The organism is Ralstonia sp. SET104 (genome assembly GCF_003851545.1).
Lineage (GTDB): Bacteria > Pseudomonadota > Gammaproteobacteria > Burkholderiales > Burkholderiaceae > Ralstonia.
Genome location: NZ_BHVX01000025.1, coordinates 1 through 46863, shown reverse-complemented (window position 1 = coordinate 46863; position 46863 = coordinate 1). Strand labels below are relative to the sequence as shown.

Sequence of the window (46863 nt, the reverse complement as noted above, 5' to 3'; positions counted from 1 at the left end):
TAGTCGGCGTCAGCATACGGAATGTGGCAATTCAGGCCCACGGAATTGTTCGAAGAACCTTTTATCAGCCCCCTGAAAAAAGGGCTTTGGGCGTCGACGCCAACGGAGAAGACGTTACCTTGCGGCTTGCGCGGAGAGGCCTCTCTGCATGGTCAGTCCTGCTACCGTTCCAGCACGAGAAGCGCGGGACACCCTTCCGAACAGCATGGGCCATTGGTGCGGCGGCCGCTCAGATGCCAGGGCATTCTCGATTTTGTGGGCGCTCTTCTTTATCTGGCCGCGGCATTACTTCTTAGCCGGTGCCGAACACAACCGCTGGTTGTAGAGAATGGCCTTGCTGGTGGCTGCGTAGTTGTCTGCGTCGCACGGCGGCAAAACCAGCGATGCGTCCTTTTGCGCTTTGGCAGCAGTCGTCTCGGACAGCGCCGCCAGGCACTGTGCACTGTCGCCACGGTGGTATTCAGTCACGGCGAGGTCACTTCGGGCCTTGTCGCGCTCGATCCAGTCCATGAAGGAGCCACAGTCGGAAAGCAGTGAACGCAGCGTCGTGCGGGCTGCATCGTAATTCTTGGCAGCGTATTGCTTGTGCGCCAGGCCGATGCGGACTTGGCGCTGGCGGTCGGTGCAGGCGGCGGGTGCACGGCGGTAGTCTCCGTCGAACATGGCGCGCATGCCGCAGAACTCTCGGCAGGCCTCGGCGGTGGCCGCGGAATCCAGCTTGAGCGCATCCTTGTTGCCCGACACTGCGATGTGGCACTTGCCGTCATCCTTGTCGATGCCGACGCGGCCATGGAACGTGCCGTCGATTGCACACGTGTGGCAGTTGCCGCCGATGGTGGTGATAGTGAAGCTGTTGCCCTTGACCGTCATTGTGCCGCTGGCGCTGCCGCCGAGAATATAGATGTACTCGCCCGGCTCGACGGCCGAGCCGGCCGCCATGGCGAACGCACTGGCCGACAAACCTATGATCGCCAACGCCCGCTGCATCCACATTCCAGGTGTCATGGTGTTCGCTCCAGATTCATGAAGGCGAGTGCCCTCTACGAAAACGCCATTCTGGCGGCAGCATGCAGTCAAGCGCAATCACAGGTGTTTTTATGCAAAGGAAATTTGCGCCGTTGAATCCGTGAACCTGATCCGTATAATCACGCAGCAATGCGAACAGGCCAATATTCGGTTGGCAATCGCAATATTAATAAAACAAAACAATACAGCGAGTCAGATTGATGGATGCGTCCCAAAAACCTTTGACACCACTGCCAGAAGAGGAACAGCACCCCGCCATCGTCCGCGTGGCCGACGCGACCATCCGCGATGCCAATGCACTGCTGCATGCCAACGGCGGCCTCAAGTTCGGCCGGGGCATGATCGGCACGATCCTGGCATTGGTGCTGGGCTTTTTATGTTTGTTGGGCGTGCTGGCGTTTCACTTTCCACAATATTTGACGACGCCTGAATTGCGGCGAGCGTATTCCGTGGATGTGATTCGGCAGATTCTGTTTGTCTCGCTGTTGATTTCGGGCGGGTTATCGCTGGCAAATATCGTGCTGGATAACCGTCGTCGCCTTAACGGCTTGGCGTTCCTCTTTGTGGTGGTTGCCGTCGCACTGGGTGGTTCTCGCGTGCCGGTGGGCGACTTTCCCGATCACACGCCGTACATCGGCATGGATTGGTTCATTCTCGACTTGCTCGGTTCGACGGCGATTTTCGTACTGCTCGAGAAGCTGTTCCCGCTCTACAAGAAGCAGCCGGTGTTTCGCGCTGAATGGCAGACCGACATGGTGCACTTTGCCGTCAACCACTTTATCGTCGGGCTGGTGCTGCTGGTGGTGAACTTCGTGATCCACCGCGTGTTCGGATGGATGGTGCATGCGGATTTCCAGCAGATGGTGCAACACATCTGGTTCATCCCCCAGTTGCTGTTGTGCATGCTGGTGGCTGACTTGATGGAATACGTCACGCACCGCGCGTATCACGAGGTGCCGTTCCTTTGGCGCTTTCATGCCGTACATCACAGCGTGAAGACAATGGACTGGCTGGCCGGCTCGCGCCAGCACATTCTTGAGTTGATCGTCACGCGTGTGGCGGTGCTGGGGCCGCTGTTCGTGCTGGGTTTCGACAAGGCCGTGGTCGACGTCTACATCATCATCGTGGGGTTCCAGGCGGTGTTCAATCACGCCAATGTGCACTTGCCGTGGGGGCCGTTGAAGTACATTTTTGTGACGCCGGATTTCCACCACTGGCATCACTCGTCGGAAGATGAAGCGATCGACAAGAATTACGCGGCGCACTTCGCTTTCATCGACTACCTGTTCGGCACCGCAGTGAAGTCGAAGAAGGCCTTCCCTGAAAAGTACGGCGTGGTGGGCGACTACATGCCAGACGGCTTCGTCAACCAGCAGCGCTTTCCGTTTCGTCGTCAGTAGAACTGAGCCGAAGGTTTTTCATCATGCCGATCGCCCCCGCTGCCCTGCGCCTCATCGCCCGCCTCGGGCTTGAACCGCACCCGGAAGGCGGCTTCTATCGCGAAACCTATCGCAGTGAGGAGCGCGTCCAGCGAGGCCGGATCCATGTTCGGGCCGTCGAATGTGCGGCTGCCACTGCCATCTATTACCTCTTGGCCGATGATGCATATTCCGCCTGGCATCGGATCCAGTCGGACGAGTTGTGGCACTTCCATGCGGGTGACTCACTCAATGTGCACGTGCTGGAGGCTGACGGCACGGTGCGCACGCATCAGCTTGGCCACGCGGCCCACGACGCGATGGCGGTGTACCAGGCGATGGTGCCGGCAGGCCGCTGGTTTGCGGCCGAACGCGTGCCGGGTGAGCATGGGTATGCGCTGGTCGGTTGTACCGTCGCACCGGGATTCGAGTTCAGCGAGTTCGAGCTGGCCGACAGTGGTGCGCTGCTGGCAAGATATTCGGCACATGGCGATCTCGTCCAAAGGTTGCTGCCCAAGCCCGTAGTGCGTTAGTCAGCACCACACCACGCTTTCATAGCTGACCGTGCGGCGGTAGACGCTCATGCCCCGCCAAGTGCTGTACTCCATGTACGCGCACGTCAGGATGACGATCCAGTTGGCTGCGGTGGTGGCTGCGGTGGACATATCCCCTCCCATTTCTGCCTGCCCGATAGCTGTGTTATCGGCACGCTTTCAGTCTATGAGAGGGGTCTCCGAAACCATTGCACGAGCAATGACGCTTCTTGGCGCTTATTTCAGGACCTTGTTTCCGGATGGGCATCCCACGCCGCAAACGCCCATGCGGCGCCAGTTCAAAGCATTCTTGCGCGCACAACCTTGCAGCCAGCCGGGTTTCGGCGGCAGTTCTGATCTACGCTTGTGGCAAGCGCTGCGGCGTGACGCACTGTCCCCATCCACATCACACAGACGCCTCAGGAAGAACATCATGGCAACCATCGGATTCATCGGCCTGGGCATCATGGGCGCCCACATGGCACGCAGCCTGATCAAGGGCGAGCACACCCTGATCGTCAGCGGCAAGCATTCCGTCCCGGACGATTTGCGTTCGCGCGCCACGGTTGTCGCCAACTCGGCGGCGCTCGCGCAAGCGGCAGACATCATTATCGCAATGGTGCCGGACACGCCGGACGTGGCCGATGTGCTGTTTGGAGAAGACGGTGTCGCGCAGGGCCTGGCGGCCGGCAAGCTGTTCATCGACATGAGTTCGATCTCCCCAATCGAAACACAAGCATTTGCCAAGCGTGTTGAAACGCTCGGCGCGGATTACCTTGATGCGCCTGTTTCGGGCGGCGAAATCGGCGCGCGCGATGCCACACTCACCATCATGGTCGGCGGCAAGGATGCCGCGTTCGAGCGCGCCAAACCGTTGTTTGCATTGATGGGCAAAAACATCACGCATGTGGGTGACTCCGGTGCCGGACAGACTTGCAAGGTGGCCAACCAGATCATCGTGGCGCTGACCATCGAGGCCGTGGGCGAAGCGCTGCTATTCGCCTCCAAGGCTGGCGCTGATCCGGCACGCGTGCGCGAAGCGCTGATGGGCGGTTTTGCCTCGTCTCGGATCCTTGAAGTGCATGGCGAGCGCATGATCAAGCGCACGTTCGATCCAGGCTTTCGCATCGAGCTACACCAAAAGGATCTGAACCTGGCGTTGGAAGGCGCTCGCAAGCTCGGTATTGCCCTGCCGAACACCGCCTCTGCGCAACAGCTTTTCAGCGTGTGCGCGGCCAACGGCGGCAAGGCGTGGGATCACTCAGCCATGGTGCGTGCGCTGGAGCTGATGGCAAATCACCCTGTCGCCTGAAGCACAACGGGGTGCGTACCCAAGAGCACCCACCCCGCTGCATGACCCTCAACCGCCTTCGACTTACAACTCAAGCTGCTCCAGCACCTTTCCCTTGGTCTCGATGCCGAGGAAGTAAATGGTGATCGCCGCCAGGATGGGTACCAGGGCCAGCAAGAAAAATGCGTTGCTGACGTTGCCCGAGCCGATGGTTGAGCCGATCAGCATCGGCGAGAAGATCGCAGCGATCTTCAGCCACGCGCCACCCATGCCACAACCGATCGCGCGGATGTTGGTCGGGTACAGCTCCGGCGTATAGACATACGCAGTGATGAACCCGCAGGCCATCAACCCCAACGCCAGCGAGCAGAGTCCTGCCACCACATAGAGCGATTGCCCGTGCAGCAGCCCAGCCAGGGCCAGCGAGATGCCGCACAGCACGAACGACACCACCATCACCGGCTTGCGGCCCACCCTGTCAACAATCATCGCGCAAACCAGCGAGCCCACCACGCCCAGCACCGACGCCAGCGCCGCCAGGTTCAGCGCCAGTTGCAGCGGCGCGTGGTAGATCGTTTTGTAGATCGTCGGCAGCCACGTCGACAGGCCGTACTGGATGAAGCCACACGTTGCCCACAGCATGGCCACGACCACCGTGCGCTTGATGTACACCGGGCCGAACAGGTCGCGCATGCCGCGCTTTGGATGGCGATGCGACATCTGCTCGAATGCCGAGGTATCACCCAGCGGTGGCAGCGGCTCTTTGGCCTTGGCTTCAAAGCGCGCCTGCGCGCTATCGGCCTCGGCCATGCGGCCATTGGTGGCCAGCCAGCGCGGCGACTCCGGCACGGCCTTGGGCAGCGTGAAAAACAGCACCAGCGGAATGCCACCGAGGAAGTACATCACCTCCCAACCGAAATGCGGCACCAACCACGCACCCAGTGCGTTGGACACCAGCAGGCCAATCGGGAACACCACCTCATAGAGCAACACAAAACGCCCGCGACCATGTGCGCGCGTGACTTCGTTGATGTACGTGGCCGCTACAGGCAGCTCGCCACCCAAGCCGATACCCTGCACGATACGCAGCGCCGCAAACACGGCAAAGCTGGGCGCCACACCGCACAGAATGCTCATCAACCCGATGATGCCCGCGCTATAGCCGATCATGCGCACGCGGCCGAATCGCTCTGCCAACATGGGAAACACCAGCGCGCCAATCAACTGGCCAATGCCGGGCGCACCGATCACGAAAGCAATCTGCGCCGGACTCAGATGCCATTGCGCGATCAGCAGCGGCAGCGTAGCGGCAATGACGATCACGTCAAAGCCATCGAAGAATGTCGCCAGCCCGATCAGCAGACGCGCACGCACGTGCATACCGTTGCTCTTGAGCCGCTCAATGCGGGCAACGATCTTGCCCAGGCTCATCGCGCCCAATGGCACATCGTTGTCAATCAAAACACCTGGCTTCATGTGAAGCTCCTTCCAGGGGATGGATGTTGCTGCGCCACTGGGTCGCTGCCCAGCGGCGCGCGTTGGGTCAGGACGTCAGAACGAGTGATGCACCCCGGTGCTGACAACGAGTTGGTTGCGCTGTGCCGACACGCCCACGCCGTTGATGGCAGCGGACTGCGCATCGCCAGCCGCACGCTGGTAGGTGCCTTGCACGTACACCTGCGTGCGCTTGGAGAAGGCATACACGTTGCCCAGGCTGAACTGATTCCAGCGGGCGCCCTCGTACTTGCTGAAGGTATAACCCACGTTGAGCGTGTTGGCGGCGCTGTAGTGCCAAGCGGTACCCAGGTCGACGTTCTGTGCGCGGGCATTGGCGCCACCCAGGGTAATGCGCGTTTGCGTGTAGACGGCGTTGAACTGCAGCGGCAGGCCGCTGAACTGATACAGCGCGCCGGTACCGAAGGACTTGACCGAACTCATCGGCGTCATCACACCTGGCACCAGCGTCGTGCCCAGCGTGTTGGTGATCCCCAAGCGGCCCGCGATGTCCAGCGCGCGGTCGTTCGATGCCGTGTAGGCGGCAGCAGCACGAAAACCGCCGTTGGTGTAGTACGCGCCCAGGCTGTAGCTGCGGCTCTTGGACGGCGAGCCAGGCACTTCACCAAAGCCGTACACACCGCCCAGTTGCAGCCCGCCGAAGATGGGGGAGACGTAACGCACAGCGTTGTCGATCTGGAACTGGTTGGCCAGGTTGTCGAAGTTGCCCGGGTGGAACAGGTAGAAGTTGGTGAGCTGAAAACCGTTACTCAGGCGACCAAGGTAATCGAACATGAAATCCGCCTGATGACCAAGCTGGATGTTGCCCAGGCGATCGCTGGTAAGGCCCACCCACGCGGTCCGGTTGAACAGCTTGCCGGCCACCACGCTGCTGCCCGTGTCGCCCAGAAAGCCCGACTCCAACTGGAAGATGGCCTGCGTGCCGCCGCCAAGATCCTCCGAGCCGCGCAGGCCGAAGCGATCCGGCTGCATGGTACCCGGGTCCATACGCAACGCCGAGCCACTGCTCGCGCCGCTCTTCAGGCTGTTGATGTAGGCCACGCCTTCATCAATGCTGCCGTACAGCGTCACGTTGCTCTGGGCCGCTGCCGTACCAGCAAGGCACATCGCCGCAATGGCGAACAAGGTTGTCTTCATTTGCTGTTTCCTCCACTGGACAAGGTGTCCGCCCTGCCCGTTGTTATCGCCGTCTTGGTGGACGAGCTGGTTGTGCTTCTTGTTTTGTTTCGTATGCGAAACGTCGTTTAAAAGAAAAACACGGCGCAAAAAAAAGAGGGCACGGCTCTCGAGCCGGCGCCTGAGCAATCCCCCCCCGTTACAGATCAATCACCAGCCGCTTGCCTTTGCAGCCGGATACGCAAACCATCATCGTTTGGTTGGATGCGCGCTCGCTCTTGGAGAGCACGCTGTCACGGTGGTCGGGCTCGCCTTCCAGCACGCGTGTTTCGCACGAGCCGCACACGCCTTCCTTGCAGCTGTGTTCCACCTCCACGCCAATCTCGAGCAGCGCATCGAGCAGCGACTTGCCGGCCGGCACACACAGCTCAGCACCGGTGCGCGCGAGTCTGACCTGATACTCCCCGTCCTGCACCGACTCCACGCCGGGGTCAGCTGCAAAGCGTTCGATATGGACGTTGGCATAGCCAAGTGCCTCACATGCCGACTCAAAGGCGCGCAGCATCGGGCCTGGGCCGCAGCAATAGAAGTGCGTATCGGCCGGATGCCCTGCAAGCAGTGCTTTCAGATCAGGCGGGCCGCCGGCTTCGGCATCCAGGTGGAAGCGCACCGCATCGCCATGCGCGGCCAGCTCATCAGCGAAAGCCGCTTCAGCGTGCGAGCGTGCGCAGTAGAGCATCGAGAACACCTTGCCCTGCTCGGCCAAGCGACGCGCCATGCAGACGATAGGCGTGACACCGATACCACCGGCGACAAGCACCGTGCGCGGCGCAGTTTCATCCAGCTCAAAGTGGTTGCGCGGGCCCCCAATCTTGAGCATCGAGCCCACACGCAACTGCTCATGCACATAACGCGAGCCGCCACGGCTGTTGCGATCAAGCAGCACGCCGACCACGTAGCGGTCACGCACCTCAGGCGCACCGCACAGCGAATAACTGCGCACCAGCCCGTTGCCCAGATGCAGCTCGATATGCGCACCGGGGGCGTACTCGGGCAAGGTCTTGCCGTCAACGTCGCGCAGCTCCACGCTCACGATGCCTTGGGCTTCGTAGCGCATGGCGTGCACGCGCAGGTTGAGGGGGAAATTCGTACTCATAGCACTTCTCTCTGCAACGTTTCAGCGCTTTTCCTTTTCCGTCAGGAACTTGCCTTCCGGGCCGGCGACGTTCTTCTGGCGGCGCGTGTTGCCATCAATGCCGCCGTCGATCGCCCATTCGGCAAACACGGTCGGGCCGGGCTCGAAATCGCGCGGCTGCCAATTGGCGTCAAGCTGGTCTTCATCGGCGTAGTACTCGATCAGGCCACCGGCGGGGTTCTTGAAGTACCAGAAATACGCCGACGAGATCGGGTGACGGCCCGGGCCTAATTGCGTATCCCAACCGCTGCGCGATACATGCATGCCACCACCAAACACTTCGTGAATGTCGCGCACCGTAAAGGCCACGTGGTTGAGCCCGCTCTTGGCCTGCGGCGTTTGCAGCAGAAACAGGTCGTGATGGCCACCCTCGGGTTCGCAGCGCAGAAACGCGCCCCGGCCCGGGTAGTGGTCAGACGGCACAAAGCCGAGCTTCTCGATATAGAAGCGTTCCGTCGCCGCCACGTCCTTCACGAAGAACACCACGTGGCCGACCTCAATGGGCGTGGCGCGTTCGTAGATCGGGCTGGGCTGGTTGCGGCGCGGCTTGTCCGTCCACGTATTCATCTCGGCGCATTGCACGTCGATGTCGCGCTTGGCGGTCAGCTGCACACGCACGGCCAGGCCGTTAGGGTCCGTGCAGCCGACGCGGCCATCCGCGTTGACGTAGCCGGGCTGGTCGGCCAGCTTATCGGCCAGACGATCGAGCACGGCCTGCGAATCGGCGCCCCAGATCACTTCACGCAACGTCGGGCCGGCTTCCATGGCGGGCGGCAGCGTTATATCGTCGCTGCGCTTGACGCGTACGCGGCAACCGTTGAGCGTTTCGAACAGCAGGCCGCCGGCGTCTTCCGATTGCAGGGCGAGCCCCCAATCCTGGAAGAACCGCTTGCAAGCGGCGAGGTCGTCGGCACCGTAGACGATTTCGTCGATGCCTCGAATCGTGTTCATCTTCATCTCCTGTGGTCCGGGCGTTTGCTTTGGCTTCAGTTGGCGTTGGCCCAGGCCAGCGGTTGTTCGTTCAGGCCCCAGTAGAGGCTCTTCTGTTCCATGTACTGCAGGATGCCCAGGCGCCCCTTCTCGCGGCCCAGCCCGCTGTCGCGCCAGCCGCCAAATGGCGTCGAGATCGAGAACTGTTTGTACGTGTTGATCCACACATTGCCGGCCTGCACGGCGCGGCCGATGCGCCAGGCGCGCTTGTAGTCGCGCGTCCAGATACCGGCAGCCAGTGCGTAGACGCTGTCGTTGGCCTGTTCGATGAGTTCGTCTTCGTTGTCGAAGGCCATGGCGACGAGCACCGGGCCAAAGATTTCTTCCTGGCAGATGCGCGCGCTGTTGGTAAGCCCCTCGATGATGGTCGGCGTGTAGAAGTAGCCCGACTCGCAGCCAGAGATTTCCGGGCGCAGGCCGCCCGTGCGCAGGTGGCCGCCCTCTTCCACACCCATGGCGACGTACGACTCGATGGTCTCGCGGTGGCGATCCGTGATCAGCGGGCCCATCTGCGTAGCCTCGTCGGCCGGGTTACCAACGCGCAAACGGGCAGCAGCGGCAGCCAGGCGATCCATGAATGGCTCGTACAGCGAGCGCGCCACAAACAGGCGCGAACCCGCGATGCACGATTCACCCGACGAGCTGAAGATGCCGTACAGCACACCGTTCACTGCGTGGTCGATATCAGCATCTTCAAATACCATCGTCGGCGACTTGCCACCGAGTTCGAGCGACACCGGCATCATCTTGTCGGCCGCGATATGTGCGATATGGCGCCCGGTATTCGTGCCGCCCGTGAACGACACACGGCGCACCAGCGGATGCTTGGTGATCGCATCGCCGATGACGGAGCCCTTTCCCGGCAGCACGCTGATCATGCCCTTGGGCACGCCCGCCTCTTCGCAGATGGCGGCCAGTTCCAGCGCCATCAGCGGCGTGACTTCGGCCGGCTTGACGACGACGGCGTTGCCGGCGGCCAGCGCGGGCGCCATTTTCTGCGCTTCGCTGGCGATGGGCGAGTTCCACGGTGTGATGGCAGCCACCACGCCCATGGGTTCATGCACGCTCATCGTCAGGCTATCGCCACGCGCGGGGGTCAGTGATTCCTCCAGCGTCTCGCACGCAGCGCCGAAAAACTGGAACGTGGCGGCAGCGCTTGCCACCAGGGCGCGCGTCTCGTTGATCGGCTTGCCGTTGTCCAGGCGCTGGCGTTGCGCCAGAGCTTCGCTGCGCGAGCGGATCAAATCGGCCACGCGATACAGCACAGCAGCACGTTCGTGCGGCTTGGCGCTTGCCCAACCGCTGGAGAGGAAGGCGCGGTACGCACCGGCCACAGCCTCTTGCACGTCAGCCACGCTGGCGGCATTGAGTTCTGCGACGACCTCACCGGTGGCCGGGTAGCGCGTGACATAGCGTTCGCCGGTGCCGAGGCGCCATTCGCCTGCAATGCAGATCGGCAGCACGGACGTTGCGGTTGCGTTCAGGGTAGAGACAGTCATGGCGCAATGGCCTCACTCAAATCGAAACGGCGTGCGCGCGATTGCCCAGCGCACGCACCACGCTGAACACCGTCAGCGCAGATGTCTTGGGATTGGCCGCCAGCGGCTTGCCGCGCATGGTCAGCTCGAACCCGCCAAAGGCGCCGCGCGCCTCGACGTGGTGGATGTTCTCGTCCACCGTCGGGTCGGCCAGCAGCTTGACGTGCGTGTGCTCCAGCCCGAGGCCCGCCAGCGACAGCGTGGCCGCTACGTTGGCGTTCTTCGGGAACAGGCGTGCGGCTTCGCGGGCGTTGCCTTCAAAAATCACGGTCGGCTCACGCAGCGCATCGAGATCGAACTGTTGATCGGCCGGCGTGTCTTTCCAGGCGCGCGGGGGCTTGCGGCCCGTGTAGACCACGGCATCGAGCCCACCGACGCGCGCTGCGGCAAGCGCGTCGATTGCACCGATGGCGCCGGACAACAATTGCACTTGGGCATTGCCGCGCCGGGCCGCCGCCTCCAGCCGCTCAGCCACGCCGGGCTCGGACAGCGCACCGACCGATACCACTAGGCAATCGATGCCCTGCTCCAGCGCCGGCAACACGTGCTCTTCCAGCGCGTCATGGCCAGCGCACTCCACCAACAGGTCAGGATGCGCATCCGCCGACAGGTGCGTCGTCACGCGTGCATTCGGGGCAAACGGGGCGATGGCCTCGCGTGCCTTGTTCATTGCGTGCTCGGGCACGATCACCGTGTCGAAGCAGACGTCCGGATCGGCTTTGAGCAACTCCAGCACGCCTAGCCCGATCGCTCCGCAACCGACCATCGATACATGCAGCATGTCTGGCTCCTTGGATGGATTCGCTTGCAGGCTCACGCCACCACCGTGGTGCGTTCGGCAGCGCGTTCGCCCAAGCCTTCCTTGGCCTGCTGGTTGACCGGCGGGCCTGCGAAGACGGTCTTGAAGCTGCCGATGGAGAGCATGTCGATCTCCATCAGGAACGGGCCTTCGCCCGCGGCGGCTTCCTTCAGCGCGCTTCCCACATCCGCCAGATCGGACACACGGCGATGGCGCAGTTGCAGCGACTGTGCGAGCGCCGCGTAATCCGGCGTATGCAGATCCACATAGTGGCGGCGGCCGCCATATTGCGCATCCTGGATGTTCTTGATGACGCCGTAGCCCTTGTCGTTCATCAGCACGATGACAAGGTTGGCCTGCTCCTGCACGGCAGTGGCCAGTTCGCCCAGATTCAGAATGAAGCCGCCGTCGCCGGCCAGGCAGAACGTGGTCTTGCCCGACGCCGTGGCCGCCGAGCCGATGGCCGCCCCAATGCCCATTGCCAGGCCCTGGCCGATGCCGCCACCCAGCGCATGCACGCCGGCGCGCGAATCGAAGATGCGCAGTTGGCGGTTGCCCCAGGTGCTGTTCGACACCGTCACGTCGCGCACCCAATTGAACTCGCGGCCCACGGCAGCTTGCAGCGCTTCCACCAGCTTCGCATACGGGCCCAGGCCATCGATCAGGCCACCCACCGCCGTATCGTGTGCTGCACGCAGATCACCGGCAAATGCAGCGTCGATCTGCATCCTGTTTTCCAGCCGGTCAGCCAGGCCATCCAGCGCGAGGGCCGAATCTCCGCAGACGAAGTAGTCGCTGGCGTAGCAACGGCCTTCTGCCGAGGCATCTGCATCGATGCGGTACAACGGACGCGGCAACTTCAGTTCGTACTTGAGCGTTTCATTGCCGCGCAGGCGCGAGCCGACCACGACCATGGCATCGCACGTCTGGTAGAACGCTTCCACCGGCTTGTGCAGGTTGAACGCGCCCAGCGAGCGCGGATCATCCTCCGGCGCGATACCGCGGCCCTGCGTGCTGGTGACCACGCCAAAACCCAGATCCATCAAACGCTTGACCTGCTTGACAGCGTGGCGTGCGCCACCGCCCAGCCAGAGCATCGGACGGCGCGCGTGTGACAGGCGCTCGGCCAGCGCATCCAGCGCGTGCGCCGAGGGCACATGCTGCGGCACCTGCAGCGGGCGCAAATCGTCCGGCATCGGGATCAGCGCGGCCTGAATGTCGATGGGAATCTCTACGCTCACCGGGCCCGTCGGCGCCGTCAGCGCTGTCTGCACCGCCAGCTTCATCGTGCTGATGGCGGTGTCTGCACTGCGAATGCGGAAGGCAGCCTTGGAGACGGACTTGAGCATCGTGAGCTGGTCCGGCGCTTCGTGGATGTATGCGAGGCTCTGGTCCAGATACGGCGTTTCGATCTGGCCAGTGATATGGAGCAGCGGCGTGCCGGCGGTCAGCGCCTCGACCATCGCACCGGCTGCATTGCCCGCCGCGGTGCCGGTGCTGGTCAGGCATACGCCCAGGCCACCCGTGGTGCGGGCATAGGCGTCGGCCATGTTGGCGCCGCCTGCTTCGCCGCGCGCCATGATGAAGCGAATCTTGCCGCGCTCGCCCATCGCATCAAGGATGGGCATGTTGTGGATGGAGATCACGCCAAAGGCGGCCTTGACCTCGCAGGCCTCCAGGAAGGCTGCAATCGCGTGGCCCACCGTGACCAGTTGTTGTTCGTGTTGTCGTTCCTGTTGTTGTCTATTAAGCATGACGGGAGTGTCCTCCGGAGATATCGATGTGGCTGCCCGTGGTGTACGAAGACAACGGCGAGGCAAGGAACAGAATGGCGCGGGCTGCCTCTTCGGGCAGGCCCAGGCGGCCAAGGGGAATATGCTTTTGCGCGGCCAGGCGGCGCGTCCACGCGGCCCAGTCGAGATGCTGGTCTTCTTCGGGGCGCGCATCGAAGCGGCGGCGCCACTGGCCGGACTCGACCAGCCCGATCAGGATGCCGTTCACACGCACGCCCTTCGGCGCGAACTCGGTGGCCATCGAGCGCACCAAATTAAGCACGCCGGCACGCGCGGCCGAGGTGGCCACCATATGCGGCTCGGGCTGCTGCGCCAGCAGCGAATTCACGCAGACGATCGCACCGTGCGCCGAGCGTTCCAGTTGCGACAGGAAGGCACGCGTGGGGTGGATAACGGAGAAGAACTTGAGGTGCAGCTCCTGCGTCCACGCGGCATCGTCGGTATCGGCAAAGGTCGAGACGCGGCCCTGGCCAGCGTTGTTGATCAGGATGTCGATGGGGCCGAGCGCTTGTTCCACGGCATCGGCAAACGCGGCCATCTGCATGGCATCGAGCACGTCGCACTTGGCGGCGAACAACGTGGCCTTCGGGAACCGGTTACGCAAGCCTTCCTCGGCGTTTGCGAGGCGCTCTGCATTGCGTCCGCACAGCGCCACGGCGGCGCCGGCTTCCAGCAGCAGTTCAACGGTGGCGAGACCAATGCCGGACGAACCTCCGGTCACAACAGCGGTCTTGCCAGTCAGGTCGATCATCGGCATGGTCATTCCCGGAACAGATTGACGACCTTGCCACTGGCGGGGCGGTAGTCCAGCAAGTACGACAGTTCGCCCGCAGCGGCGCGCACCTTGTCGATCATCAAATCGAGTTGCGCGGCTTCGATGCGCGGCGACGGAATGGTGGTGCCGAGCGCAGCCACCACCTTGCCGGCACGGTCCAGCACGGGCGCAGCAATCGTAGAAATGTTGGCCTCGAAAAAACCTTCCTGCAGCACGTAGCCGTGTTCGCGGTCGCGCTGGACCATCTCGAACAGCTCTTCTACCGTGCGCGGCGTGTTTGCGGAGAACACCTCCAGCTGCGGCTCCGGATAGAGCTGGCGCAATTCGGCCAACGACAGATCCGCCAGCAACACGCGGCCCAGCACCGTCGCATGCGCGGGCAGGCGCGTACCGACATTGACCGAACTTGTGAACGGCGTGGGCGCCACTGACTTCGCCACGTAAACGATCGAACGGCCGTCACGCACGACGAGGTTGCACGGGTAATGGATGTCGTCACGCAGACGATCAAGCAGCGGACGGCCCAGCTCGGTCAACTCCAGCGAGGCCAGATATTCAAAGCCCAGGCGCAGCACTGCCATACCGAGACGGAAATCACGGCCGCCATCGACACGCTCGATAAAGCCCATCACTTCAAGCGTGGTCAACAGACGGAACACCGTCGAGCGCGGCACCTTCAGGCGGCGCGCCAATTCCGGTGCAGACAGCACGCGGTCTTTGTGGCTGAACTCGCACAGCAGGCGCAGGCCGCGTTCGAGCCCAGGCACGATGTACTTTTCCTGCACGTCTTCTGGGATGAGGTCATTGCTCATACGTCTTCGCGCTTAGGCGTTTCGAAAATTGGAGAGGACGGCTTGTTCGATCCAGCCTGCAACGGCATCAGGCGTATCGATATAGGAGGCGTGCCCGGCAGCCCGCACAAGCGCAAACGGCAGGCCGAACGTCTCGGCCAGCGCTCTGCAGCCTTGCGGGGGTGTGATGCAATCCACATCGCCGCAGGCGATTTGTGCTGACGTTGATGCGGGCCGCTTGCCCAGATAGGTGTTGATGTCATCGCCGCTGAGCATCGCCACGGCCTGGCGATACCCTTCGTCGTTCAGGCGCTTCATGTTCCAGCGCACCCAGGCACGTTCTTCATCAGTGGCATCGGGCCGCAGCAGATGCGCATGGCGCGACTCCGCCATGCCATCGATGCCGAGCTGATCGAGCGTTGCCAGGCGCTGGGCCTGCACGCTGCGCGACTCTTCTTCCTGCCCCGGTCGGCCGTAGCCCTGTGCAGGGTTCAGAAGCAGCAAGCATTTGGGCTGCATCACTGTCGGCGCTTCGGCCACATAGGCAGACGCCATCAGCGCGCCCAACGAATGGCCGACGATCGCGTCGGGCTTCACATGCAGCTCGGCAAGCCACGCACGCAACCGCACGGCATAGTCGGCTGCGCGCGGCTCGGCTTGTGCAAGCGGCGTGGAGTTGCCGTAGCCTGGCGCATCCCATGCGAGCACACGCATGGTTTGCGACAGCATCCGCGCACACGGCAGCCACGACGCAGCGCTGGAGCTGATGCCGTGCAACAGCACCACCACCGGCCCGCGCTCGCCCCATTGCCGATAGCCGATGCGATCGCCGCGCTCGTTGATCGTAACGGTGTGTTCGGCAAATGCGGCGCCGAGCGCGGCAAGCGCATCAGCAACGCGAAATGGTGCAGAAGACATGACAGCCTGCGCGCTCATGGCATCAACGCTTGATCTTGGCGAGCGGGTGCTCGGGCGGGTACGTCGGCGTGATCGGCTTCTTGGCCCCGAGCATCACGCACATCAGCGCGTCTTCATCGCCGATGTTGATTTCTTCGCGGTACACACCCGGCGGCACCGAGACGAGATCGCGGTCGGTCAGGATGGTCTCGTAACGCTCGCCGTCTTTCTCCAACACCAGCTTGAGCTTGCCGCGAATGACGAAGAACACCTCTTCCACATCGGTGTGGAGGTGCGACGGCCCTTCGTGGCCTGCCGGAATGACCATGGTCGAAAACGTGAAGTGTTCCGCCGGCACCGTGTTGGTGTCAGCCGACACGCCCGTGCCGCCCGTGCCGAGGTAGCGCATTTGCGCGCGGCGGTATTTCGGGTCGTAGTCGGCCTGGAATTTGAGGGCATCCCAGTCGTATCGGCGGGTGGAAAAACGCGCCACGCGGCTGTTCATCCAGTCTTCAAACGACGCGCCTTCCGGGCGGTCCCACGTGCGCTGCACTTGCTGTTGTTCGGAGAGATCGCTCATCGAATACCTCTTCTGAATGGTGTGTGGATGCGTTACTGCATTACTGCATGACAAAACCGCCGTTGACGGCCAGCGTCTGGCCCGTCACGAACCGGGAAAGATCGGACAACGCGAACAGCACGGCGCCGCAGACGTCGCCGGGCATCTGATCGCGCGAGATGGCGCGCTGGTCGCGGTACAGCGCATGCCGGTGCGCCGGCACATATTCGGTGGCTTCCACCAGCGTCAAACCCGGCGCGATAGCGTTGACGGTGATGCCGTCTGCGCCGCATTCACGCGCCAAAGACTTGGTCATGCCGATGACGGCGCTCTTGCTGGCCACATAAGCCAGCAAGTTGGGCGCGCCCCACAGCGGCGTGTCTGACGACAGGTTGACGATGGCGCCGCGCCCCGACGCCTTGAGTGCCGGCAGGCAGGCCGTCGTCATCAGCCAGGTGCCGCGCACGTTGACGGTCATCACGCGGTCCCAGGTGTCCACGTCGATGGACGAGGCATCGCGCCCGCCCGAATTGGTGATGGCCGCGTTGTTGACAAGGCCATCGAGCCCGCCCAGTGCCTGCGCAGCCGCCACAGCACAGGCCCGAATGGAAGCCGGATCCCCCAGATCGAGCGTGAAGCCGTGGGCCTCGAAACCGGCCGCGCGCAGTGCTGCGGCCTCTTCCTGCACGCGTTCGCCAAGAATGTCTGCCAGCGCAACCGCGCCGCCGGCTTGCGCAATGGACTTGGCAAATGCCAGCCCCAGCCCGCGTGCGGCACCTGTCACGAGCACCTTGCGGCCGGCCAGCAATCCGGTGGCTGGATTGCGCTCAGGCATGTTGGGCTTCCGTGGCAACCGGCTTGAGCATCGCGACCGGGGCATCGGCCAACTCGGCAGCAGCGCGGCGGGCCAGCACACGGCGGATGCGCGTGATGCCGATGTCGTGCTGGTACAGCGTCTCGTGATCGCGCGCTTCAGGCGCCATCGATTCGAGCACCACGCGGTCCTGTTCGAGCACATCCCAGTGCAGGCCTTCCAGACGGTTGCGATACAGGAAGCGCCACACGTCGCGCTCCCAGCCCTGCACGTGGCGCGTGCGCCAGAAGTAGACGATGCAATGCTCTTCATCCACCGGCGTGACGATGCCGATGATGGTGAACGGGCCGCCCGGCCCCACCTTCGGCTGATACGGAATCGACAGGCGCAGCCACATCGTGCCGGTCTCGCCAAACTCGGTCCAATCGAAGTTCACGCCGCGCTGCCCGGTCTTCTGGAACATGATCCCGTGCTCGGTTTCAACCACTTCCATCACGGCCTTCTTCTCGCCGCTGGCCATCGAATGCGACACAGCGTGCAGGTATGCGCCGTGCATCGGGTCCATGACGTTGTCGATGGCGTAGCGGTAGTTGACGTTCCAGTGTGCAAAGCAGAGGAAGTGGCTGTGCTCGTCGCTGGTCAGCTCTTCGGGCAAGCGCAGCGTGCCGACGGCATCGTCAAACTCGGAGGGGGCCTTATCGCCAAACCACAGGAAGATGGCGCCGGCACGTTCCTGCACGGGGTAGCTGCGTACGCAGGTCTTGCCTTCCATCGGGCAGGCATCGACTGCCGGCACACTCGTGACCGTACCTTGGCCGTTCACTTCAACACCGTGGTACCAGCAGGCCACGTGGTCGCCCAGGTTCCAGCCCATCGACAGGCGTGCGCCGCGATGCGGGCAGCGGTCTTCGAGTGCATGCACCTGGCCAGCGGTATCACGCCACAGCACGATGTTCTGGCTCAGGCGGGTCATGCCCACCGGGGCGTTCTTCACATTCCACGACGCCGCCACCGGATACCAGTAGTTGCGCAGACCGGTGTTGATGCGCGCTTCCTTCTGCGCTTCCTTGTTGCCTTCCATTGCTTACCTCGCTTGATGGGGTTGCGCCGGCCGTCTCTGTGGACGATGCGGCGTCGAATCGTGTGGTACTCAGGCGCCCAGGCGGCGCATCTCCGCCAGGAATGCCGCTTCCGTCCAGGCCTCACCGCCGGCAGCGTTGCGCGGGCCGCGCTCATTCAGCACGACGACGATATCGGCCGGCGTCTGCGCGCCGCCCAGGAACGCTGCTTCAAGCGAATCGGCCAGTTGGCTCTCATAGGCAGCCGGCTCGGCAGCGCGCGTCTGCCACACCAGATTGGCAACGTGGCCGGGGCGCTCGACACGGCCCTTGCCAGCGACGTTGTTCGGAGAAATCGGCTCCCACGGAGCGAGGTCGGGGTTGTATTGCGGTTGCATTTCTGTCGACTCCATCACGTTTCACTTGTTTTACCTATGAAACGTCTGTTAATATCTGGAACACAGGTGCAACTATAGACCGCGTCTTAGAAATCGAAGATGCGGGATTACCCTATGGCTTTGGAAAAAAATGGCACGCTGGAAGCCGGCTATTCAGCCGGATTGCCCACCCGGCGCCAGTTTTGAGGCGAACTCACCCCCAGCGCCCCGAACGCAATTACAGAAACTTCCGGTAGACGACGAAGCCGGATTTTTCGGCAATGGTGTCGTACAGCTTCATCGCCGTTACGTTGGTTTCGTGCGTTTGCCAGTACACGCGCGGCGAGCCCGCCTCGGCAGCACGGCGATACACAGCCTCGATCAGCGCGCGCCCAACACCCTGCCCGCGCGCAACCTCAACCGTGAACAAATCCTGCAGATAGCAGCTCGCCTGCACCTGCGTCGTGCTGCGGTGGAAGAGGAAATGCACGATGCCGAGCAACACGCCCTCGCGCTCAGCGACCATGGCGTAGACGGGTTCCCGCTCATCGAAGAAGCGCTGCCATGTCGTCTGCGTGACGAGATCAGGCAAAGCAGTTTCGCCCGCGCGGCCGTAAAAGGCGTTGTAGCCATCCCAGAGGGGTTTCCAGGCGGCAAAGTCATCTTGACGGATGGGGCGAATACACAAATTTGCAGCCATGGCAGGAATCCGTGCGGGCAAGCCGCCATTGTGCCAGCCATGAGGCGTGCGACCCCAATGCTGATAGGCATCGGTGTAATGACCCAGCGAAACCTGCACAAGTTAAGCGGCTAAAGCAAACGCCTCAGCCGGGGTTTTCATCTTCAGCGCCTGGTGTGGCCGTCGATGGTTGTAGAAGTGAATCCAATCCGCGATCGCGCGGCTGGCGTGTTGCAGCGTCTCAAAGCGATGCCGATGCACGCATTGCTCCTTGAGCGTGCGGATCACGCGCTCAACCATTCCGTTCTGCTGCGGGCAGTGCGGCGTGATGAACTCCTGGCGCAGGCCATAACTGCGCACCAAGGCCGTGTAATCGCGGCTCGTAAACACCAGGCCGTTGTCGCTTCGAAGCAGGAACGGCTTCGGCACCCGTCCGAGGAGGCCGAACCGAGCGATCAGCGCATGCTCCAACGCGCTCGAAGCCGTACTGGCGCGGCCGCTGCGCGACAGATGCCAGCCAAGCAACTCGCGCGTGTGACAGTCGATCACCAGCGCCAGCGTCGCCCAACCGTCTCGGCCTGCCCAGACGCGGCACATATCTGTCGACCAGCGCTCGTTCGGTGCGGTGGCCACCGACGGCACGGCTTGAATGCGCGGCCGGAAGCCGACAGGACGTTTGCGAACCTGCCAACCCATGAGCTGGAAGATGCGTTGAACCGTGTTCTTGTTGAACCCCAGCAGATGTGCCACCGTCCGGTAGCCGAACGACGGCGACTCTTCGATCATCGTCTTGATCGGCTCCGCGAAGCGAGCCTGGACCTTCGGCGCGGACTTCACCGTCCGGTAATACACGGTGCGGCGCGGCACCTCAAACCACCGGCACAGCTTAGAGATCGAGACGGTAATGCCGTCGGCTTGCAGTCCCTGGCGGATCATCTCGATCACTTCTCGTCCTCGCCCAGCAGGGACTGCAATTTTTTTCGAGCACGCAACTCCAGCATGGCTTCGCCGTACGCTTCCTGCAGATCCTTGATCTGCCGCTCGTATTGCTCCTTCACATCCAGCGGGTTGGCGCGCAGCGCGTTCTCCATGCCGCGCTTGCCGTCGTCTACCCAACCTTCAATCTCGGAGGGCGACAGGTCGTAGGCGCGGCTGGCTTCCGCTACCGTCGTCTTGCCCTGGATGATGTCCAGCACCAGCGCGCTCTTGCGCTTGGCCGTCCAGCGCTTGATGTCTTCTTCCATCTTCGTGCTCATCGTCATTTCTCCTATTGTGACGTGAGCAGGTTTTCACTGGGTCAATACATCGGCTCACAGCCCTGGGGATAGCCCTGAGTCAATCCATGGGGAGAAGAAAGTTTGCTGAAAGCATCGACCTTTTACAGTGCGCTCCATGGCCCGGTCACGACCCGGTATCGGGCAGTGCGATCTCCACGCACATCAGCGTCATCACGATAAGGGTCGGGTGTTGTACCAGCCATATCGCCGGACTGAATGGGATGCAAGCTCGGGGATGCCAGGTCCGGCGTCCGCTTCAATCGGTCTTTCCTGCTGTCAACCTTGCGGCCCGCCGTCCTCCCGGTGGGCTGTTTTCTTTTGGTCATTTCCAATCCCCAAAAGAAAAAATGGCCGGCACTTCTGCCGGCCAAACGTCCTTGAACCCAGTGACAAGTCAAGGTCGATATGAACTTACATCGGCACGCACGCGGGCGTGCCAGATTGCTTTGACGAGCTGACCCCGATCAGAAGCGATGGCGCACGCCAATCATTGCGCCGGTCTGGTTTTGGCCCGGCAGCGTGTTTGCGCTGCCCGTCACGCCATAGGTCGCGTTGCCCTTGTTGTTGACATAGCCAACCAGCGCGTAGGCGTCGGTGCGCTTGGACAATGCGTAGTCAGCGTTCAAGACAAACATCCACGAGCTGTTGCTGTCGGTGCGGGCGTTGGTGTAGTAGGCCGCGCCGGTCAGCGTGAAGGCCGGCGTGAACTTGTACAGTGCGCCGAGCCAGTACAGGTTGTCGTGACGCGCCGAGCCGGTCGTGACTTCGTCGCGCATCCAGCGATAGCCCGCAAACACCTTGGCGTCGCCCACCGCATACGATGCGCCAATGGCGGTACGCCGGGCGGTAAGGGCCGACGAGGCAACGGTGCTGCCCTGGTATTGGTCATAAGCAACGCCCACCGACAGCGGACCGTTCGCATAGCCAAGGCCGCCGCCAAAGTTGGTGCCGACCTTGAAGTGGCCCGGCACTTCACCGCCCAGGCCCGAGTTGGTGTCGCGGCCAAAGCTGTAGAAGCCGGTTGCGGTCAGGCCGCCGAACTTGCCCGTGTATTTGACGGCGTTATCAGCACGGCCGTTGAACTGGTTATCGACCGAGTTGAGCGAGTACGCCGGGCCGACGGCCATCGGGTCGTAGGCGCCAAACAGGTCATACAGCGCGTTCTGTTGACGCCCCAGCGTGACAGCGCCAAAGTCGCCTTGCAAACCAACGTAAGCCTGACGGCCAAACAGGCGGCTACCCTGGGCGGATTTGCCGGTATCGATATCGAAACCGCTCTCCAGCACAAAAATACCCTTCAGATTATTCCCGAGGTCTTCCACCCCGCGGATACCCCAGCGCGAACCGGACAGACCGCCCGAGGTGAGCGCAGCGACCGAACCGTTGCCGTTGGCGCCGGCATTCACGTGGCTTTGGTAGCTGAGGCCGGCATCGGCAATGCCGTAGAGCGTCACGCTGGACGACTGGGCAAACGCGGCGCAGGACACGGTGCTGGCCAGTGCTGTCACTGCAAGGAGAGCTTTATTCATTATCAGTCCCAATTATGCTTGAACGAATGATCTTTTAACTTTATGCCCGTGAATCTGTTCAACTTTCATTTGCGAATCCGCATCCAGGCGAATCGGAATGAACCGTCGTAAGAAGGCGGTGCAAGTCTAAGGGGGGCCGGCCTCCAGAAAGAAGCGAAAGACCGAAAACACTGTGTTCTTTTTTCCGAACAATCTGTTCACATTGCTGAAAAATTAAGAAGGAAGATGCATGGCAAAATTCGAGCACTGCCTAACCAGAAAACTGGCTTAGCTGAAACACAAAAGGATGAAAAATTGAAAGGGGCCGACTGGAAAGACTGGGAAATCTTCTGCAGGGTTGTCGAAGGCCAGGGCTTCACAAAAGGGGCGGCACTGGCGGGCGTGCAGAAATCATCGGCGAGCCTGGCCGTGTCCCGCGTCGAGGCAAGCGTGCACGCCAGACTCTTCGAGCGGAACACCAGACATGTGCGCATCACCCAGCAGGGCAGGCTCCTTTATGAAAAGCTGGCGCCGCTGTTCGAGGCGTTGAGTGATGTGACCCGAGACGCCAAGGTGGCTTCCGAGGAGGTTCGCGGCACGCTGGCGATCGCCACGCCTGCCGAGATCGGCGTTCAGCAGCTATCCCCCTGCCTGTCCCAGCTCATGCAGAGCCATCCCGATCTTCAGGTGCGCGTCGACGTGACGTGGGAACTACCCGATCTCGTTCGACAGGGCTACGATCTGGCGTTCGTCATGACAAACACGTCGTTACGTGACAGTGGCTTCGTGTGCAAGCGGGTCGTTCTGTTGGAGCGCGCGTTCTTTGCATCGCCAACGCTGGTTCAGCGTTTGGGCTGTCCCACACGCCCTGCTGATCTGACTGACTGGCCGACCATCGCCAATGACGAGGAGACCAGTTGGGAGTTCTTCCACGAACGCAACGAACCGGAAATCTTGCCGGTCCAGCCGCGTATGCGCACACGCAGTGCCGAACTGCGCATGCGCGCAGCCCTGCACGGCCTGGGTGTGACCCGGTTGTCGCAACAGTTTGCGGCTGACGAAGTCGCCCGCGGACGCTTGATACACGTCCTGCCCGCCTACCGTTCGTCACCGCTGAAGATCTACGCGCTCATGCCCGCGAGGCGAAACATGCCGGCGGCAGTTCGCGTGTTGCTGGCCACCCTCGAATCAACGCTGGGCGCGGCAGCGGCGCACCGCAGCCCGACCTGAGCCGCCCGTCCGATCCTCACATCTGGAACGTCGCGGGGGTCGATGAAGCCTTGCGCTTCCTGCGCCCGATCGCGATGTGCACCCACAGGGCGATGCACACTGTCACGCCTGCCAGCCAGTGCAGGATCTCTGCACTCTGGCGCGGCAATTCGCCGTTGACGTAATACAGCGCGTAGCCGGTCGCCACAAGCACCGCCGTCAGCGTGCCAAACACTGCGCCCGCCGCGCGATTGCGCCGCCGCACCCACGCGTTGCGGATATGCGGCCCCCACAGCATGCCAAACAGGTACAAACCCGCCATGGCAGCCGCGCCGTGCACCTTCATGCTCCACGCCAGCACCTGCGTGCCACTCTCGCTGCCATCGTCCAGAAAATGCAGCGCCAGCCAGATCAGGCCCGTCACCAGCAGCGCTGCAAACACGCCATACACCATCCAGCGCCGGCGGCGGCTCAGGCGGAAGGCGCTTTCGCGCAGATGATGCGAAAAACGAGGAGGAGCGGACATGACGTGCAGGGAAAACCGATGAATCGGCGAATATCAACCCGGCGAGTATACGGCCACCGTCGCTTTGTAGCGGCCAAGCAACGGATGCGCGGCATTGCCTGTGGCGAGCACGATCTTGGTCAGTGCATCGGCCAGCATGCAGATGGGTGCCTGCACCGTGGCGCCTGCCCATGCAGGCAGCGCAACCCGGTCTGCACCGTGAATGCGTGACGCGCCATCTGCAACGGCGCCCAACCCACCCGCGGTTGAACTGGCGAGCGCGGCATTGTCGAGCCGAACCGTTGCGGCGATCCGCGCCGCGTTGCGCGTGTCGCGCACCTGCACGGTCATCGGTTGCACGCCGTGGTGGCGCAAGTCGCCACCCGCGTTGACGACGGCACGCCCGATCGCATGCGCGCGCATTGCCTCGACGGCGCAATCGACGGCATAGCCTTTAGCAATGCCACCCAGATCCATCGACGCGCGGGTCTGCTTGAGAAGGACATCGCCGTCGAAGGCCACAGGAAAGCGCGTATCGGCCAGATCCTCGGCGTTGCCGACACGGCAATCGAAGGCACGCGCCGACTCGGCATGCAGCGTGGCCGCCACGCGCAAGACGGCAAGCGTGCGGCGATCGACATTCAATCGCGCGCCCGGTACAGCGCGGTTGATTGCCTGTAACTCGCTGCTCGGCGCGTGAAAGCTCAACAGCGCATGCACGGCGGCAATCTCATCAAACGCCGCCGCGACCGCCGCCGCGGCATCGGGCCCTTCGGCCTGCACATCGACCAGCGTGCCGAGCAGCGGACGCGCGCGCCGGCAGACGACCGGCATCAGTGCTTGACGAGCGCCAGTTGCGCCATCGCCGCAATGCGGCGGATGCCATCGGTCAGGTGCGTGCATGACAGCGTTGCCCCGCTGATGTTGTTGATGTCATCCCCCACGCGCAGCGCCGACTTGGCCGACTTGCCCAGGAACTGTGCGCGCCACGGCTTGTTGCGAACTTCATAGCCGTGGCTTTCGCGATAGGAGAGGATCTCGACGCCGCTGATCTCGCCCGCCGCGTTCAAGCCGACGGCGTAGTTGATCAGCTCGAACTTCCCGATGACGGCATCGGTGACAACGTACCCGAGTGTCTTGTCACCCTGCCTGGCTTGCCACGCGCGCCAGGCACCCGGCTTGGCCGCACCGCCAGCACGATCGGCCAACTGTTTGAGCTGGTCGGCCGACAACGTGAGCAGCACCGGCTCGAAGCTGGTGGCCTCGGGAAACATCGCCTTCTGGGCCTCGGCAGCAGTCATATAGTCGGCTGCAAAAGCCTGCGTGATAACGGCACCCGGTGCGCCCACGGCGGCTGCACACACGAGAACGATGGGCACTGGCTGGTAACGCATGGCTTGCGCCTCCTTCGGTTCATTTCATTGAATCGGTACAGCCTGGAACCCGTTCACGATCCGTAGCGAGCGGCCCAAGGTTGGCCCGACGAGTTTGCCCACCAGGCAGCCGTACATAGGCACGGCGAGCCTGGCAGGGTCAAGATCGAGCCGCACAGCAGGATCGCGAGCAGGTTCTTAGAACGAGACGCCCAAGCCCAGATCAACCCGCGAGAAATCGCGGTTCTGCTTGAAGCGCTGGTAGTCGATCTTGAACACCACGTTCGGGTTCAGGTAGAAGTTCGCGCCGATGGTGTACACCGTGTCGGCCAGCAGGGGCCAGCCCGACGGCGAGGCAAAGCCCGGCGCCAGACCTTCGTACTTCTCGGCCATGTTGTAGCGCTCGTAGCGGACGAACGGTGCGAGGCGGTAATCGCCCTTCTGCCAGATGTTGTAAGCGGCTTGCATGTACCAGCCATAGAACGCCGATGGCATCGGGTTGGCTGCGCCCGGGTTCAACTGGTTGGCAGCGGCGGTGTTGCTGAGCGTGCCGCGTGCATACAGCGCAGACAGATCCCACTTGCCCGGGGTCCATCGGGCGTGCGCTTCATACAGCGTTGCGCGTTGCTCCGGCAGCGGCGCGTCGGTGCGCGCACGGCTGCTCTTGCCCGTGAAAACCGAGCCGCCGAGTGTCAGGCCCGAAATACCGGTGTAATTGAGCGCCACGTACTGCGACAGGTTCTTCGCGTTTGCCAGCCCCAGCTCCTGGTGGGTCTGCTGCAGCGGGCCCGCACCATTGTTCTGCATCTCCAGCGCGGAGTTGAATAGCGGGTTCTCCGGGTTGAAGCTCCACTTGGCCAGGTTCAGGCCGGTGGTCAGGCCCACGTTCCAGTTCAGGCCGAAGTCGGTATCGCCATACAACGAGAGACCACCCTCACGCCACGTGCTCGGAATGATCAGCGTTTCAACAAAATTGCGATGCACGCCGTAGTAGTTGGTCGGCTCGTGGTTGCGGTTGATGAAGCCCGCCGGGATCAGGAACAGGCCCGCGTTCAAGCCGATCTTCTCGGTCAGCTTGTGGTCGATGTAGAACTGCTCGACCTCAAACTCGCCCGAATCGGACGACGATGCAATCGCATGCTCAACTTCAAACTCCGAATTGAAGCGCGTCTTGTCGTTGAACTTGTAGCCAATGCCGAACACGGCGCGCGACAGGTCCATCTTGGTGTCTTCGGAGCGACGGGTCGGGCGGCTGTAGTTGACCTCGCCGTAACCCCACAGCGTGAGGTTGTCCAGCGGCGACGGCTTGGACGAAGCGATCTGCGCCGTCTGCACGGTCTGCTGCACGTCTTGCAGGGCGGCCGTTTGCTGGGCCTGGGCTTTCGCTTGCGTCTGCTGCTGCGTGGCGAGCGTCGCGTTCTGCGTCTTGACTTCCTTCAGTTCGGCTTTGAGCGCTTCAATCTGCGCGGCCATCGCATCGAGCTTGTGTTCGAGTTGCGCCGTGGTGGCGGCGTTGGCTGCGCCAGCCCCCATCAGCGCGATGGCTGCGGCGGCCGACAATGCGGTTCGTTTCATGCTGTGACGCTCCCTGGTTTTGCTTTGAACTTTGAATCGGTTTATTGGCTGCTTGCCGTCTTGCCCAGCGTGGCTGCGCCGGCAGAAACGGTCTGGATACGGGCGGCGCCCACGCTGGCTTCAGTGGAGCCGCATTGCGCCGGCACGCGATAGGCCGACGGATTGGCCGGATCAAACCCATCGGTAAGCGTGCACAGAAAATGCACGAGATCGCTCATCTCCTGGTTCGTCATCGACGGTGCCGCGGCGGGGTTGTATGGCACCTCGGCCACATTCACGTTGCCATCGAAGGCAACGGGCAGATCGTTGTACGGGACATCCGGTGTGCCGTCAGCCTTGACGTACCAGCGATCAGGCTGCGTATCGCGCGTGACGTACCACGCCACCACTTGGTCCAGCGTCTGGAACACGCCGTTGTGGAAGTACGGCGGCGTGAGCGCAATGTTGCGCAGCGTCGGCACCTTGAACTTGCCGCACGTCGAGCCGCCCACGCGGAAGTCCGTGCGCAGCGGGCCGCAGATACCCAGGTCGTAGTAGCTGTAGTTGGGCGCACCGAGCGCAGCACCGTTCTTCGGCACATAGGGCAGCGTCGTGCCTTCCAGGTTGGCGGCAATGCCCCAGTTGCGCGGGATGCCGACGTTGTCGTACGTGAAATCGGTGAACAGCGCAGGCGTGCTGCCCGTGCGCGACGACACGTGGCACGCGGTGCAATTGCCTTTGGTTGGGTTGTTGAACAGCAGCAGGCCGCGCATCTCCGCGTCGGCCAGCGTGGCCTTGCCGGCCAGGTACGCGTCGTACTTGCTGTCGAATGTGTGAAAGCTCGGGTCTTCAGACTGGAAGGCGGCCAGCGCGCGGCCGATGCTCTGCATGGCGGTCGCACTGTCCTGGATGCCAGCCTTGGTAAATACCGCCGTGAACTGATCGAGGTATGGGCGCGTGAGCAGCGTCTTCAACACGTCGTCGGCCGATGCATTGGCCATCTCAAATTCGTTGGTGAACGGCTGCTGCGCCTGATCCGCCAACGATGGCGAACGGCCATCGCGGAAGAATCCGCCAGAGGCCTTGCCCGTGCCGTCGATCTTGAAGTTCGGCGTGTATGACGCGTAGTTCAGCGACGGCGCATTGCGCAGGCCCGGCAGGTTGGAATTCGGCCCGCCAATCGACACCGCAAGGTTGTTCGGATCGGTAAACCCGCGCGCCGGGTCATGGCACGACGCGCAAGACTGCTTGCCCGATGCCGAGAGCGTCTGATCGAAAAAGATCTGCTTGCCCACCTGCGCCATCGGCGACAGCGTATTGGTCGCAGTCGATGCCGTTGTTGACGTGCTGCTGCCGCCGTCGCCTCCCCCGCAGGCCGCTACCAGGGTGGCCGAAACCACCAGCCACACCGCGCGCATCGACGTACGCACAAGCAAACGCGCGCACACGCCGCCCCCTTTCTGTTCTTTTTCTTGCATTTCCCTGATGCCGACAGTCTTTTCGCCTGCTCGGACGGCTCAATTAATGGTAATAGGAACAATTCGCGTTCGCATTCTATGGAAATTGCTCAGGGAAAGCACGAGATTTGTTGCGACGGGGACACACAGCGTTAGGAAAGTTGCGCATTGTCAAACGCCCAGCGAGGCGCCTACCATGCCATCGATCAATGTCACTCTTGATCGACATGGAGCCCTCCCGATGCCCGCACCTGCCGCCGTCGTCCAGCAGTCATCCCATGTTGTGCGCTCAGGCGGCGTTCGCCTGCATGCGCGCCTGATCCAGCCCGCCGACCATTCCGCGCAGCACGCACCTGCAATCGTTCTCGTGCACGGGTATCCGGACGACAGTTCCGTCTGGCATGGTGTGCGTGATGCGCTATCACGCAACCGCCGCGTCCTGACCTTTGACGTGCGCGGCGCTGGCCTGTCAGACGCTCCGGCTGACACCACCGGTTACCGCATCTCCCAATTCGCCGACGACCTTGCCGCCGTGGCCAATGCACTGCTGCCCGACGAGTGCTTCCACCTGGTCGGGCATGACTGGGGTTCCATCCATAGCTGGGAATCAGTGACGACTGAGCGGCTGCGCGGGCGCATTGCGTCATACACGTCGATCTCGGGCCCGTGCCTGGACCACGTCGGCCATTGGATGCGCATGCAGCTCGGTGCTGGCACATGGGCCGCCCAGCGCGCCGTGTGGAAGCAGCGGCTGCAATCGTGGTACGTGGGGTACTTTCACCTGCCGCTGGTGCCGGAATGGTCGTGGCGGCTGTGGGTGGCACGGGCCTGGCCGTGGTGGTTGCACAAGACAGAGGGCGTTCGCATCGAAGCCCAACGGCCGACGCTGGTGCGCGATGCCTGCAACGGCCTGCGGATGTATCGCGCGAATTTTCGCGAGCGCCTCGCGCGCCCGCAGGCACGCGCACCGCATGCACCGGTGCAGTTAATCGTGCCGACGCGAGACCGCTACGTGAGCCCCGCCGTCACGCACGCGATTGAAGCGTGGGTGCCTCACTACTGGCGCCACGAGATCGACGCGGGCCACTGGCTGCCCCTGCGTCACCCCGACTGGGTGGCGGACTGCATCCGCCGCTTTGCAGATTACGTCGAATCAGGCCACGAACCGGCCGAACTGCGGCGAGCCCGCGTGGCCGGCACGCTGGCGCGGGCTTGACGCCACTAGAGCATTGCGCCCAACGCAAACGTTGACGCGCGCGCAGCACACCTGCAATCATCGTCAGCCACAACGCTGACGGCGCGCCATGACCTGGCGCCCGGACGGCTCGAGCCGCCGCTGCGCGCAAACCGCGCCGCCGGCAATCGATACAAGAAACAGGGACAAGACAATGAAAAGCAAGGTCGTGGTGTACGGCCCGCTATACGGGAAGTGGTACGCAATCCTGGTCAATGATGGCGTGGCCGCCGAATCGAACCAGTTTGGCTCGTACGAAGCCGCCATGGGCTTCGCTTCACGCCGGTATCCCGAGCTTGAGCAGGAACGGCAGCCTTACGCGCGAGGTCGCGAGGAAAGCGAGAACAGAAGCGAGAACGGAAGCAACAGTCGGGAAGCCGCGCCAATCTGAGCACGCCAGGGCGGCGTTTATACCGCCCTTGCCAGCCAGAACGTTAGTGGCCCGCACCGCAAAAGCGGCCTGCAATCCACTCGAATACGCTGCCTTCGCGCAGCGAACGGCTTGGCGCTTCATCGCCGTAGCGGATCTGATAAAGCGGCGCGCCCGTCGCGTTGCGTGCGCGATAGAGCGTTTGCGCAATGACCGTGTAGCTATGTCGCGCGCAATCGAGCACCACCTGCTTGACCGACGAGCGGATCGGCTGGCCGTCTGCTGTCTTGATCGTGAAATCGGGCAGCACGTTGCGCAGCAGCCGGAAGTGCACGGTGTGCGTATCGGCATCCGCCTCAGCGCTTGGCTGTGGTTTGACCGATTGCCGGTCGATATACGACACGATGCCGTTGATGCTCTCGAACCGGCGCCAGCGCGAACCAGTACTGGCGGATTCAGGCGCCGGGGACGCATTGCCCGCGGAAACTCCCGGCACAACCGCCGACGGCGTAGCGGCCGACGGCAATACGGTTTGCGCGAACGCGGGCATCGCTGCCCACTGCGCAGCAACCAGAGCGGTCGCCGCGATGGCGCTTTGCCAGCGCCAGCCTCCTGTTTTCATTGGATATCTCGCCTTGCTGCAAAAACTTAGCGAGCGATTCTACCGCGCTGGCGAAACCGCTTTGGTCACATCTGATCCGCGGGCTCTGCGGCATCCACGCCAGCAAAGCGCAGGTACAGAGTGCGCAGCGCCTGCGTAAGCGGGCCCGGCTCGCCATTGCCGACCTTCACGCCGTCGATGGATGCCACCGGCATGACGAACGTCGATGCGCTCGTGTAGAACGCCTCAGCGGCTTGCTGGGCTTCCTGCACGGTAAAGGTGCGTTCCTCCAGCGTCAGGCCATGTTCGCGCGCCAGCGCCAGGATCGATACGCGCGTGATGCCCGGCAGCACAGCGTTGGACAACGGCCGCGTGATCAAACGCTTGTCGGCGGTGATGATGAACGCGGTGGACGACGCGCCTTCGGTCACGCGGTCGCCGTCGGTCATCCAGGCTTCGTGAGCCCCAGCGCGGGCGGCGATCTGCTTGGCCATCACCTGCGGCAGCAAGCCAACGCTCTTGATGTCGCAGCGCTTCCAGCGCAGGTCGGGCACCGTCACCACGGTTGCGCCCTTGCGCGCCAGCGGGCTGTTGACGATGGTCTTGACCTGCGTGAACGCCACGGCAGTGGGCGTGATGTCTGCGGGAATGCCGAAATCGCGCTCAGCCACGCCGCGCGTGACTTGCATGTAGACGACGCCCTCTTCCAGCTCGTTCTGCGCCACCAGCGCTTCGCACACACGCGTCCATTCGGCTTCGGTATAAGGGTTTTCGATGCCGATCTCGGATAGCGAGCGCGACAGGCGCGCGAGGTGCGCGTCGCTGTCGATGAGCTTGCCACGCGCCACGGCGGTCACTTCGTAGATGCCATCGGCAAACGTGAAGCCACGGTCCATGATGGAGATGGTGGCTTCAGCAGCCGGCACGTATTGGCCGTTCAGGAAGACGATTCGAGACATGCTGGAAGAAAGGAATTCAAGTGGGAGCGGGGCCGGACTGCCCTGCCAACGAAGTGACAGGATACGTGCGCCCTGCCGCGAATACCGATGCGCGCGCACGTTATGCGAAATCAGCATGATGGCCTGCAAGCGTCCGGTAGACTTGCCGATTTGCCAATTTGCCGCCCCACCCCGAATCCGTGTCTGCACTCAGCATTCGCCCGATCGTTGCAGACGACCTGCGCGGCATCCTGACCGTACAGCAGGCGTGCTACGGCGACGGGTTCCTGGAATCGGACGATGCGCTTGCCAGCCGCTGGGCGCGCAGTCCGGCCATGTGCCTGGTCGCGCTGGGTGGCGCCGAGGTGGTCGGCTACCTGCTTTCGCATGCGTGGCACGCATGGGAGCCGCCCAAATTGCACATGCCGCTCCCAACAGCAGATGCAGGAGATGCGGCCGATGTGCTCTGGTTCGTACACGACATGGCTATTGCGCCGGCCGTGGGCAGCGCCTGGGGGAGCGCCTTTACGCGACTGCCTGCGCGGCAGCCCAGGCGCAGGGCTTGCGCCAATCGCGTCTGGTGGCCGTGCAAGGCGCCAACGTGTTCTGGCATCGCCTCGGCTATCGCCGCGTTGCGGTCGAAGCGGAACCGTTCGCAACGCTACGCGCCATCTATGGTGCAGACACCCAATTGATGGAACGCACGCTCGCTTGACGCCGTCGCGTTACATTTCGTAACACCCGTATAGCTTTTGCAAGACCACGCACGTGCCACTCGACTACAGTGCAACCATGTCGAGGAGTTTCACCATGCAAAAGATTCTGGCACTGTGTGCGCTAGCCGCCGCCGTGTTGTCACCTCAGGCCGCGCAGGCTCACGTCGATGTCGGCATTGGCATTGGCATTCCTGCACCGGTATATGTCGCGCCGGCGCCGGTGTATGCGCCGCAACCTGTGTACGTCGAGCCGCAGCCGGTCATCGTTGGCCCCGGCTACTACTACGACGACTGGCGTGCCCGCAGATGGCAAGAAAGGCAGTGGCGCGAGCAACGCAGGCGCGAACACGAGTACTGGAAACACCGTCGTCACGGCGATGACGATGACGACGATTGATCGCTGCGCCTGACAACGATAGTCAGGCGGCCTTCTTCGCCAGCCCCAGATACGTTTCGATCACGCGCGGGTTGACAGCCAACGCGTGCGCGGGGCCTTCGAGCGTCATGTCGCCGGTTTCCAGCACGTAACCGTAATCGGCCACCTGCAGGGCGGCGCGCGCGTTCTGTTCGATCAGCAGCGTTGCTACGCCGGTTTTGCGCAGGTCGCTGATGATATGGAAGATCTCTTTGACGATCAGCGGCGCAAGCCCAAGGCTCGGCTCGTCCAGCATCAGCAATTGGGGCTTGGCCATCAGCGCGCGGCCCACGGCCAGCATCTGGCGCTCGCCGCCGGAGAGCGTGCCGGCTTCCTGCACGCGGCGCTCCTTCAGGCGCGGGAAAAGGTCATAGACCACATCCATCTGGTCCAGATAGTTGCGCTCGCCCGCACGCTTGCGACGATAGGCGCCGAGCACGAGGTTGTCTTCCACGCTCATGGTGGCGAACAGCTCGCGCTTCTCAGGCACGAGGCACATGCCGCGCGCCACACGCTTCTCCACCGGCAAGCCGGTCAGGTTGTGACCGAGATACGAGACCACGCCATTGGCTGAACCCGTCGTGGGCAGCGCGCCCATGATGGCGCCCAGCATGGTCGACTTGCCTGCGCCGTTCGGGCCGATGACGGTGACGATCTGCCCCGCCTCCACCTTCAGGTTGGCGCCGTGCAGCGCTTCCACCTTGCCGTAGCGGACGTGCAGGTCCTTCACTTCGAGGATGATCGACATGCGCGTTCTCCTTATTCCACGCCGCCCAGGTAGGCTTCCAACACGGCCGGGTTCTGCTGGATCTCTTGCGGCAGCCCTTCGGCGATCTTGGTGCCGAATTCCATCACCACGAGCCGATCGGTCAGGTTCATGACGAAGTCCATGTCGTGCTCAACCAGCAGCACGCTCATGCCTTCGGCCTTCAGCTTGGTCAGCAGCGCGGCCAACGCCTGCTTCTCTTTGTAGCGCAGGCCGGCGGCGGGTTCATCCAGCAACAGCAACGCAGGGTCGCAGCACAGTGCGCGGGCAATTTCCAGAATGCGTTGCTGGCCCAGTGCCAGACTGCCGGCTTCCTGATACATGCAGTCGGCCAAGCCCACGCGCTCCAACTGGCGGCGCGCTTCGAACAGCAGCTTCTGCTCCTCGGCATGGTTCATGCGCACCACGCTGGCGAGCACCCCGCCCTGCGCCGCAAAGTCGCCACGCAAGTGCGCGCCGATCGCCACGTTCTCGAGCACCGTCATGCCCGACAACAACTGCACATGCTGGAAGGTGCGCCCGATGCCGCGCTTGACGATTTCGCGCGATGGCTTGCCGCTGATGTGTTCACCACGGTAGAGCACCTCGCCGCGCGTGACCGGCAGCACGCCGGTGACAAGGTTGAAGGTGGTCGACTTGCCCGCGCCGTTGGGGCCGATCAGGCCAATGATCTCGCCGGCCTTCACCTGGAAGCTGACGTCGTTCACAGCAATGAGGCCACCGAACTCCTTGCGCGCGGCGCGCACGTCCAGAATCAACTCACCGGCCTGCGGCTTTTCGCGCTGCTTGAGCGTGGGCGCATCGTCCGGCGCGCGGGCCGTCGGCGCCGACGGAAACAGCTTGCGGATGAACGGCCACACGCCATCGCGCGCATATTGCAGCAACAGCACCAGCAGCACGCCGAACACGATGATCTCGAAGTTGCCGTTGGAGCCGAGCAGCTTCGGCAGGATGCTCTGCAAGCTGTCTTTCAGAATGGTCAGCAAACCCGCGCCGAGCACAGCACCCCACACATGGCCCACACCACCGACCACCGCCATGAACAGGTATTCGATGCCGTAATTCAGGCCGAACGGCGTCGGGTTCACCGCGCGCTGCAGATGCGCATAGAGAAAGCCCGAGATGCACGCCAGCACCGCCGCGAACACGAAGATCACCACCTTCATCCACGCCGTATTCACGCCCATCGCCTCGGCCATCGTACCGCCGCCCTTAAGCGCGCGAATGGCGCGGCCGGGACGCGAGTTCAGCAGGTTCTGCACCGCCAGCACAGCCACCACCACCACCGCCCAGATCAGGTAGAACATCTCGCGCCCGGTGTGCAGCGGCTTGCCAAGCACGTTCAGCACCGGAATGCCATTCAGCCCGTCGTACTTGCCCAGGAATTCCAGGTTGCCGAACAGGAAGAACAGCGATAGGCCCCATGCAATCGTCGCCAGCGGCAGGTAGTGGCCCGACATGCGCATCGTGATCAGGCCGATCACGTAGGCGCAGACAACCGTAATCACCAGCCCGGCCAGCAGGCCGATCCACGGCGAGAGGCCGTACTGCGTCGTCAGATACGCCGTGCTGTATGCCCCCAAGCCAACGAACGCCGCCTGCCCGAACGAGGTCAGCCCGCCCACGCCCGTGAGCAGCACGAGGCCCAGCGCGACGAGGCTGTAGAGCCCGATGTAATTGAGCAGCGTGATCCAGAACTCGGGGGTGGGCACCACGGGCACCAGCGTCAGGGCGAGCAAGAACAACGCCGTCAGTACGCGGTTGCGCGAGAACCGCCCGCGCTGCGCAGCGCCTTCAGAAGATTTGGTCAGCGTGGTCATCGGCTTATTCCTCTTCTTCGACATGCTTGGTGGTGAGCGATCGCCACAGCAGCACGGGAATGATGAGCGTGAACACAATCACTTCCTTGAACGCCGAAGCCCAGAACGATGAATACGATTCCAGCAGACCCACCAGCAGCGCGCCCAAGGCGGCCACTGGATAGCTCACCAGCCCGCCAACGATCGCGCCCACGAAACCTTTCAGGCCGATCAGGAAACCCGACTCGTAATAGACCGTGGTGAGCGGCGCGATCAGGATGCCGCACAGCGCGCCAAGCGCTGCTGCCAGCGTGAAGGCCAAACGCCCCGCCTGCGTAGTGCCAATGCCCACCAGCCGCGCACCCAGCCGGTTCACCGCCGTTGCGCGCAGCGCCTTGCCCGACACGGTTCGGCCAAAGTAGAAATACAACGCCACGATCATCAGCATCGATACGGCCACCACCCACAGGCTCTGGCCCGACACCGAAAGTGCGCCCAGATCAAAGCGCGCATCGGAAAACGCATCGGTGCGCGAGCCTTCAGCGCCAAACATCACAAGGCCCAGCCCCACCATCGCAAAATGCACACCTACCGAGACGATCAGCAGCACCAGCGTGCTTGCCTCGGCCAGCGGCTCGTAGGCCAGGCGGTAGATCATCGGGCCCATGGGAATGACGATCAGCAATGCGAGCGCCACCTGCGCGGCCATCGGCAACGTCATCGGTGCGAGCATGCTGGCCGCGACATACACAGCAATCGGAAAGACGAGGTATTTGCCTGCGTAGATGGCACCCGTGCGCAGCGCATGCAGGCGCAGCTCGGGCTGCAGCAGCGTGCGGCCCGTCTCGACAAGGAAAGTCAGCACACCCAGCGCCACCAGCATGCTGGCCGACAGCGGCGCCTTGTTGGCCTGGATGGCCGCCAGCGTAAGCGCGCCATATGCCACGAACTCGCCTTGCGGGATGAAGATCACGCGCGTGACGGAAAACACCAGCACGAGCGCCAGTGCCAGCAGCGCGTAAATCGCGCCCGATGTCACGCCGTCTTGCGCCAGGATGGCGGCAATCGACAAGTCCATGAAGCTCCTCGTTCTTGTAGTCGTGGAGTTCGCGCCGGATGTGCCGGGCGAGGGGGCGCCACGAGTTACGAGATAGTAAATTTCTTACGACAGGATGAAATTGGCGACAACCCTAACGCGCAGCCCGGGTACGTCGGCTGCCTGGCTTGGCGGGGCTGACTGACGGCGCCTGCAGCATGGCGGACAGGCGCATCACAAACGCGCGCAGCGTGTGCTCCAGTTCTCCGCCGCGCTGCGCGTGAAACAGCGGTTGCAGGTTCAGCGCGATCAGCACCAGCGCAAGTTGCCCACGCGTGCCGAACACCGGCAGAGACAGCGCGTTCACCCCCGGCAGCAGACTACCGGTGACCCACGATGCGCCTTCCGTGCGGATGTCTTCGCACAGGCGGTAATAGTCGGTAAGCGAGCGCGGCAGGCCAGGCAGATCGTCGCGGGCGCGCTCGCGCAGTTCGCGCTCAACCAAGGGCAGCGTCTGCTCCATTGGCTGATAGGCGCCGAACAGACGGCCGGTGGCGGAATTGAGCATCGGCATGACGTCGCCAATGCGCAGGTTCACGCCCGGCGCGCCGCCGGCCTTCTCCCAGTGCACAACGGTCGGGCCGCGATCGCTCCAGACAGCAATGCCGATGGTGTGGCCGGTCTGGTCGCGCAGGCCGGCAAGCAGGGGCCGCGTGCGCACGATGGCATCGGAGCGGTTGAGGCTGGCAAGCCCAAGGCGCAGCGCAAACGGACCGAGTTCGTAACGGCCGGTCAGCGGGTCTTGCGAGACCGCGCCCACGCGCTGCAGGCTCACCAGATAGCGGTGCGCCTTGGACGGATGCATGCCCGCCGCGCGCGCCAGATCGCCAAGCGCCATCGCACGCATGGCGCGTGTGAGCGCCACCAGCAATTGAGAGCCGACTTCAATGGATTGGACGCCCGAGCGGTCACGGTTCGCAGGCACGTCTTCTGTATCGCCATTGGATGGCAGATCGTCTTCGACTTCCGTGGTCTCCATGTTTCGGGGGCGTATTGGCTGGGACTGGGACTGGGACTGGGGCCGCGGCTGGGGCTAGGGCTGGGCCGACAAAGTGCCGCGAGGGTAGCACGCTGCATTATTTTGACGGCCGATTTTTATTTTTATGCATTGTATAAACAATGCTTCTAACCATAACTCTCGTATACCCTAGGCGCGCCTCCCGACGGTGCGCTCTATGATTGCCAACGTTCGGCACAGCCTGATATCAGCGCACCCCAACTTGTGCTTTCCGGCCAATGCACGCCGAAGAAGAATTCCCCCAACCGTAATTCACTACACCAGGAGTGACAGAATGGCCAAAGCCTTCGCCTCGCAAGCCGACCTCGAGGCCAAACAAGTCACCTTTACCCAGCTCTCTCCCAACGCTTACGCCTACACCGCCGAGGGCGACCCGAACTCGGGCGTCATCATCGGCGACGACTCGGTGCTGATCGTTGACACCACCGCCACACCCGCGATGGCGCAAGACCTGATCGCACGCATCCGCGCCATCACCGACAAGCCGATCAAGCACGTGGTGCTGTCGCACTACCACGCGGTGCGCGTGTTGGGGGCGTCGGCCTACTTTGCTGAAGGCGCACAGAACGTGATTGCCAGCCGCGGCACGTACGAGATGATCGTCGAGCGCGGCGAGGCCGATATGAAATCCGAGATCGAGCGCTTCCCGCGCCTGTTCGCGGGCGTGGAAACCGTGCCCGGCCTGACGTGGCCCACGCTGGTGTTCGAGCGCGAACTCACGCTGTTCCTTGGGCAGTTGGAAGTGAAGATCCTGCACTTGGGCCCCGGCCACACGAAGGGCGACACGGTGGTATGGATTCCGTCGCAAAAGGTGCTGTTCTCCGGCGATCTGGTTGAATACGACGCTGCCTGCTACTGCGGCGACGCGCAACTCGAAGAGTGGCCCGCCACGCTGGATGCGCTGCGCGCACTCGGCGCCGACAAGCTCGTGCCCGGCCGCGGCCCTGCACTGCTCAATCCGGCAGAAGTCGACAAGGGCCTGGCCTACACGCGTGATTTCGTCTCGACGCTGCTTGAGCGTGGCAAGGAAGCCGTGGCGCAAAAGATGGACCTCAAGGCCGCCATGGCCCACACACGTGCGGCAATGGACCCGAAGTTCGGCAACGTCTTTATCTACGAGCATTGCCTGCCGTTTGACGTCACCCGCGCCTTTGATGAGGCCAGCGGCATCAAGCACCCGCGTATCTGGACGGCGCAGCGCGATCAGGAGATGTGGGCCGCGCTGCAGAACTGAACCCCACAAACAAAGCGGCAGCCAGGACTGCCGCAGGTGTGAGCGAGACATGAATCCCGATTTCCAGAACCGCGTCTTTTCCTACGCGCCGTGCGCTGAACAGCAGCCGGGCGCGGCGAGCGAACCTCGCCCTGTCGTCATCGTCGGCGCGGGGCCGGTTGGCTTGGCCACGGCCATCGATCTGGCACAGCAAGGTGTATCCGTCGTCGTTGTGGATGACGACTGCACGTTGTCCACCGGCTCGCGCGCCATCTGCTTTTCCAAGCGCTCGCTGGAAATTTTCGACCGCCTTGGCTGCGGCGACAGCATGGTCGACAAAGGCGTGAGCTGGAACGTCGGCAAGGTCTACCTGAAGAACGAACTGCTCTACAGCTTCGATCTGCTGCCCGAAACCGGCCACCGCCGGCCGGCGTTCATCAACCTGCAGCAGTACTACGTGGAGGGCTTTCTCGTCGCGCGCGCGCAGGCGCTGCCCAATATTGAACTGCGCTGGCAGAACAAGGTGACGGGGCTCACGCAGGATGCCGATGGCGTGACGCTCACCATTGAGACGCCCGACGGCGCGTACACGCAGCGTGCGCAATACGTGGTCGCCGCCGATGGCTCGCGCAGCCCAGTGCGCCAGATGATGGGCCTTGAAGCCCACGGCCAGACGTTCAAAGACCGCTTCCTGATCGCCGACGTGCGCATGAATGCGCCCTTCCCGAGCGAGCGTTGGTTCTGGTTTGATCCGCCGTTCCACCCGAACCAGTCGGTGTTGCTGCACCACCAGCCCGACAACGTCTGGCGTATCGACTTCCAGCTCGGCTGGGACGCCGACCCCGTGGCCGAGAAGCAGCCCGAGCGCGTCATCCCGCGCGTGCGGGCCTTGCTTGGCGAAGGTGTCGACTTCGAACTGGAATGGGTGAGCGTCTACACGTTTTCGTGCGAACGCATGGACCGCTTCCGCCACGGCCGCGTATTGTTCATCGGCGATGCAGCGCATCGCGTGTCGCCGTTCGGGGCGCGCGGGGCCAACAGTGGCCTGCAGGATGCGGAAAACCTCGCGTGGAAGCTGCGCATGGTCCTGAGCGGCGACGCGCCCGACGCGCTGCTCGACACCTATGCGAGCGAGCGCGAATTCGCCGCCGACGACAACATCCGCCACTCCACACGCTCGACCGATTTCATCACGCCCAAGAGCGCCGTCAGCCGGCTCTTCCGCGATGCCACGCTGCGCTTGGCCAAGCACTATCCGTTTGCGCGCACGCTCGTCAACAGTGGGCGGCTGTCGATGCCCACGGTGCTGGAAAGCTCGTCACTTTCGACCGCTGATGATGCGCCCTTCGCCTGCGCGCTCGTACCGGGTGCCGTCGCCCTTGATGCGCCGGTGCGCACCGCCGACGGCCGCGCCGATTGGCTACTGAGCCACTTGCGCGAAGGCTTCACGGCGCTGCGCTTCTGCGGCGCCGGAGAACACGTCAACGCGCTGCCGCTGCGCACGCTGGCCGTCTTCCCGGCTGGCGGCATGGGCACGGTCTCAGCCAACGTGACGGCGCTTGAAGATATCGACGGCCTGGTCACACAACGCTATGACGCGCGGCCGGGCACGCTGTATTTGATCCGCCCCGACCAGCACGTTTGCGCACGCTGGCGCACGGTCGATGCCACCAAGCTGGCGGCCGCCGTGCTCCGTGCCAGTGGACATCCTCGCGCCGCCACGTCACCCCTTGTGGGCGCCACTGCCTGATTGCCATGCCGCTGAACACCCAACCCAATCTGCCGCATCCGGACGATTTTTACGAGGCGCTGATCGACGCGCACCGCAACCTCAGCGATGAACACAGCGCCATGCTCAATGCGCAGTTGATCCTGCTGCTCGCCAACCATATCGGCGATATGGCGGTGCTGCGCGAGGCGCTGGCGGCTGCGCGCATCGCGCTGCCGGCCGCGGCCTGACCCGCCCTAGCCATCGATCTCTGCAAAGCGCTGCGCGACGAGATTGCGCAACCACTGGTTACCGGCGTCCTGGTGAAAGCGCCGGTGCCAGAACACATTGGTCTGCAGCGCTGGCAGCTTGAGCGGCGGCGCCACAAATTGCAGCCCGAATGGCGGCGCCGCGCGCTCGGCCAGCTTGCGCGGCACGGTCACCACCAAGTCCGTCGTGCTGACGATGTACGGCACCGCCACAAAGTGCGGCACCGAGAAGCGCGCCGACTGCGTGATCCCCGCCTTGTCGAGCAGCGGCCCGATGGCGTTGTACGGGCTGGCCGAACTCGCCACCACCAGGTGCGACGCAACGCGAAAGCGCTCCAGCGTCAGCTCGCCCTCCGACAACGCATGGCTGCGCCGGAACATCGTCACGTAGTCCTGCTGGAACAGACGGCGCTGAAAGATGCTCTCGCCCAACAGATCATCGAACGCCCCGATGGCGAGGTCGATGGTGCCTGCCGCCATCTCTGCCTTCATGTCAAACCCGCCGGCGCGCAGGGTGTTGATGCGCACGCCGGGCGCCTGCTCGGCGCAGAGTTGCGCCAGCACCGGCATGAAATACACCTCGCCGACGTCGCTCATGGCAATGGTGAAGGTGCGCGCGGAACTGGCCGCGTCGAAATGCGTGCGCTGGCCGAAGGCGCGCTGCAGCGTATCGAGCGCCGCGGCCACCGGCTCGGCCAATTGCTCGGCAAGTGCGGTCGGCATCATGCCGCGCGGGGTGCGCACGAACAGCTCATCGTCAAAAGTCTGGCGCAGGCGCGCAAGCGCATTGCTTACCGCCGGCTGGGAGAGACCCAGACGCTCGGCCACAACAGAAATGCGTTTCTCGCGCAGGATTTCCTGAAACAGCACCAGCAGATTCAGGTCGACATCCCGCAGGTTCAGCACGGCCACACTCCACACTCCATATTCACACTATCAATAGCGCGCATTCTCGCATTGATATTTCAAATTTTCCCGCAATTCCGGAGAATACGGCAGATCCAAGCCCGAAAGACAGAGCGGCCACAGATGCCGCCAAACCCGGAGACATCCATGCGCCCTGCCCCCGCTGCATCCGCAGCATTACCCACTTCCATTGACCTCGCCCGCCTGATCGACCAGGGCAAGGTTGGCGGTTTCCAGATCCTGCTTCTCGCCATCTGCGGGCTATGCCTGATCATCGACGGCTTTGACGTGCAGGCCATGGGCTACGTGGCACCGGCCATCATCAAGGACTGGAACATCACCAAGGCGAGCCTCGGGCCTGTATTCGGCGCGGGGTTGTTCGGCATGCTGGTCGGCTCCCTGGTGTTTGGTGTGCTGGGCGACCGCTTCGGGCGGCGGCCGGTGCTGATCATTGCCACGTTCTTCTTTGCGGCCTGCATGCTGGCCACCACGCAGGTCGAAACGGTGCAGGCGCTGCTGGTGCTGCGCTTCATTACTGGCCTGGGGCTGGGCTGCATCATGCCCAACGCGATGGCGCTGGCCGGCGAGTTCAGCCCCGCGCGCTCGCGCGTGACATGGATGATGCTGGTGTCGTGCGGCTTTACCGTGGGCGCGGCGCTGGGCGGTTTCGTGAGCGCGGCGCTGCTGTCGCGCTTTGGGTGGCACGCGGTGTTTCTGGTGGGCGGGCTGGTGCCGCTGGTTATCGGCCTGATGATGGTGCTGTGGCTGCCGGAATCCCTGCAATACCTTGTGCTCAAGGGCGATCCGCAGACGCGTCATCAGCGCCTCGCGCGCTGGCTGCACAAGCTCGACCCGCAACTGCAGGTAAATGCGCAGACGCAGTTCGTGGTGCCCGAATCCCCCGCGCGTGGCATGCCGGTGTCCGCACTGTTCACGGAAGGCCGCGCCAAGGTCACGCTGGTGCTGTGGGTCATCAACTTCATGAACCTGATCGACCTGTACTTTCTGTCGAACTGGCTGCCGACGCTGATTCGTGATGCGGGGTACCCAACGGATACGTCCGTGCTGGTGGCCACCGCGCTGCAGGTAGGCGGTGTGATCGGCACGCTCACGCTGGGCCGGTTGATCGATCGCCTGGGCTTTGTGCGTGTGCTGGCCATGTGCTTTCTGATCGCCTGCGCCACCGTCGCGCTGATCGGCCATGTGGCAGCGGCGCTGCCCGTGCTGGTGGCAGTGGTGTTCATCACCGGCTTTTGCATTGTCGGCGGACAGCCTGCAGTGAATGCGCTGGCCGCCACGTATTACCCGACCACGCTGCGCGCCACCGGCATCGGCTGGAGCCTGGGCGTGGGCCGCATCGGCTCGGTCATCGGCCCCGTGATCGGCGGGCAACTGATTGCCATGCAGTGGAGCAGCCCGGCGCTGTTCTCGGCTGCGGCGGTACCGGCGCTGGTGTCGTTCGGCATGGTGCTGGCGCTCACGCTGGCCGCCAGTGGCCCCGACGCCGCACGCTTTGCCGCGCGTAACTCAACGGGCAAACCTGCCTGATCGCAGCGCAACGACTACGCTTTCTTTTGACGCATCCCTCCAGCTGAGGACTTCACCATGAACATGCTCGCCCCGACGACCATGAACGCATTCACCCCCGCGTCGCTGGACCGCCCCGCTTACCAAAGCGGCTTCGGCAACGAGTTCGCCACCGAAGCCCTGCCGGGCGCGCTGCCTCACGGCCAGAACTCACCGCAGAAAGCGCCGTATGGCCTGTATGCGGAACAGATTTCCGGCACGGCTTTTACCGCGCCGCGTGCGCACAACCGCCGCTCGTGGCTGTACCGCATTCGCCCGGGTGCGGTGCACCTGCCGTTCGAGGCCATCCAGCAGGCGCGTTTTCACAGCAACTTCAATGAAGTGCCGCCCTCGCCCAACCAGTTGCGCTGGGACCCGCTGCCCACGCCGGCCACCGGCACGGATTTCATTGACGGCATCGTCACCTTCGCAGGCAATGGCGGCCCCGACGCACAAACCGGCTGCGGCATCCACCTGTACGCCGCCAACGCGTCGATGACCGATCGCTTCTTCTACAACGCAGATGGCGAACTGCTGATCGTGCCGCAACAGGGCCGCCTGCGCCTGCTGACCGAGATGGGCGTGATCGATGTCGAACCGCTGGAAATCGTCGTCGTGCCGCGCGGCGTGCGCTTCCGCGTTGAGTTGCCTGATAACGACGGAAAGGGCGAAGCGCGCGGCTACATCTGCGAGAACTTCGGCGCGATCTTCCGCCTGCCGGACCTGGGGGTAATCGGCTCGAACGGCCTGGCCAACCCGCGCGACTTCCTCACGCCGCACGCCTGGTACGAAGACCGCGAAGGCGATTTCGAACTCGTCGCCAAATTCCAGGGCAACCTGTGGCGCGCCAAAATCGGCCACTCGCCACTGGACGTGGTGGCCTGGCACGGCAACTTCGCACCGTACAAATACGACCTGCGCCTGTTCAACACCATCGGCTCGATCAGCTACGACCACCCAGACCCGTCGATCTTCCTGGTGCTGCAAAGCCCCTCCGCCACGCCGGGCGTGGACACCATCGACTTCGTCATCTTCCCGCCGCGTTGGCTGGCGGCCGAAAACACGTTCCGCCCGCCCTGGTTCCACCGCAACATCGCCAGCGAGTTCATGGGCCTGATTCAGGGCGTGTATGACGCCAAAGCCGAAGGCTTCGTGCCCGGCGGCGCCAGCCTGCACAACTGCATGAGCGGCCACGGCCCAGACGCCGACACGTTCGAGAAAGCCAGCAATGGCGACACCACCAAGCCGCACAAAGTGGACGCGACGATGGCGTTCATGTTTGAGACGCCCGCCGTCATTCGCCCGACACGCTTTGCAGCGGAATCTGCGCAATTGCAAGCCAAGTACTTCGAGTGCTGGCAGGGCCTGAAGAAGCATTTCGACCCGAGCAAGCGTTAATACCGAATTCGCCTTGACGCCAAGGCAAGCACCAAGAAGGTGTGGCTGTACCCTGCCCTATGCGGCGCCTTGAATTTTTGTTGCAGGGAGGAAAAAGAGAGGAGGCTGTCTGAGCGCAGCGCGTTTGCCTCCTCTCCCTCCCTGCGACGGAAATTCAAGGAGTCTTTCGCCGCATCGGGCGCGCTTGTCTTTGCTGACTTTCTTTGCTGACCTTCTTTGCTGACTTTCTTTGCTGACCTTCTTTGCTGACTTTCTTTGGCAAGACAAAGAAAGTGAGTCGCCCCCGGCAGGGGGTGAAACAGAGCATGCACCGGCAACGCCAAGTCCAAAACAACCCAACGCCCTCGACCCAACATGACCACACGACTCCTAAGCTGGCTGGAATCCGCCAACGCACCCGACACCCATTTCCCGCTGGAGAACCTGCCCTTCGGTATCTTCTCCACCAAAGAAAACCCCTCGCCCCGCGCAGGCGTGGCCCTGGGCGATCAAGTCATCGACCTCGGCGCACTGGATGACGCCGGCCTGCTGCCCGCATCCGCACGCGGCACATTCCGCACCGGCAAACTCAACAGCTTCATCGCACTGGGCAAGCCCGTATGGGCCGAAACGCGCAAGAAGCTGCAAGCACTGTTCAGCGTGGCGGATACACATGTGCGCGACAACGCCACGCTGCACGCACGGGCCCTGGTGCCGCAAGCGCACGCCGTGATGCACCTGCCGATCGACATTCCCGGCTATACGGATTTTTATTCGTCGCGCGAGCACGCCACCAACGTCGGCCGCATGTTCCGTGATCCGGACAACGCGCTGCTGCCCAACTGGCTGGAAATCCCGATCGGCTACAACGGCCGCGCCAGCTCGGTGGTGGTAAGCGGCACGCCGCTGCACCGCCCGATGGGCCAGATCAAACTGCCGGATCAGCCGCGCCCGATCTTCAGCGCCTGCCGCAAGCTGGACTACGAACTGGAGATGGCCTTCGTGGTCGGCAAGCCGAGCGCGCTGGGCGAGCCGGTTTCCGTGGATGCCGCGCCGGACCACATGTTCGGCATGGTGCTGCTCAACGATTGGAGCGCACGCGATATCCAGCAATGGGAATACGTGCCGCTGGGGCCGTTCAACTCGAAGGGGTTCGGCACGTCGATCTCGCCGTGGATCGTGACAATGGAAGCGCTGGAGCCGTTCCGCGTGGCTAACCCGGCGCAATCGCCCGAGCCGCTGGAGTACCTGCGCCAGAGCCACCCCAACGCTTACGACATCGCTCTGGAGACCGCATTGCGCCCGCACGGCGGCGAGCGCGCGACCATTGCCCGCACGAACTTCCGCGCGATGTACTGGACGATGGCGCAACAGCTTGCGCACCACACCGTATCCGGCTGCAACGTGCGCGTGGGCGATCTGATGGGCTCCGGCACCATCAGCGGCACCACGCCCGATTCGTACGGCAGCCTGCTGGAACTGACCGTCAACGGCAAGCAGCCGCTGCCACTTGGCAACGGCACCACGCGCACGTTCCTGGAAGATGGTGACGAAGTCATCATGACCGGCTGGTGCCAAGGCGATGGCTATCGTGTGGGCTTTGGTGAAGTACGCGGCGAAATCCTGCCCGCACACAGCGCCAAGTAACTGCGACCGCGCAAGGCTCCCTCCGCCCCTGGAAGGGAGCCCGTTGACCTCCACCTGGTTGGGCGCCCCATGTTGCTTTCGACCAGCACGCCGCAGCCATAGCCATGCCGCGTCAACGTGGTTGCATAAAACGTTGGATGGCCCGGCGACATGCCAAGCGCGGCACAGACCGTCGGACACTGCCACGCCGGTTGCATCTGGGGGCGCCGCGTGCTATCTGCTCACGCTGTCTTGTTGGCAGCGCAAGCCAGCATGGCTTCACTGATCACGCGCTCACCGCTTGCCTTGAGCGCCTCCCCAGCGCCGGCGATATCGCGCGTCTCCTTGTTCTGGCCAAGCTTGAGCTTGCCCTCGATACGCGTGATCTCAATCTCGATGCCAACAATCATCTTGAGCATCGTGTCGATGTAATCGGCCGGCGCATCAGACATCTTCCACGGCACGGGCTGCGATGCCTCATGCGCGCGCGTCAAGCGCGCCACCACGCCGCGTACGAAGCGCTCGTCGTCACGGATGGTGATGCGGCCATGCGCATGCGCCACACGGTAGTTCCACGTTGGCACCTGCTTGTGGGCTTCGTGCTTGCTCGGATACCACGTTGGCGAGATATACGCATCGCCCGCGCGAAAAATGACCAGCACTTCGTCACCATTGGCCACGTCCTGCCACACCGGGTTGGCCCGCGCCACGTGGGCATGCAGCACACCCAACCCGCCCTCTTCGGGCATCAGCAAAAACGGAATGTGATTCGCATCCAGCCCGTGCTGGCCGTGCGTGACCAGCGTGCCGAACGGGTTCTGCGCGATCAGCGCGTGCAGTGCCTCAGTGCGCGATTCTTCAAAATGGGCTGGAACGTACATGGCAGCTCCGATAACGCCAGTGCAAACAACATAGGAAAGCGCCCATTCTGAGCCAAAACATGGCCCCAAAACAGAGCCAGCCCAGAACCAACTCCAGGAGCCAGCCCAAGGCAAAAAAGCCAAACCGACGGAACGCACAAGCCAACGCGAGCCGTTGTAGAGCGCAAAGCAGCAGACCGACAGACGGCAAGCCACGCAAAGCCACGCCCTGCACGAGATGGTGTGCTTTGCCCTTGCCCTGGATGGCGCCTTTCTTTGGTTCATCGAGGAATTCCGGGGAAGGCGGCGCGGATCTTGAGGAAGAAGTATTCCTCGTC

47 protein-coding genes and 1 pseudogene are annotated in these 46863 nt (G+C 63.1%); 14 read left to right on the top strand and 34 right to left on the bottom strand.

Annotated elements, in window-relative coordinates; translation table 11 throughout:
• Positions 1-285: 285 nt before the first annotated feature.
• A complete protein-coding gene (locus PSUB009319_RS21645; protein ID WP_185453522.1) occupies positions 286-987 on the bottom strand; it encodes a hypothetical protein in 702 nt (233 codons plus the stop codon).
• A 239-nt stretch (positions 988-1226) separates the two neighbouring features.
• Here PSUB009319_RS21645 and PSUB009319_RS21640 point away from each other — a divergent pair, with 239 nt between their 5' ends.
• Entirely contained in the window at positions 1227-2426 is a 1200-nt protein-coding gene (locus PSUB009319_RS21640) for a sterol desaturase family protein (protein WP_124384230.1), read from the top strand.
• 23 nt (positions 2427-2449) lie between these two features.
• Positions 2450-2977: a cupin domain-containing protein gene (locus tag PSUB009319_RS21635; RefSeq protein ID WP_124384229.1), complete on the top strand. Its 528-nt coding sequence runs from the start codon at positions 2450-2452 to the stop codon at positions 2975-2977.
• Here PSUB009319_RS21635 and PSUB009319_RS23340 read toward each other — a convergent pair whose 3' ends face one another.
• Positions 2978-3109, bottom strand: a complete 132-nt coding sequence (locus PSUB009319_RS23340; protein ID WP_260393105.1) for a hypothetical protein — start codon at positions 3107-3109, stop codon at positions 2978-2980.
• 301 nt (positions 3110-3410) lie between these two features.
• Between PSUB009319_RS23340 and PSUB009319_RS21630 the strand changes: the two genes are divergently transcribed.
• Positions 3411-4289: a 2-hydroxy-3-oxopropionate reductase gene (locus tag PSUB009319_RS21630; protein WP_124384228.1), complete on the top strand. Its 879-nt coding sequence runs from the start codon at positions 3411-3413 to the stop codon at positions 4287-4289.
• A 63-nt stretch (positions 4290-4352) separates the two neighbouring features.
• Here PSUB009319_RS21630 and PSUB009319_RS21625 read toward each other — a convergent pair whose 3' ends face one another.
• From PSUB009319_RS21625 to PSUB009319_RS21540, 18 genes are all read right to left on the bottom strand, one after another.
• On the bottom strand, positions 4353-5744 hold the full coding sequence (locus PSUB009319_RS21625) for an MFS transporter (protein ID WP_124384227.1): 1392 nt from the start codon (positions 5742-5744) through the stop codon (positions 4353-4355).
• A 75-nt stretch (positions 5745-5819) separates the two neighbouring features.
• The gene (locus PSUB009319_RS21620) at positions 5820-6920 is read right to left on the bottom strand and encodes a porin (protein ID WP_124384226.1); all 1101 of its coding nucleotides are present in this window, start codon (positions 6918-6920) and stop codon (positions 5820-5822) included.
• Between the two features lie 178 nt (positions 6921-7098).
• Entirely contained in the window at positions 7099-8055 is a 957-nt protein-coding gene (locus tag PSUB009319_RS21615; RefSeq protein WP_124384225.1) for a PDR/VanB family oxidoreductase, read from the bottom strand.
• Positions 8056-8076: 21 nt separating this feature from the next.
• A complete protein-coding gene (locus PSUB009319_RS21610; RefSeq protein ID WP_124384224.1) occupies positions 8077-9045 on the bottom strand; it encodes a VOC family protein in 969 nt (322 codons plus the stop codon).
• Between the two features lie 35 nt (positions 9046-9080).
• On the bottom strand, positions 9081-10583 hold the full coding sequence (locus PSUB009319_RS21605) for an aldehyde dehydrogenase (RefSeq protein WP_124384223.1): 1503 nt from the start codon (positions 10581-10583) through the stop codon (positions 9081-9083).
• A 16-nt stretch (positions 10584-10599) separates the two neighbouring features.
• Entirely contained in the window at positions 10600-11403 is an 804-nt protein-coding gene (locus PSUB009319_RS21600) for an aspartate dehydrogenase (protein WP_124384222.1), read from the bottom strand.
• A 32-nt stretch (positions 11404-11435) separates the two neighbouring features.
• On the bottom strand, positions 11436-13175 hold the full coding sequence (locus PSUB009319_RS21595; protein WP_124384221.1) for a thiamine pyrophosphate-binding protein: 1740 nt from the start codon (positions 13173-13175) through the stop codon (positions 11436-11438).
• Positions 13168-13971 (bottom strand): SDR family oxidoreductase, encoded by an 804-nt coding sequence (locus PSUB009319_RS21590; protein WP_124384220.1) that lies wholly within the window; start codon positions 13969-13971, stop codon positions 13168-13170. Before PSUB009319_RS21590 ends, PSUB009319_RS21595 begins: the two co-directional genes overlap by 8 nt.
• A gap of 2 nt (positions 13972-13973) precedes the next feature.
• Positions 13974-14801 carry an IclR family transcriptional regulator gene (locus tag PSUB009319_RS21585; protein WP_024979220.1) on the bottom strand — a complete coding sequence of 276 codons (828 nt, stop codon included), beginning with the start codon at positions 14799-14801 and terminating at the stop codon, positions 13974-13976.
• A gap of 12 nt (positions 14802-14813) precedes the next feature.
• The gene (locus tag PSUB009319_RS21580; RefSeq protein ID WP_124384219.1) at positions 14814-15716 is read right to left on the bottom strand and encodes an alpha/beta fold hydrolase; all 903 of its coding nucleotides are present in this window, start codon (positions 15714-15716) and stop codon (positions 14814-14816) included.
• A 4-nt stretch (positions 15717-15720) separates the two neighbouring features.
• Positions 15721-16257, bottom strand: coding sequence for a cupin domain-containing protein (locus tag PSUB009319_RS21575; protein WP_124384218.1), 537 nt, complete (start codon positions 16255-16257; stop codon positions 15721-15723).
• 40 nt (positions 16258-16297) lie between these two features.
• Positions 16298-17071 carry an SDR family oxidoreductase gene (locus PSUB009319_RS21570; RefSeq protein ID WP_124384217.1) on the bottom strand — a complete coding sequence of 258 codons (774 nt, stop codon included), beginning with the start codon at positions 17069-17071 and terminating at the stop codon, positions 16298-16300.
• Positions 17064-18131: an aromatic ring-hydroxylating dioxygenase subunit alpha gene (locus PSUB009319_RS21565; protein WP_124384216.1), complete on the bottom strand. Its 1068-nt coding sequence runs from the start codon at positions 18129-18131 to the stop codon at positions 17064-17066. Before PSUB009319_RS21565 ends, PSUB009319_RS21570 begins: the two co-directional genes overlap by 8 nt.
• A gap of 69 nt (positions 18132-18200) precedes the next feature.
• Positions 18201-18506 carry a recombinase-like helix-turn-helix domain-containing protein gene (locus PSUB009319_RS21560; RefSeq protein ID WP_124384215.1) on the bottom strand — a complete coding sequence of 102 codons (306 nt, stop codon included), beginning with the start codon at positions 18504-18506 and terminating at the stop codon, positions 18201-18203.
• Between the two features lie 217 nt (positions 18507-18723).
• Positions 18724-19185 carry a GNAT family N-acetyltransferase gene (locus PSUB009319_RS21555; RefSeq protein ID WP_124384214.1) on the bottom strand — a complete coding sequence of 154 codons (462 nt, stop codon included), beginning with the start codon at positions 19183-19185 and terminating at the stop codon, positions 18724-18726.
• Between the two features lie 102 nt (positions 19186-19287).
• Positions 19288-20100: an IS3 family transposase gene (locus tag PSUB009319_RS21550; RefSeq protein WP_124384235.1), complete on the bottom strand. Its 813-nt coding sequence runs from the start codon at positions 20098-20100 to the stop codon at positions 19288-19290.
• 5 nt (positions 20101-20105) lie between these two features.
• Positions 20106-20420 carry a DUF1153 domain-containing protein gene (locus PSUB009319_RS21545; protein ID WP_124384213.1) on the bottom strand — a complete coding sequence of 105 codons (315 nt, stop codon included), beginning with the start codon at positions 20418-20420 and terminating at the stop codon, positions 20106-20108.
• Positions 20421-20905: 485 nt separating this feature from the next.
• The gene (locus PSUB009319_RS21540; RefSeq protein WP_124384212.1) at positions 20906-21970 is read right to left on the bottom strand and encodes a porin; all 1065 of its coding nucleotides are present in this window, start codon (positions 21968-21970) and stop codon (positions 20906-20908) included.
• Between the two features lie 225 nt (positions 21971-22195).
• Between PSUB009319_RS21540 and PSUB009319_RS21535 the strand changes: the two genes are divergently transcribed.
• A complete protein-coding gene (locus PSUB009319_RS21535) occupies positions 22196-23179 on the top strand; it encodes a LysR family transcriptional regulator (RefSeq protein ID WP_260393104.1) in 984 nt (327 codons plus the stop codon).
• Between the two features lie 16 nt (positions 23180-23195).
• On the opposite strand, the gene PSUB009319_RS21530 is transcribed toward PSUB009319_RS21535, so the two are convergent.
• The 5 genes from PSUB009319_RS21530 to PSUB009319_RS21510 form a co-directional block, all read right to left on the bottom strand.
• The gene (locus tag PSUB009319_RS21530; protein WP_124384211.1) at positions 23196-23684 is read right to left on the bottom strand and encodes a hypothetical protein; all 489 of its coding nucleotides are present in this window, start codon (positions 23682-23684) and stop codon (positions 23196-23198) included.
• Positions 23685-23717: 33 nt separating this feature from the next.
• Positions 23718-24497, bottom strand: a complete 780-nt coding sequence (locus PSUB009319_RS21525) for an FAD:protein FMN transferase (RefSeq protein WP_124384210.1) — start codon at positions 24495-24497, stop codon at positions 23718-23720.
• On the bottom strand, positions 24497-25057 hold the full coding sequence (locus tag PSUB009319_RS21520; RefSeq protein WP_124384209.1) for an FMN-binding protein: 561 nt from the start codon (positions 25055-25057) through the stop codon (positions 24497-24499). The genes PSUB009319_RS21525 and PSUB009319_RS21520 overlap by 1 nt, the downstream gene beginning before the upstream one ends.
• A 177-nt stretch (positions 25058-25234) precedes the next feature.
• On the bottom strand, positions 25235-26611 hold the full coding sequence (locus PSUB009319_RS21515; protein WP_124384208.1) for a porin: 1377 nt from the start codon (positions 26609-26611) through the stop codon (positions 25235-25237).
• A gap of 41 nt (positions 26612-26652) precedes the next feature.
• Positions 26653-27894 (bottom strand): cytochrome-c peroxidase, encoded by a 1242-nt coding sequence (locus tag PSUB009319_RS21510; RefSeq protein ID WP_124384233.1) that lies wholly within the window; start codon positions 27892-27894, stop codon positions 26653-26655.
• A gap of 394 nt (positions 27895-28288) precedes the next feature.
• Here PSUB009319_RS21510 and PSUB009319_RS21505 point away from each other — a divergent pair, with 394 nt between their 5' ends.
• Positions 28289-29263, top strand: a complete 975-nt coding sequence (locus PSUB009319_RS21505) for an alpha/beta fold hydrolase (protein ID WP_124384207.1) — start codon at positions 28289-28291, stop codon at positions 29261-29263.
• Positions 29264-29435: 172 nt separating this feature from the next.
• On the top strand, positions 29436-29672 hold the full coding sequence (locus tag PSUB009319_RS21500; RefSeq protein ID WP_124384206.1) for a hypothetical protein: 237 nt from the start codon (positions 29436-29438) through the stop codon (positions 29670-29672).
• Positions 29673-29715: 43 nt separating this feature from the next.
• Here the strand turns inward: PSUB009319_RS21500 and PSUB009319_RS21495 are convergent, their stop codons facing one another.
• Positions 29716-30273, bottom strand: coding sequence for a surface-adhesin E family protein (locus PSUB009319_RS21495; RefSeq protein WP_124384205.1), 558 nt, complete (start codon positions 30271-30273; stop codon positions 29716-29718).
• 65 nt (positions 30274-30338) lie between these two features.
• Positions 30339-31211 (bottom strand): D-amino-acid transaminase, encoded by an 873-nt coding sequence (locus PSUB009319_RS21490; protein WP_124384204.1) that lies wholly within the window; start codon positions 31209-31211, stop codon positions 30339-30341.
• Between the two features lie 179 nt (positions 31212-31390).
• Between PSUB009319_RS21490 and PSUB009319_RS21485 the strand changes: the two are divergent.
• Together PSUB009319_RS21485 and PSUB009319_RS21480 are read left to right on the top strand one after the other, a co-directional pair.
• A pseudogene (locus tag PSUB009319_RS21485) lies at positions 31391-31905 on the top strand (GNAT family N-acetyltransferase).
• 95 nt (positions 31906-32000) lie between these two features.
• Positions 32001-32303, top strand: a complete 303-nt coding sequence (locus PSUB009319_RS21480) for a hypothetical protein (protein ID WP_124384203.1) — start codon at positions 32001-32003, stop codon at positions 32301-32303.
• A gap of 22 nt (positions 32304-32325) precedes the next feature.
• Here PSUB009319_RS21480 and PSUB009319_RS21475 read toward each other — a convergent pair whose 3' ends face one another.
• From PSUB009319_RS21475 to PSUB009319_RS21460, 4 genes are all read right to left on the bottom strand, one after another.
• Complete coding sequence (locus PSUB009319_RS21475; RefSeq protein WP_124384202.1) at positions 32326-33069, bottom strand: ABC transporter ATP-binding protein; 744 nt, start codon at positions 33067-33069, stop codon at positions 32326-32328.
• Positions 33070-33080: 11 nt separating this feature from the next.
• Positions 33081-34907, bottom strand: coding sequence for an ATP-binding cassette domain-containing protein (locus PSUB009319_RS21470; protein ID WP_124384201.1), 1827 nt, complete (start codon positions 34905-34907; stop codon positions 33081-33083).
• A 4-nt stretch (positions 34908-34911) separates the two neighbouring features.
• Positions 34912-35964 carry a branched-chain amino acid ABC transporter permease gene (locus tag PSUB009319_RS21465; protein ID WP_124384200.1) on the bottom strand — a complete coding sequence of 351 codons (1053 nt, stop codon included), beginning with the start codon at positions 35962-35964 and terminating at the stop codon, positions 34912-34914.
• Between the two features lie 112 nt (positions 35965-36076).
• A complete protein-coding gene (locus PSUB009319_RS21460) occupies positions 36077-36961 on the bottom strand; it encodes an IclR family transcriptional regulator (RefSeq protein WP_124384199.1) in 885 nt (294 codons plus the stop codon).
• Between the two features lie 313 nt (positions 36962-37274).
• Between PSUB009319_RS21460 and PSUB009319_RS21455 the strand changes: the two genes are divergently transcribed.
• The 3 genes from PSUB009319_RS21455 to PSUB009319_RS21445 are packed head-to-tail and all read left to right on the top strand — an operon-like array spanning position 37275 to position 40172.
• Complete coding sequence (locus PSUB009319_RS21455) at positions 37275-38234, top strand: MBL fold metallo-hydrolase (RefSeq protein WP_124384198.1); 960 nt, start codon at positions 37275-37277, stop codon at positions 38232-38234.
• 49 nt (positions 38235-38283) lie between these two features.
• Positions 38284-39963 carry an FAD-dependent oxidoreductase gene (locus PSUB009319_RS21450; RefSeq protein ID WP_124384197.1) on the top strand — a complete coding sequence of 560 codons (1680 nt, stop codon included), beginning with the start codon at positions 38284-38286 and terminating at the stop codon, positions 39961-39963.
• A gap of 5 nt (positions 39964-39968) precedes the next feature.
• The gene (locus PSUB009319_RS21445; RefSeq protein WP_124384196.1) at positions 39969-40172 is read left to right on the top strand and encodes a DUF2783 domain-containing protein; all 204 of its coding nucleotides are present in this window, start codon (positions 39969-39971) and stop codon (positions 40170-40172) included.
• Between the two features lie 6 nt (positions 40173-40178).
• On the opposite strand, the gene PSUB009319_RS21440 is transcribed toward PSUB009319_RS21445, so the two are convergent.
• Complete coding sequence (locus tag PSUB009319_RS21440; protein WP_124384232.1) at positions 40179-41096, bottom strand: LysR family transcriptional regulator; 918 nt, start codon at positions 41094-41096, stop codon at positions 40179-40181.
• A 147-nt stretch (positions 41097-41243) separates the two neighbouring features.
• On the opposite strand from PSUB009319_RS21440, the gene PSUB009319_RS21435 reads away from it, so the two are divergent.
• The 3 genes from PSUB009319_RS21435 (at position 41244) to fahA (ending at position 45686) form a co-directional block, all read left to right on the top strand.
• Positions 41244-42644, top strand: coding sequence for an MFS transporter (locus PSUB009319_RS21435; RefSeq protein ID WP_124384195.1), 1401 nt, complete (start codon positions 41244-41246; stop codon positions 42642-42644).
• Between the two features lie 57 nt (positions 42645-42701).
• Positions 42702-44060, top strand: a complete 1359-nt coding sequence (gene hmgA / locus PSUB009319_RS21430) for a homogentisate 1,2-dioxygenase (protein ID WP_124384194.1) — start codon at positions 42702-42704, stop codon at positions 44058-44060.
• Positions 44061-44414: 354 nt separating this feature from the next.
• Entirely contained in the window at positions 44415-45686 is a 1272-nt protein-coding gene (gene fahA, locus PSUB009319_RS21425) for a fumarylacetoacetase (RefSeq protein WP_124384193.1), read from the top strand.
• A 221-nt stretch (positions 45687-45907) separates the two neighbouring features.
• Here the strand turns inward: fahA and PSUB009319_RS21415 are convergent, their stop codons facing one another.
• Together PSUB009319_RS21415 and PSUB009319_RS23025 are read right to left on the bottom strand one after the other, a co-directional pair.
• Entirely contained in the window at positions 45908-46546 is a 639-nt protein-coding gene (locus PSUB009319_RS21415) for an FMN-binding negative transcriptional regulator (protein WP_124384191.1), read from the bottom strand.
• Positions 46524-46863: hypothetical protein (locus PSUB009319_RS23025; protein ID WP_221620978.1), on the bottom strand; the 340-nt coding region annotated here is incomplete at its 5' end. The genes PSUB009319_RS23025 and PSUB009319_RS21415, both read right to left, overlap by 23 nt.

Excerpts from the sequence above, each read along its gene's own strand:
- PSUB009319_RS21630 (WP_124384228.1), top strand. The coding sequence starts at position 3,411 with ATGGCAACCATCGGATTCATCGGCCTGGGCATCATGGGCGCCCACATG.
- PSUB009319_RS21645 (WP_185453522.1), bottom strand. The coding sequence starts at position 987 with ATGCAGCGGGCGTTGGCGATCATAGGTTTGTCGGCCAGTGCGTTCGCC.
- PSUB009319_RS21600 (WP_124384222.1), bottom strand. The coding sequence starts at position 11,403 with ATGCTGCATGTATCGATGGTCGGTTGCGGAGCGATCGGGCTAGGCGTG.
- PSUB009319_RS21570 (WP_124384217.1), bottom strand. The coding sequence starts at position 17,071 with ATGCCTGAGCGCAATCCAGCCACCGGATTGCTGGCCGGCCGCAAGGTG.
- PSUB009319_RS21640 (WP_124384230.1), top strand. The coding sequence starts at position 1,227 with ATGGATGCGTCCCAAAAACCTTTGACACCACTGCCAGAAGAGGAACAG.
- PSUB009319_RS21580 (WP_124384219.1), bottom strand. The coding sequence starts at position 15,716 with ATGAGCGCGCAGGCTGTCATGTCTTCTGCACCATTTCGCGTTGCTGAT.
- PSUB009319_RS21510 (WP_124384233.1), bottom strand. The coding sequence starts at position 27,894 with ATGGCGCAGGTGGGCAAGCAGATCTTTTTCGATCAGACGCTCTCGGCA.
- PSUB009319_RS21450 (WP_124384197.1), top strand. The coding sequence starts at position 38,284 with ATGAATCCCGATTTCCAGAACCGCGTCTTTTCCTACGCGCCGTGCGCT.
- PSUB009319_RS21480 (WP_124384203.1), top strand. The coding sequence starts at position 32,001 with ATGCAAAAGATTCTGGCACTGTGTGCGCTAGCCGCCGCCGTGTTGTCA.
- PSUB009319_RS21490 (WP_124384204.1), bottom strand. The coding sequence starts at position 31,211 with ATGTCTCGAATCGTCTTCCTGAACGGCCAATACGTGCCGGCTGCTGAA.
- PSUB009319_RS21540 (WP_124384212.1), bottom strand. The coding sequence starts at position 21,970 with ATGAATAAAGCTCTCCTTGCAGTGACAGCACTGGCCAGCACCGTGTCC.
- PSUB009319_RS21590 (WP_124384220.1), bottom strand. The coding sequence starts at position 13,971 with ATGCCGATGATCGACCTGACTGGCAAGACCGCTGTTGTGACCGGAGGT.
- PSUB009319_RS21585 (WP_024979220.1), bottom strand. The coding sequence starts at position 14,801 with ATGAGCAATGACCTCATCCCAGAAGACGTGCAGGAAAAGTACATCGTG.
- PSUB009319_RS21535 (WP_260393104.1), top strand. The coding sequence starts at position 22,196 with ATGCATGGCAAAATTCGAGCACTGCCTAACCAGAAAACTGGCTTAGCT.
- PSUB009319_RS21625 (WP_124384227.1), bottom strand. The coding sequence starts at position 5,744 with ATGAAGCCAGGTGTTTTGATTGACAACGATGTGCCATTGGGCGCGATG.
- PSUB009319_RS21465 (WP_124384200.1), bottom strand. The coding sequence starts at position 35,964 with ATGGACTTGTCGATTGCCGCCATCCTGGCGCAAGACGGCGTGACATCG.
- PSUB009319_RS21460 (WP_124384199.1), bottom strand. The coding sequence starts at position 36,961 with ATGGAGACCACGGAAGTCGAAGACGATCTGCCATCCAATGGCGATACA.
- PSUB009319_RS21565 (WP_124384216.1), bottom strand. The coding sequence starts at position 18,131 with ATGGAAGGCAACAAGGAAGCGCAGAAGGAAGCGCGCATCAACACCGGT.
- PSUB009319_RS21575 (WP_124384218.1), bottom strand. The coding sequence starts at position 16,257 with ATGAGCGATCTCTCCGAACAACAGCAAGTGCAGCGCACGTGGGACCGC.
- PSUB009319_RS21415 (WP_124384191.1), bottom strand. The coding sequence starts at position 46,546 with ATGTACGTTCCAGCCCATTTTGAAGAATCGCGCACTGAGGCACTGCAC.
- PSUB009319_RS21635 (WP_124384229.1), top strand. The coding sequence starts at position 2,450 with ATGCCGATCGCCCCCGCTGCCCTGCGCCTCATCGCCCGCCTCGGGCTT.
- PSUB009319_RS21445 (WP_124384196.1), top strand. The coding sequence starts at position 39,969 with ATGCCGCTGAACACCCAACCCAATCTGCCGCATCCGGACGATTTTTAC.
- PSUB009319_RS23340 (WP_260393105.1), bottom strand. The coding sequence starts at position 3,109 with ATGTCCACCGCAGCCACCACCGCAGCCAACTGGATCGTCATCCTGACG.
- PSUB009319_RS21455 (WP_124384198.1), top strand. The coding sequence starts at position 37,275 with ATGGCCAAAGCCTTCGCCTCGCAAGCCGACCTCGAGGCCAAACAAGTC.
- PSUB009319_RS21615 (WP_124384225.1), bottom strand. The coding sequence starts at position 8,055 with ATGAGTACGAATTTCCCCCTCAACCTGCGCGTGCACGCCATGCGCTAC.
- PSUB009319_RS21545 (WP_124384213.1), bottom strand. The coding sequence starts at position 20,420 with ATGAGCACGAAGATGGAAGAAGACATCAAGCGCTGGACGGCCAAGCGC.
- PSUB009319_RS21605 (WP_124384223.1), bottom strand. The coding sequence starts at position 10,583 with ATGACTGTCTCTACCCTGAACGCAACCGCAACGTCCGTGCTGCCGATC.
- PSUB009319_RS21550 (WP_124384235.1), bottom strand. The coding sequence starts at position 20,100 with ATGATCCGCCAGGGACTGCAAGCCGACGGCATTACCGTCTCGATCTCT.
- PSUB009319_RS21435 (WP_124384195.1), top strand. The coding sequence starts at position 41,244 with ATGCGCCCTGCCCCCGCTGCATCCGCAGCATTACCCACTTCCATTGAC.
- PSUB009319_RS21610 (WP_124384224.1), bottom strand. The coding sequence starts at position 9,045 with ATGAACACGATTCGAGGCATCGACGAAATCGTCTACGGTGCCGACGAC.
- PSUB009319_RS21495 (WP_124384205.1), bottom strand. The coding sequence starts at position 30,273 with ATGAAAACAGGAGGCTGGCGCTGGCAAAGCGCCATCGCGGCGACCGCT.
- PSUB009319_RS21555 (WP_124384214.1), bottom strand. The coding sequence starts at position 19,185 with ATGGCTGCAAATTTGTGTATTCGCCCCATCCGTCAAGATGACTTTGCC.
- PSUB009319_RS21525 (WP_124384210.1), bottom strand. The coding sequence starts at position 24,497 with ATGCCGGTCGTCTGCCGGCGCGCGCGTCCGCTGCTCGGCACGCTGGTC.
- PSUB009319_RS21595 (WP_124384221.1), bottom strand. The coding sequence starts at position 13,175 with ATGCTTAATAGACAACAACAGGAACGACAACACGAACAACAACTGGTC.
- hmgA (WP_124384194.1), top strand. The coding sequence starts at position 42,702 with ATGAACATGCTCGCCCCGACGACCATGAACGCATTCACCCCCGCGTCG.
- PSUB009319_RS21515 (WP_124384208.1), bottom strand. The coding sequence starts at position 26,611 with ATGAAACGAACCGCATTGTCGGCCGCCGCAGCCATCGCGCTGATGGGG.
- PSUB009319_RS21560 (WP_124384215.1), bottom strand. The coding sequence starts at position 18,506 with ATGCAACCGCAATACAACCCCGACCTCGCTCCGTGGGAGCCGATTTCT.
- PSUB009319_RS21520 (WP_124384209.1), bottom strand. The coding sequence starts at position 25,057 with ATGCGTTACCAGCCAGTGCCCATCGTTCTCGTGTGTGCAGCCGCCGTG.
- PSUB009319_RS21620 (WP_124384226.1), bottom strand. The coding sequence starts at position 6,920 with ATGAAGACAACCTTGTTCGCCATTGCGGCGATGTGCCTTGCTGGTACG.
- PSUB009319_RS21505 (WP_124384207.1), top strand. The coding sequence starts at position 28,289 with ATGCCCGCACCTGCCGCCGTCGTCCAGCAGTCATCCCATGTTGTGCGC.
- PSUB009319_RS21500 (WP_124384206.1), top strand. The coding sequence starts at position 29,436 with ATGAAAAGCAAGGTCGTGGTGTACGGCCCGCTATACGGGAAGTGGTAC.
- PSUB009319_RS21470 (WP_124384201.1), bottom strand. The coding sequence starts at position 34,907 with ATGACCACGCTGACCAAATCTTCTGAAGGCGCTGCGCAGCGCGGGCGG.
- PSUB009319_RS21475 (WP_124384202.1), bottom strand. The coding sequence starts at position 33,069 with ATGTCGATCATCCTCGAAGTGAAGGACCTGCACGTCCGCTACGGCAAG.
- fahA (WP_124384193.1), top strand. The coding sequence starts at position 44,415 with ATGACCACACGACTCCTAAGCTGGCTGGAATCCGCCAACGCACCCGAC.
- PSUB009319_RS21530 (WP_124384211.1), bottom strand. The coding sequence starts at position 23,684 with ATGTCCGCTCCTCCTCGTTTTTCGCATCATCTGCGCGAAAGCGCCTTC.